Source organism: Ruegeria sp. BE9 (assembly GCF_056538765.1).
In genome coordinates this window covers 224,482-267,378 of the sequence record NZ_JBQFTS010000006.1, presented here as the reverse complement: position 1 = coordinate 267,378, position 42,897 = coordinate 224,482, and the positions used below count along the sequence as shown (strand labels likewise).

Here is a 42,897-nt window from a genome sequence, read left to right as displayed (position 1 = left end):
CAGTCTATCCTGAGCGTCTCCACCGTCTCTCCAGTGTGTCCCACCGTCTCGCCGGTGTGTCACTAGCGCCTCAGCAGCGCCGGTGAAGGGGGTTCTAAGGATAACACCAACAAGCCGCAAGCAGAAAATTCGAGAAACTTGCAAAAAACTGCGAAATTACTTTTTTATTATAAAAATCAACAAGTTGAATCGTTTCATTCTAAGCCGATTATGTATTTGACTACTATGCCACCCGCGAATCTCGGCTTGTTCACAGGGTTACCCACAGACTCGGCGCCGAGTCAGGCGGAATCGACTTGGCGGAGTCGAGTCAGAAGCGCCGGAAACGGAACTCGGAGCAGCAGCAGACCGAAGATCAAAGACAAATAGACCAGTGGTTCGATCTGAAAGCCCTTAGCCAGCATTACGTAGTGCAGCCCACCAAGAATGGCCGCTGGATAGACCAGCCGCTGAAGACTGCGCCAACGTGCGCCCATACGTCGGACCGACAAATTGTTCGAAGTCACGGCCAAGGGCAGCATGAGGACAAAAGCGGCCATGCCCACCGTTATATATGGTCGCTTGACGATATCGGCCCAGATCTGACTGGGCAGCTGTACATCCAGAACCAGCCAAACCAGCAGATGCAGTCCTACATAGGTAAATGTCAGCACCCCAAGAGCACGGCGGAACTTTAGCAGGTTCAACCCGAGGAAGCGCCGAAGTGGAGAAATCGCCAGGACGGAAATCAGAAGCTGCAGCGCCAGTTCCCCGTACCGGTGCTCGAGTGCTTCGATTGGATCGACACCCAAGCCACCGGTCAAACCCTGATAAAACAGCCACGGTGCCGGAAGCGCCCCCAGCACATACACCGCCCATACAGGGAGGTGGCGCAATATCTGATTCACTCGCTGCATAGGCTTAGTAGTTCTTTGACAAGTCCATACCTTCATAAAGCCCGGCGACTTCGGCCTCATAGCCGTTATACATCAGTGTCGGGATGCGTTTGGCGAACAAACCACCACCGATCTGACGTTCAGAGGCCTGAGACCAACGCGGATGATCCACGTTTGGGTTCACATTGCTATAGAAGCCATACTCGCGCGGATTGGCCATATTCCAACTGGTCGGGGGTTCGACGTCTGTCAGAGTAATACGGACAATCGATTTGATGGATTTGAAGCCATATTTCCAAGGCACCACCAAACGCAGCGGTGCACCGTTTTGGTTGGGAATGGGTCGTCCGTAAATTCCGGTAGCCATAATGGTCAGAGGATGCATGGCTTCGTCCAGCCGCAATCCCTCGCGATATGGCCACTCCAGAACCGGATATTGAACGCCCGGCATTTGATCCGGTCGATAGGCGGTTTCAAAGGCCACATATTTTGCGCCTTCCTGAACACCAGCCATATTCAACAGATCAGCCAACTCAAACCCGTTCCACGGAATAACCATCGACCACGCCTCGACACAGCGAAAGCGATAGATACGCTCTTCGGCAGTCATTTCGGCCATAACGTCTTTGAAGTCGTATTCACCCGGCTTGTCGACCAAACCGTCGATTTTGATGCTCCAAGGTTCGGTCACCAGCGTATGAGCATATTTTGCCGGATCATCCTTGCGCGTACCAAACTCATAGAAGTTGTTATACGAAGTGATCTCTTCCCAGGTATTCGGCTCAAGCGCTTCCTGCGCGGATGCACCACGTGCCATCCCTGCCAGCCCGACACCTGCCAGCCCAGCCATGACCTGCCGCCGGTTCAGAAACGCCGCCCTTGGCGTGACGTCGGCATGTGTCAGTTTATTGGTCCAGCGATGCGCCATGTATGTCTCCGTAGTAATACAACCTCGGGAATGAGGTAGTTTGCTGATAACACAGAGCCAAGGAAACAGGCGTCACGATTGAGAGACGAGATTGTAACGTATCGGGCGCGAACCCAATACAGCAGGCGTTTCAATGCGATTCCAAAATGACACAAAGCTGAACAGCTTTTGACAGATTTACCGAAAATAACTGGTGCGTAACGGGGTGCTTGGTTACCGGACCCCCATCCAGATTTCGAATTGAGATTCTTACATCAATGTTTCTTAAAGCGTTCCCTTTGTCGCTATCCATATTCTGGCGCATGGCAATCGTGCTGCCGTTTATGATGATCGGTTTGACCCTCTACATTCTCCTTGGGGGCTTGCTGGGGTTCTTGCTTGGTTTCCTTTTGCCCTCATTCGCATTTCTTTTGACGTTTCTTATCGTCTTCTCTTCGGTTGCGGTTCCAACATTGCTTGGAACGAGAACAGGTCTGCAAACGTTGGGTGTTCAGCCTAGCACAGGGATCAAGGGGCTATTCGTACCGGCCATAATCTACGGCACCGTAGAAGGCGCGAGCATGACCGTTATCCTTGGCCTTGTTTCCGTATTCTCTCTGGTCGCCATCTCGCCAGACATATTGCTGCAGAACGAAATCGCTGGTCTGGCTTCTCAGTATGTGGGCACATCCGGAGCGCTTCCTGGCGTTCTGGTGATGTTGTCGATCTTTCTTTCAGCGTGTTCCATTCGGGCCAGCCTGCTTGTCCCTATCGCATCCGCCTCAATCGGACGCGATCCCGACGGGCTACCCTACACGCCTTTCCGCCATTTCCGGGCTGCATTCGGGCCGCTCTTTGCGCTGACCGTCTTTAGCTACATCGGAATGTTCATTCTGCATGCTGTCCTCATTGTGCTAATGTTCGTCTCGGGCTTTGCCGAAACGTTGCAAGCCGACTTGATCGAGTTCAGCAGTATGACCGAAGGCAGCGCGCCCATCCGACCCATCTGGTCGTTGGTCGGTCTGTTCGTCATCTATCTGCTGATCGGAACGTGGTCCTTCAGCCTGCAATGTGCGGGGGGCGTCCTCGGGTATCTTCATCTGCGCGATTCAGGTCCGACAATCTCGCAGATGGTCGAAGCCAACATGAAATCCGCAAAGCAAGACGCAGCACAATCCGAACCAAGAATGAGCGCAGACGACCTTCGCGCCCTGCGTAAAAGCCGTCAATTGGGCACCCACTAGGGGCTCACCCTTAACGTTCTCGGGGCGCGGCCGTCGCCGCGCCAGTAACCACCTCAAGCTTTACAACGCGTACTGCAAAAATGCAGGCTGGTCTTCATCTACTGAAGACAAACAAGCGGATGGCCTGCACGTCCGCACAGTTGAAGAGCCTCAGAGGGAGAAGACGAATGTGTGACATTTGCGTAATGAACGCCGTCAAAGACCGTATGTTGTCACGGCGCGGATTTTTCAAAGCCGCAGCCGCAACAAGCGTGGCCGCCGTAGCGACAGGAGCTACCGTGCCAGCGGCGCTAGCTGCTGGTCACGGCGGTGTCGAAGACATGACCCATACGCTCAGCCCCGACTTCCCAACCTGGGGCGGTGATCCCGGCATTTCGACTGAACAGCCGTTTAATTTTGGAGATCACGGCTTCAACCTGCTTAGCCTGTCGATCAATGAGCACACCGGAACCCATATCGACGCTCCGTTGCACTTCTCGGCGGACGGCGCATCGGTCGATGAAATCCCGGTCAATGATCTGGTTGCGCCACTATGTGTCGTTGATATCGCCGCGCGCGCGGCCGAGGACGCTGATACGCGCGTCACGCCGGATGACCTAAAGACCTGGATTGCTGCCAACGGTGATATTCCGGACGGCGCTTGTGTCGCCATGCACTCCGGCTGGGCGGGTAAGACTGCCACGGATGAGTTCCGCAACTTTGACGGTGAAGCCCAGCACTATCCCGGTTTTCACGTAGAAGCCGCGCAAATGCTGATGGAAGACACAGGCGCACGTTCGATTGCAGTGGACACGCTTTCACTGGATCACGGAATGTCAGCCGACTTTGCCACACATTACGCTTGGCTACCGTCGGGCCGGTTCGGGATCGAATGTCTGGCCGGGCTGGACCGTGTCCCGGCGTCCGGCGCCACACTGGTCATCGGCGCGCCGAAACACAAAGGTGGCACTGGCGGCCCGGCACGGATTTTTGCCCTAGTGTAATCCGCTCCTTAGCCAGACAGCATGTCTGACACCTGCACAGCATATCTGTCAGTCATGCCAGACACGAAGTCAGTCAGCGAATGCAGGGCGGAATAGGCGTCATCGACCCCGCGCAAATCAAGCTGGACTGCATTGATGAGTTGCCTTTCGTAATCAGGCAACTCGTCGTGCTGCCAGTTGTGCCGGGCTAGTTCTTCATAAACCGGGCAAAGGCCGTCCAGCACCTTGCGGAGCACGTTTCGTCCTTTGACCTCAAGCCGGGTCTTACGCGGCGCGGTGAATAGCTGTTCACGGGCCAAATCTTCAATCTCGGAGAAGTCTTTTGCTCTGGCGGACACGCCGATTAGCGAGTCCGAAAAACTGCCATCCAGAATGTCCTCGTGTCTTTCCTTGAATGCGTCAACGCAGGCTTTGATGGCACCGCCTATCGCCCGTGCGCGCAAGTAGCTGATCTTTTCGAAATCCGTATAGCCGCCCTGGTTGCCACTTGGACTATTGGCAAAAGCAGACAAGCGATCCTGAACAGTCTCGAAAGACAGATCGCCCGCCGTGTACCCATCCTCGAGATCGACGATGTTGTAGCAAACATCGTCCGCAGCCTCGACCAAATAGACCAGTGGGTGTCTCCGCCACCAAGCTTGGCCATCAGGACCTTGCGCTTCGATCAGGCCCATCGCATCCGCGGCTGTTTCAAAATAAGCCCGCTCCGATTCAAAGAAGCCAAACTTCTTTGCACCGACATACAAGTCGTCTTTGGGTTTGTTCTGCTTGAGGCGCTTGGAGGTCTCCGCTCCCATCGGATACTTCATGAAAGCACCCAAAACAGCGTTAGGCATACACATGCCGCCCTTGTCTCGGTACATCTCAAGCCGCGTTAAAATGCGGAAGCCCTGTGCATTACCCTCGAATTTTTCGAATTCATGCCATCGGTCACCCGCAATACCCTGAAACGCCGGAGAACATCCCCTAAGTTTTTCAGAGCACCATTTACCAATCGCTTCTTCCCCAGAATGCCCGAACGGCGGATTCCCCAGATCATGCGCAAGACAGGCTGCTTGAACGACTCCGGCCACTTTATGAGCATCTTCAGGCGGGATGAATTTCTCCTCCGCCAACCAGACTCCAACTTGCATCCCGATGGATCTGCCGACACTTGCCACCTCTTCTGAGTGAATCAGGCGATGGCGCAGGTGGTCGTTGTCATACAGGGGGTGAACCTGTGTCTTGTTTGCCAAACGGCGGAAAGGGGCAGAAAACGTGATTCTGTCGGTTGCTATGACGTAAGACGGTCGCTCAGCTTGCTCTGATTTGTTGTTATAAGTGGCCGTATTCAGCAGCTGCGCCCATTCCATTTTCGCCATAAAAACAGCAGTCCTTTTGAGTAAATTCAACGCGTAGGTGTCAGAAAAACCCGCCCTTTGAAAGGGCGGGTTTCATGTTCTTTATTATATGGCAGCTTAGTGTACGACCGCGTCATCCGGGCGCGGACGGTCTGATGCACCGACCCTGTCGCCGATGATCAGCCCCTCGGCCCCGGCAGTCACAGGAACGGTTTCTCCGTCCTTGATCTCACCAGCCAGCAATGCCTCGGCCAACGGGTTCTGCAACGCACGCTGGATCACACGTTTCAGCGGGCGCGCACCAAAGACCGGGTCATAACCTTCGTCGGCCAGCCACTGCTTGGCCCCATTGTCCAAGACCAGTTCGATCTTGCGTGCGGCCAGACGTTTCTGCAGACGCGCCATCTGGATATCGACGATGCCATCCATATCGGCCCGCTTGAGGCGGTCGAAGATGATGGTTTCATCTAGACGGTTCAGGAACTCAGGCCGGAAATGTGCCCGGACCGCGTCCATCACATCCCGTCGTGCCTGCGCACTGTCCGCACCTTCGGGCAGCTGGCTGAGCGCCTGAGACCCAAGGTTCGAAGTCAGAATGATCAGCGTCTGCTTGAAGTCCACGGTGCGGCCCTGACCGTCGGTCAGAACACCATCGTCGAGAACCTGCAACAGCACGTTGAACACATCCGGGTGCGCCTTTTCGACCTCATCGAACAGCACGACCTGATAGGGCCGACGCCGCACGGCTTCGGTCAGCACGCCACCTTCGTCATAGCCGACGTAGCCCGGAGGGGCACCGATCAGACGGGCGACCGCGTGTTTCTCCATGAACTCGGACATGTCGATGCGCACCATCGCATTGTCGTCGTCGAACAAGAAGTTCGCCACGGCCTTGGTCAGTTCGGTTTTACCCACGCCGGTCGGGCCGAGGAACAGGAACGAACCCAGCGGGCGGTTCTCGTCATTTAGCCCTGCACGCGCACGACGCACGGCGTTGGCCACGGCAGTCACCGCCGCATCCTGACCGATCACGCGGGAGTGCAGCTCGTCTTCCATCCGCAGCAGCTTCTCGCGCTCACCTTCCAGCATCTTGGCGGTCGGAATACCGGTCCAGCGTTCTACAACACTGGCGATCTGCGCCGGGCGCACGGTTTCTTCGGCCATCATAGCGTTGCTTTCGGCGTTTTCAGCCTCGGTCAGCTTTTTCTCAAGGTCAGGGATCACGCCATAGGACAGCTCACCCGCTTTGGCAAGATTGCCTTCCCGCTTGGCGATCTCAAGGTCAGCGCGCGCCTTGTCGAGCTGTTCTTTTAGATCGCGTGCGCCAGCCAGCTTATCGCGTTCGGCCTGCCACTGGGCGGTCATCTCGGCGGACTTCTCCTGCAGATCGGCCAGATCCTTTTGCAAGGTTTCCAGACGATCCTTTGAGGCCGCGTCATCCTCCAGCTTCAGAGCCTCTTCCTCGATCTGCATCTGTAGGATCTGGCGATCCAGCTGATCCAGCTCTTCGGGTTTGGAATCAACCTCCATCCGCAGACGCGATGCCGCCTCATCGACAAGGTCGATGGCTTTGTCGGGCAGGAAACGATCTGTAATATAGCGATGCGACAAGGTCGCCGCCGACACCAGCGCCGAGTCCGAGATGCGCACACCGTGGTGCAGCTCGTACTTTTCCTTGATGCCGCGCAGGATACTGATCGTGTCCTCGACTGTCGGCTCGGTGACCATCACAGGTTGGAACCGACGCGCAAGGGCCGCGTCTTTTTCGACGTATTTGCGATACTCATCCAGCGTGGTTGCACCGATACAATGCAGCTCACCCCTGGCAAGCGCAGGCTTGATCAGGTTGGCGGCGTCCATGGCACCGTCAGACTTACCGGCACCGACCAGGGTGTGCATCTCGTCGATGAACAGGATGATCTCACCGGCGGCTTCCGTCACCTCGGTAAGAACGGCCTTAAGGCGTTCCTCAAACTCACCACGGTATTTCGCACCAGCAATCAGCGCACCCATATCGAGCGCGAGTAGCTTTTTGTCCTTCAGCGATTCCGGCACGTCGCCGTTAACGATGCGCAGGGCCATGCCCTCGGCAATCGCGGTCTTACCAACACCAGGCTCACCGATCAGAACCGGATTGTTCTTGGTGCGACGCGACAGAACCTGCATCGAGCGACGGATTTCTTCGTCACGTCCGATGATCGGGTCGATCTTGCCCTCAGCCGCGGCCTCAGTCAGGTCGCGCGCGTACTTCTTAAGCGCGTCATAGCCTTCTTCCGCCGATGCGGTATCAGCCGTACGACCCTTTCGGATGTCATTGATCGCTTCGTTCAGTTTCTGAGCGGAAACAGCACCGGCTTCCAAAGCCTCTTTGGCTTTGGATTTCACCATGCACAGCGCCATCAACACGCGTTCGACCGGTACAAAACTGTCGCCCGCTTTGGTGGCGATCTTCTCTGCCTCATCCAGAACCTTTGCGGTCTGGCCGTCCATATAAATTTGGCTCGCGTCGCCGCTGACCTTCGGGATTTTGGCCATCGCAACGTCCAGCGACTCGACCACTCGATTGGGTGCGCCGCCAGCACGTGTAATCAGGTTGCTCGCCAGCCCCTGATCGTCATCCATCAATGCCTTTAGAATATGTGTGGGCTCCAGCCTCTGGTGCCCCTCGCGCAGTGCAATGGTCTGCGCCGCTTGCACGAAACCCCTTGCCCGCTCGGTGAACTTGTTTAAGTCCATAATGTTCTCCTTTCGTAAGCGCCCCGTTTTGATGCGCCCGCTTGGCGGCACGCTTCGGTCGAAGCCTCACATTCAATCTGGGAAATATATTCACTCGTTCAAGAGGCTAAACTTCAGAATCCACTCTTATCGGCGCGGTATTGTGTAGACAGTATATCCACCGGTTTCCGCCACCTGCCGCGCATCATACATCTCTACCAGAGACTGGGCCGCGTCGCTGTTTGTAGGGCAAGAAACCAAGTCGGCCGCATCGTCCAGAAAATCGATTGTGAATGCGGTTTCACCGGTCAGTTCACAATCATCATCCGTCGACCTGTAGCCACCTACCAGCCGCAGGTTGTCATTGGTCGGAGACTTGATGACCGTATCCGCCGCCTCGTTTTCCAATGGCATATCCTGGCACCCTACCAAAGCCAGTATGAGCATCAGCCCTGCCCAATGTTTCATGTCACCCCCCTTTTTACATCTCGCTTGGATGTCGAGCACCATAACACAGTCCGAAAAATGCCGTATGACTTCGATCACAGACTCAGTCCGCATGGACAGACGCGCATGAAACCGTTAGGACGCAGACGTTTGCCAAAAAGGAGCTTCCCATGTCCGATGACCGCCTGATTGTTGCCCTTGATGTCCCCAATGCCCTGCAGGGCCTGGCTATGGCCGAGAGACTGGGTGATGCCGTATCGTTCTATAAGATCGGGCTGGGCATGCTGACAGGCGGCGGACTGGCTTTGGCCAATGAACTAAAGCAGGACCATGGCAAGCGCATCTTTCTGGACATGAAGTTGTTCGACATCGGCAATACGGTGGAAAATGCAGTACGCGGTTTAGCCCAGTTCGATCTGGATTTTCTGACTGTGCATGGTGACCCGCACGTGGTTCGCGCCGCGAAGGAAGGAGCCTCTGGCAAAGATCTCAAAATTCTCGCCGTGACCATCCTGACATCGCTGAACCGTGATGATCTCGACGCCAGCCTTCTAAAAGAGGGCGATGTGCAAGATCTGGTCGTTGAGCGTGCAGCCAAAGCGCTTGAAGCCGGGGCTGACGGCGTCATCGCCAGCCCGCAAGAGGCTGCCCTGATCCGCGCCCTGCCACAGGCCGAAGGTCGGCTGATCGTAACACCTGGTGTGCGCCCTGCCGGGGCCGCCTTGGGTGATCAAAAACGAGTGGCGACACCGGCCAGTGCCATTGGCGACGGGGCTGACCACATCGTTGTCGGCCGCCCGATCTATCAGGCAGAGGATCCGAAGGCGGCCGCCGAAGCAGTTCTGGCCGAGCTAAAAACCTTGACACGCCACTGAGAGCACTCGGGAAATTGGTGTAAAAAGCAGTAAAAGCGACGCACAAACAGTTGACCTTGCGTCACTTTCTGCCCGATCTGCGCCAAATCGTCCCTGTGCTCCAAAATACACATGAAAAACACGAGTTTTGTTTGTGCGACGTAGGTCCTATCGAAAACCGCGTTTTTGAGCGATTCTAAGTCCGTGATACTCCCCGCGGACCATCTCTTCCTGAGGTCCGTCACCTCCCCCCGCCTAATTGCGGGGGGTCTTCTTTCAGCCCACAATTCGCCTGCAGCTAGCGCTTTGCGCTGTCGTTAAGCCTGCTATAACTAAGCCCTCTACCAGATCGCAAAGAAGGCGGGAAAACTATATGCCCGGTCTCTGCCGAGATTGCTTGACCATGCTGACCGACGAACGGCGTTGCCCTTCCTGCGGCAGTCCTCGGTTCAAAGCGCACCCTGAACTGTTTGACCTGTCCATCGCACATATGGATTGCGACGCATTTTATGCTTCGGTCGAAAAGCGAGATAATCCCGAACTTGCCGACAAGCCCGTAATTATTGGTGGCGGCAAACGCGGGGTGGTCTCAACAGCGTGTTATGTCGCGCGCATCCGAGGTGTTCGATCTGCGATGCCAATGTTCAAAGCTCTCCAACTGTGCCCCGAAGCTGTGGTGATCAAACCGCGCATGTCCGTCTATGCCGAAGTATCGCGCCAGATCCGCGCGATGATGGACGAGTTAACCCCGGTGGTCGAACCCCTCTCTCTGGACGAGGCGTTCATGGATCTGTCGGGCACTGAACGCCTGCATGGCGCTCCGCCTGCCGTGATGCTGGCACGATTGGTCAAGCGCATGAAAGAAGAATTGGGCGTGACCGGTTCAATCGGTCTGTCACACAATAAGTTTCTGGCCAAAGTCGCATCTGATCTCGATAAGCCTCGCGGGTTTTCTGTGATCGGCAAGGCGGAAACAGCCGAGTTCTTGCATGACAAACCGGTTCGATTGATCTGGGGCATTGGCCCCGCCGCGCAAGAGTCGCTCGATCGCGCAGGCATTCGTAGTTTTTCAGACCTTTTGCGTTGGGACCAAGAGGCGCTGACCGCGCGCTTTGGGTCCATGGGATATCGCCTTTGGCATCTGGCACGCGGTCAGGACAAAAGGCGTGTGTCGGCGCATGAACCAATGAAGTCGATCAGCAACGAAACCACTTTCTTCGAAGACACGGCCAGCCTCGACGTTCTGGACGGCCATCTATGGCGCTTGTCTGAAAAGGTTGCGGACCGCGCCAAGGCCAAAGGCCTGGCCGGAAGGGTGGTCACACTGAAACTGAAGAAAGCAAACCACAAGATCATCACCCGCCGGGTATCCCTGCGAGACGCCACACAGATTGCAGACCGCATATACCGAACGGCCCGTGGTCTTTTTGATCAGGTTGGAGACCAAGGACCGTACCGCCTGCTGGGGTGCGGCCTGTCCGATCTGTGTTCAGAGGAACAAGCAGATATCACCGGAGACTTGCTTGACCCTGGCGCTGCCCGTCGTTCACAGGCTGAACGAGCCACCGACGAAATCCGGAAAAAGTTCGGAACGGATGCGATTGTGAAAGGTCGCGCGTTGCGCTGAGTTACTCCGCCGCCAAACGCAGCGAGTCGTCGCCAATACCAGCGATATCCTGAATGACTTCTCTTAAAATGGCTTGGAAGGCCGCGAAGTTGTCATTCGGTCTGACCTCAGCCTCATCCATGTACAGCGCACGGTCGATCTCGATCTGAACCGCGTGCTGGTGACGGCTTGGTCGGCCATAGGTCTGCGTGACATAGGCCCCGGCAAACGGTGTATTGCGTGCGACGTTTAACCCAGCTGCGGTAAAGGCGGATTCGATCCGATCCACCACTTCCGCTGATGCTGATGCACCAAACCTGTCACCCAACACGACCTCGGGGCGTTTAGACTTGGCGGTGCTGGCCATGGCAACAGCCTCATGCGGCATCGAATGGCAATCAATCAAGACCGCCTGCCCGAAGGCTTTATGAGATTCGGCAAGCAGCGACTTGACGCGCGCGTGGTACGGACGCCAACAGGTATCGATGCGCAAACGAGCCTCGTCCATTGTAAGCTTACCACGGTAGATCGCCCGTCCATTGGCCACCACTCTGGGAATCACACCCAGCCCCGAAGCCACCCGCGGGTTGTGCCCGTGGCGGCGCGCGCCTTGGATTAGCGCGGGATCCAACTCCTCGGCACTGCGGTTCAGGTCCAGATAAGCACGCGGCTTTGTGGCAGAAATCATCGGCGCACCAAATTCAGCCGCAGCTGAAAACAGCCTATCTACAAACGCATCTTCCGAGGAACGAATCACTTTTTGGCTCAGAACCGAACGGTTAAGCATCGTTTCGGGGTAATCCCGGCCACTATGCGGGGATGAAAATACCACGCAAGACGTGCGGCTGGCGGGCATATCCAATACATAGGGCGCGTTCTGCATAGTGACTCCTTGTTCACCTTGAGCATAGACCGGAAAATAGTTCTACCAAACCCCTTGAACCCCTTTGCGACTCCTTTTATAGACCCCGCTACCGGCGCGGGGTTCCGCGCCCCATTTCGTTATGGGGCAGGACAACGCAAAGGTTAAGTGGGCGGTTAGCTCAGCGGTAGAGCACTTCGTTGACATCGAAGGGGTCACAAGTTCGATCCTTGTACCGCCCACCATCGTTTCACTGTTCCGGAGTTCCGGGGCACCCGCTAACCCAGGCGCTGGCCACGTCTTTGATGAAGGCGCCGCAGATTGGAGACAGACCAATGAAGGTCAAGAACTCGCTCCGCTCGCTCAAGAACCGGCACCGTGATTGCCGTATTGTGCGTCGCAAAGGCCGCGTCTACGTGATCAACAAGACGCAGCGCAAGTTCAAAGCTCGCCAGGGCTAAGAACTGCACATTACAGATTTGAAAGAACCGCGCCTTTGGGTGCGGTTTTTTTGTTTATCGGAATATCTGAGTTGCGGACCAAACAGCCCGTCGACGTTCTCGGGTCGAACTTTCGCAAAGTGTGCTTTCTGGCCATTCGCGCACGGCGTAGAAATCGTTTAATCGGCTTGAACCAACCATCGACGCCAATCACCAACACGCGACTTTCTATTGATGTGCTTTCGCCCTTGCCCCATAGAAGCAGTGCGCTGGGTTATTGTCGGGCCACGCGCCCAGAGGGCAGGTACCGAAAGCCAAACGAAGAACCCTCGTGACCATCACAAGGAAAGCGACACTTGCGGCGGAATCCATGTCACTCCAACCTCCGGACGAACGAGCCGCACCAGCGGCAATAGACTCAACTGCCTTGCGCATCATAAAGCGCACAGCGTTGTTCCTGCTGGGCCCTGTCTATTTCATTTACGTTGCGTTTGTGCCCCTGCTTTGCAGTAATCGGCAGGGCTTTCGCGGCTGGTATTGGCGGCTGGTCAAACGTGCCTGTTCGCGGCTTTTGTGGCTGCTGAGTATCCGGACTGAAATGACCCAGGCGGAAGTGGCAATGCTGGCCGCCGACACCGGCAGCATCATCGTGATCAACCACCGCAGCCACCTGGATGGCTTCGCCCTGATGGATGCTTTGCCGGACGCCAAGTGGATCACCTTTGCCGCTAAGAAGGAACTCTGCGATGCGGCCCTTTTGCGCCGCGGATTCAAGGGTGCCGGGCTTGTTGAAGTTGACCGCAAAAGCGGCCGTTTAGCGCTTGAAACACTTACCACTGCCATCCACGCAATGCCCACACGCTGCTCGGTCGTGCTGTTTCCTGAGGGCACGCGCACCCGGTCCGAAAGCCTTGGCGCGTTCAAGGCGGGTGCCGTATTGGCCGCGCGTAGTACCGGCCGGACAATTCGGCCTATCGTCATTCACGACTCTGACCGCCTGCTACCACGCGGCAAACACCTCCCAAAAAGTGGAACGATCCGGATCGAGGTGTTGCCGTCATTCGAATGTGAACTGTCCGCTACTGTGGACGAGGATGTGTCTCGACTAAGAGGTGTTATGATGGCCGCTTTCAATGATGGGGTGCGTCGCTAATCATCCAAAGGGCGTTTTTTTCAGGCCAGTAGATCGACTGGATCGATAGCCTTCATTGCCTGCTTTGTGTAGACAGCTGTCATTCCTATGTTGTGCAGCATTTTGTAAGTTGGGCTTTACTAGCACATTCACCGCAGTCTTCACCGAGGCCGGTCGGGGACGGAACCACTTTCGCTATGCGCCGCATGAACTGTTAAGCCGCAGACGTAGAAGAAAAAAGATCTCTTGAATTTGGGAGTACCGTCAAGTCTCCGGTTGCAGAGTTTGGTCACTCGGCTCCTTGGCTCCAATTGGTCCTTTTGAGCAGGTCTTTAGACTCACATCTTCGGCAAAAAAATTTGGGCAGGCTTATAACCTGCCCTTTTTCGCCTGATTACCGCAGGGTATGTGACCTAGATCGCCAGATATTCCTCTCGTAGATTGGTGTCTTCAAGCACCTCTTTGGCCGCGCCGTCAAATACGATGGTCCCCGTATCTAGTATGATCGCGCGGTCCGCCAATTCCAAAGCGCGCACGGCATTCTGCTCAACAATGATCGTGGTCATACCTTGTTGCTTGACGTGAATTAGAGTTTTTTCGATTTCATCGACAATGACAGGAGCCAAGCCTTCATAGGGTTCATCCAAAAGCAGGACCTTGATGTCTCTGGCCAAGGCTCTGGCGATTGACAGCATTTGTTGTTCGCCCCCTGACAGTGTAATTCCCTCCTGCTTTCGACGCTCTCCTAAACGCGGGAACAATTCGTAAAGCCGGTCCAGTGACCACCCGATTGGTGGAGCAATCTGAGCAAGTTGCAGGTTTTCTTCGACGGTCAGGCCAGGAATGATGCGTCTATCTTCCGGTACAAGACCAAGGCCTGCCGCCGCGGCTTCGTAGCTAGTCATTTTGTGCAGCGGCTTGTGATCTAGCCAGATTTCGCCATGTCTTACTTCGGGCTCTCCCACTCTCGCGATCGAACGTAGAGTCGAGGTTTTGCCAGCACCATTGCGCCCGAGAAGAGCAAGAATCTCACCTTCATGTACGTTAAAGCTGACGCCCTGCACGATATAGCTTTCTCCGTAGTAGGAGTGCATGTCCCAAACGGAAAGAAAAGCAGGCGCCGTGCTGGCCATATTGGCGTTTTTTGAAAAGTCAGGTTTCTCGTTCATAGCTTTTCCTTACGCAGCCTCGCCTAGATAGGCCTCGCGAACCTTGGGGTTTCCGCGGATGTTTTCAGGAGTATCTTCAACCAGGGGTGTTCCCTGAGCCAGAACTGTGATGCGTTCGGCAAGGCTGAAGACCACATGCATGTCGTGCTCAATGATTGCGATGGTGATGTCGCGCTCATCCTTAATTTGTTTCAGCAGGTCGATTGTGTTGTTGGTGTCCGCCCTCGCCATACCCGCAGTGGGTTCGTCTAGGAGCAGTAGCCGCGGATTTTGACTGAGGCACATGCCAATCTCAAGCCGGCGCTTATCGCCGCGTGAAAGCGAGGCCGCATGCATTTCGCGCTTGTCGGCCATGTTCATCTCTTCCAGCATCGCCTCGGCTTGTTCGACAATCGCCTTTTCGTTGGCGATGGTCTCATAAGCATGCATCCGGAACACCCCATCCCTCATTGCAAAGATCGGGATCAACATGTTCTCCATCACAGTCAGCTCACCAAAAATCTCTGGTGTCTGGAACACGCGACTAATGCCCATCTGGTTGATCTGGAAGGGCTCAAGTCCCAACACCGAGGCGTTGTCGAACAATACGGTTCCCGTGTCTGGCATGAGCTTGCCCACCAGACAATTTAGCAAAGTCGACTTGCCAGCTCCGTTGGGTCCGATGATCGCGTGAACCGAGTTTTCCTCTACGTTGAGATTTACGTCCGTCAGTGCCTTGAGGCCGCCGAAGCGCTTGCTAACGTCTTTGACTCTCAGAATTGCCATGGCTCGCCCCTTATTCCGCCGGTTCCGTTTTGCCTGACGTTGGATCGTCGGCGTTAGATTTCTTGCGTTTGATCCTGTTGAGCAAACGCTGGCCACCTTCGACAAGACCACCTGGCAGGTAGATAACGACAAGCATGAAAAGGATGCCAAGCGTCAGATGCCAACCTTTTCCTATGAACGGATGGATCACGAACACAACTGCGTCCTCCAAACCGTCAGGCAGGAAAGCAAACCAACTGTGCAATACGTTGTCGTTGATCTTCGAGAAAATATTCTCGAAATATTTGATAAAGCCTGCACCCAGAACCGGACCTATCAAAGTGCCTGTACCACCTAGGATCGTCATCAGAACGACTTCACCCGAAGCGGTCCACTGCATACGCTCAGCGCCCGCCAGCGGGTCCATTGCGGCCATCAGGCCACCAGCCAGACCGGCATACATGCCAGAGATAACAAACGCCGCTAACGTGTATGGCTTTGAGTTTAGGCCGGTATAGTTCATCCGTTGCTGGTTTGATTTGACCGCCCTCAGCATCATGCCAAAAGGCGAGCGGAAGATGCGGATGGACAGGTAGAACACCACCATCATGATCACCGCACATAGATAGTAACCCGCGTTAAAATCAAAACTCCACGCTCCCACGTCCATGGTATAGGTTGCGCGCATCGGCAGCCCGAATAGATGTGGCACGTCCGGTGAGTTGACACCCTGCAGGATTTGCGGATCGTCTGAATAAACCTGCAGACCGGTTTCCCCGTTTGTTAAGTTGAACTTGGGGTTCGACAAGACAGAATAGGCCAATGCAAAACTCATCTGCGCAAAGGCCAGAGTCAGGATCGAAAAGTAGATGCCCGACCGACGCAGACTGACATACCCAATCAGTAGCGAGAAAACTCCGGCGACCACAACGCTGAGCGCAATAGCCGGAATGATATTGTAACTCAGCAACTTGAACATCCACACAGCTGAATACGATCCGACACCCAAAAAGGCCGCGTGACCGAATGACAGGTATCCCGTAAGGCCGAATAGGATGTTGAACCCGATGGCAAAGATGCCAAAGATTACAAAGCGCTGCATCAAGTCCGGATAGCCCGCGTTGAACTGCGCCATGGCGCTGCCTTCAGGGAACGGGTTCAGGATGAACGGGGCCAGCAGGGTGAGAAGGCCGACGATGATTAGAAGGCTGGTGTCTTTTTTGTTCAGTCCAAACATCGATTATTCCTCCATCACGCCTTTGCGCCCCATCAACCCGCGCGGGCGTGTCAGAAGCACAATTATGGCAACAAGGTAGATGATGATTTGGTTGATCCCCGGGATAGTCGTGGTAGCCCAGGTCGTTGAGGCAAAACTCTCCAGAATGCCAAGTAGAAAGCCAGCCAGCACGGCCCCGGGCAGCGAGCCCATGCCGCCGACAACCACAACAACGAAGCTAAGGACCAGGAAGTCCATCCCCATGTGGTAATTTGGCGGGTTTAGCGGCCCGTACATTACACCGGCCAAACCGGCCACTGCGGCAGCAATACCGAACATGATCGTAAAGCGCCGGTCGATATTGATACCCAGCAAGCCTACGGTCTCTCGGTCCGCCATTCCAGCGCGCACGACCATGCCAAACGTGGTGAATTGCAGGAATGAGAAAACAGCACCGATAATTCCGACGGCAAATCCGAAGTAAACCAGACGCCAAATCGGATAGATTATGGCGTTGGGATCAAATCCAACCATTGTGCCAAGGTCGATCGAGCCGCTCAGCGCGTCAGGCGGTGGAGTTTGGATTGGATTGGCGCCGAAGAAATACTTCACGATTTCCTGCAACACGATCGCCAGACCAAATGTCACAAGAATCTGGTCAGCGTGAGGGCGCTTATAGAAATGCTTAATCAACCCGCGTTCCATCACGTAGCCAACTGCTAACATGATCGGGATCGCAAACAAGATAGCCAGAGGAACAGACCAATCGATGATCGTCGCACCGGCCTCTGGGCCGAACCAAGCCTCGACGTAAGGTGTTTCAACCTTCATTGGGTTGCCCAGAAAGTCAGTTTGGCTCTCGTCGATCGTCTCAAAGCTCAGGTTCAGGAGCTTTTGCAGAGTAACGGCACAGAACGCACCGATCATGAACAGCGCCCCGTGGGCAAAGTTCACAACACCTAGCGTTCCAAAAATAAGCGTCAGCCCCAGCGCAATCAACGCATAGGCCGACCCTTTGTCCAGACCGTTCAAAATTTGCAATAGGATGGCGTCCATTGGCCCCACCTCAGGGTTGGTCAGAGTGAAATAAGTGGTGTAACAGGATCAGCCCTGTTGCAGATGTCTGGCCACCTTTTGGCAGCCAGACTTAGACACGAGGACTTACGCGCCTGGGTTACACTCACCCAGTGAGCCACCGGCGAACATCGGATGCTCGGGATCGTATTCGACCTGCGCGCGTGGCGTGATCTCGACGATTTCCAGCGTGTCATAGGCGTTGGTCGGGTTCTCGTTACCGCGAACGACCAACACGTCCTTGAAGCACTGGTGATCCGCACCGCGGTACCAGGTCGGACCATTGCCCAAACCGTCGAACTCGAAGTCTTCCAGAGCTTCTACAACGCCGCACGGGTTGAATGTACCAGCACGCTCACAGGCATCAGCGTAAAGCAGAACTTGCGCATAGCATGTCTGTGCAGAGTTGGACGGCGGTTTGCCGTACTTCTCACCAAAGGACTTCACAAAGGCCTTGGTACCCTCATCTTGCAGCTGCCAGTTCCAGTTCATCGAACCCAGCACGCCTTTGATGTTCTCGCCTGCGCCAGCGGCCATCAGTTCCGAGTACAGCGGAACGACAATCTTGAAGTCTTTGCCGTTGGCCACCTTATCGAGCAAGCCAAACTGAATGGCGTTTGTGAGCGAGTTCACCATGTTGCCGCCGTAATGGTTCAGAACCAGAACGTCCGCGCCCGAGTTCAGAACCGGGGTGATATAGGACGAGAAGTCCGTCGACGCGAGTGGCGTTTTAACAGTGTTGACCGTTTCCCATCCCAAGGCTTCGGTTGAGGCAACAATTGACTCTTCCTGAGTCCAACCCCAGTTGTAGTCAGCCGTCAGGTGATAAGCGCGGCGCTCATTGCCCATCTCGGCAGCCAGCACCGGCGCGAGCGCAGCACCCGACATGTAGGCGTTGAAGAAATGGCGGAAACCATTGGCCTTTTTGTCCTTGCCAGTCGTGTCGTTGGCATGGGTTAGACCCGCCATGAATATCACGCCTGCTTCTTGACACAGGCCCTGCACCGCAACGGCCACGCCCGATGACGAGCCGCCATTGATCATAATGGCACCGTCTTTTTCGATCATCGACTTCGCGGATGCACGCGCAGCGTCTGACTTGGTCTGCGTGTCGCCTGTGACGAACTCGACCTTCTTACCAAGGATACCGTTGCCTTTCAGAGCCTTAGAGGTGAAGGTATTCAAGCAACCGCCATCTCCCTCACCATTGAGGTGTTCGACGGCCAGCTGTTGCGCCAGCAACTCGTCATTTCCCTCTTCAGCATACGGCCCAGTCTGGGGAACATTGAAGCCCAGGGTTACGGACCCTCCGGTAGGTTCGTTGGTGTAAGCAGCAGCCGACGAAGCCGTGAAGATCGTAGGCAGGGCCAGACCGGTACCTGCGACGGCACCAGACTTCAACACGCCGCGGCGTGTGACAGATTTATTGGTCATTAATTCCTCCCATTTCCCTTTCTTTCGTCGTTTGGCTCCTCTTCCAGCAGACGAAAGCGCACTTATGTGCAAATCAATAATGGGAAACCGAAGGAAAATTTCACAACAAATTACTGAATTTGAAATAAAATTTTGTAAACTTATTCACAAATTTCATCCATTTTTGTAAATTTCTTGCTGCCCAGATGAACTAACTCATCATATTTCTGATAGTTAGAAGCAAAGAAGCTCTTACCGCAGCTTCCGTAGTGACTAGTCTCGCACGCTTTGACTGGCACAAGCTGACACCAAACCGCAATCTCGAAGCAGTTTTCGCTTATTCAATTTTACACAAAACACTCTCGGGCACTGAGCCATCGAGTCCGACAAAGCCCGCCCTACCATCTGTCCGCTTTGGGCTCGAAGCGGTCGCACGCAGAATTTTTTCGAGCGCCTGATATGCGGACAAGGCTACCTCTCGCAGTAGCTTTTATGAGCTGGAAACAAACTCAAAAACCAATCGCACATTCGATACTGGCAGCCATTAGATTCTGCGATGCAATGACCGTTTCAGCAACGAAGATGAAAGCAGGGCAGGTTCAAGTTTTTTGCGCAACAATGTAACGACTCGGGAGTATTGAGGCTTGATCGGAAGTAAAAAGAACTTTGAAGCCTGCACGCTCAACTTTCCTATCAAGCACGGACATAGGCACGAAATCCACAAATGGGGCTTTCCCAAGAACCTGCATGATCGGGATCGCGATCCGACTGATCATCGTGTACTTGAGGCCACCTTTCTCAGGCGCGCAGACGGTTTTGGATATGAAAAGCCCACCCGGTTTTATCAGCGCAGAAATGTGCTCGAGCGCTTTGTCCAAATCGGGCAGGAGATGAAGCAAGTTGTGCGCCAGAACCGCATCGTAAGAACCTTCGTCAAGACTGTGCTCGAGGACTTCGGCCACCTTGAAAGTGACATTCTCCAATCTTTCCTTCGCGCGCTTCTCCTCAGCAATCTCGATCATGCCCGGAGCGAGATCCGTGGCCGTGATATGGGCGACATTCGGCGCAAGCAACAGCGCGGTTGACCCCGTCCCGCACCCGATTTCGAGTACGCTGTCCTCCGCTTTCAGGTACGACTTCGTACGTTCGAGTGTTTTCAGATACCCTTCCATGTTCCGGATGGGGTCTGCCGCATACTTTCGCGAGATTTTGCTCCAGAACGCAGCATCCTTGGACAAAGCAGCCATTTCATTACTCTCTAACAAGATTGTTGCCGCATTCTATATTTTCAAACATTCATTTATGGAATTGCTACAATTCTCAGAAGCGTTATGCATAAATGCATGAACTGGAAAGCCATCAATTTCGACTGGAATCAGGTCCGGTCCTTTCTTGCTACAGCAGAAGAAGGCTCGTTTTCCGCAGCGGCGCGCGTTCTCGAGCAAACTCAGCCTACTGTCGGTCGTCAGGTTGCTGCACTGGAATCGGCGCTTGGGATCACCCTGTTTGAACGAGTTGGCAAGTCGCTTAGTTTGACGACCGCTGGCGCTGAGCTTTTGGTGCATGTCAAAGAAATGGCGGATGTTGCGAACAGGATTTCTCTTACCGCGACAAGCCAGTCGCAAACTGTTGAAGGGCAAGTCAGGATTACCGCATCCGATGTGATGTCTGCCTATCAGCTGCCGCCCATACTAAAAAAGATCAGGTTTGCGGCACCGCAACTTGAGATCGACGTCGTTGCGGCCAATGACTTACGAGACCTACAGCGACGTGAGGCAGATATCGCAATCCGACACGTACGCCCGACGCAGCCAGATCTGACAGCAAAGCTTGTGGCCGAGGCGACAGCACATTTCTATGCGGCACCTACGTACCTTGATCAGGTGGGACGGCCCAAAAATGAAAAAGAACTCGCTAAGCTGGACTTTGTTGGATTTGGCGACATTGATACGATGATTGGTTTTCTCGATCCGGCGGGCATTAAGGTCACCCGAAAGAGTTTCCGGATTGGCTCACAAAGCGGGATTGTATCCTGGGAGTTGGTGCGCCAAGGTTTTGGCATCAGCGTAATGTCGGATGACGTGGCTGCCTTAACACCCGGCGTGGAGCGCGTCCTGCCTGACCGCGAGCCGTTTAAGTTCCCGATTTGGCTGGCGACGCACTCCGAGTTGCATACTGCACGAAGGATCAGGTTGGTGTTTGATCAACTGGCAGACCAACTCAGCACAGGGACCATCAGGTAATCCGAGGGGGTGCTCTATGTCAGAGGTTATTCCAACACTTCACTTGCTATGCGGCAAAGTCGCTTCTGGAAAATCAAGTCTGGCAGCGGAACTTGCGGAAAAAGACGGTGCCGTGCTCATTTCAGAAGATGAATGGCTTAGCGCCCTGTTTGGCGACCAGATGAACTCTCTGCAGGATTATGTAAATTGCGCTTTGAAACTGCGGCTGGTCATGGGGCGGCACGTGACTACGTTACTGAAGGCCGGCGTTTCAGTCGTTCTCGATTTTCCTGCAAACACAATTGAAAATAGAGCCTGGATGCGCGACCTGCTGGAGGACACCACTGCGGCGCACCAACTTCACTTTTTGGACTTACCAGATGAGGTCTGTCTGGGACGTCTGCACAAGCGCAACAAAGAAGGCGCGCATGCCTTCGCAGCAACGGAAGCTCAATATTGGCGTATTGCGCGGTATTTCATGCCACCATCACCCGACGAAGGTTTTAACGTCATAACTCACTATCAATAGCTCCGCGCATTCAGTACCTCGTGGCAGCACATTTGTGTGATGGCCACCCGCAAGGCATCGGCGAATGGCCTAAAGTTCAAGGACAGATTTCACTGCAACTAAGTTCCGGAGTTTGCGTGACTACGTGACGCGCATACCTGCCTTCTCGTGCCGTCCTTTGCCCGCAATCCACAAACACATAAGCCCAAGCACCACTTCTATGATCAGCGCAAAAAGAATGCTGTCTGATGGTCGCCCGTCCAGCACAAGACTAATCAAACGACCCGCGGCAAAGGCGAAAAACACAGCAGCTCCAAGCCAAGCTGCTGTCTGGGCCATCTTTTCGTATAGCGCACCCGACAGGATGATGAGGCCAAGTGCAGCCAGATTGGCAGCAGGTGCGCGCAATTCACTCATCAAGTTCGGCTGCGGCGAAATAACGATTCCGTAGCTGGAGTAAAAGGCCTGAGGGCCCAGTGTGATGATCAGCCCCATCGAAGTTGCGATCAGACCCGCCAACCCAAGGACAAGCCTGCGTTTTACGTCAAACGTCATGATTGTGTTCCTTTATCGTCAGACCAACTCAAGCAGCTTGTGTCCAAGCGCCGGACTTTGCGGCTTCATTTGCAAAATCGGAAAAGTCGCGCGGCGCTCGCCCTAAGGCGCGTTGAACACCATCCGCAACGTTCGAATTGCGGCCATCAAGCGTTTCCCTTGCAATGTCGGTAATCACGTCGGCGATCATTTCACCGCTCGCATTCATGATCTCTGCATGGAAGTCTTCGAACGAAATCGGCACGTATTGCACGGTTCTGCCCATGGCATTTGAAAGCTCGGTGGCCATGTCAGCGAAAGTCATAAGACGTGGACCTGTAACTTCGTAAAGCTCGCCAGTGTGTCCTTCCTCGGTCAAAGCGGCGACAGCGACGTCGGCAATGTCTTCCACGTCGATAATCGGTTCACGTACGTCACCAGCAGGCATGGGCAACACACCAGCCATTACCGGCCCTAGCAATGCACCTTCAGAATAGTTTTGCGCAAACCACGCAGCCCGGATGATGGTAAACGGCACATCGGAGTTCCGAACAACCTCTTCAGCACGCTCGGCGTGAAATTCTCCGCGCCCTGTCAACAGCACGAGCCGTTCCAATCCCTTTTCCCGGGCCAATGTCGTGAAGGCCGCGACTTGCTCGACCGCGCCCGGAAAAGCAATGTCCGGAAAATAAGAAATGTAGGCAGCAGAAACACCATCCAAAATTGCAGGCCACGTCTCTGGCTTTTCCCAGTCAAATGGCGTTTGGCTATTCCGCGATCCGCGCCGAACTGCATGGCCTTTGTCTTCCAGGCGCGTCACGATACGTGAACCTGTTTTACCTGTTGCGCCAAGCACGAGAATGGTTTGCTGTGTCATCGGTCATCTCCGTAAAATCAGACAATGACCCGTAAATAGGAAAATACGAAGGATGATGAATTCTCTAATATCCTATTATCTTATCCATTCGTCCAATTGATGTGGACAATTGGGGATATCTCGAACAGTCTGAAACAGTGAACCAGATCAATCCACATATTCCCGACCCCGATGCTCTGGCGCAGCCAATTGGCGATCCGCTTGGGGAAATTCTTCATCTTCTGAAACTGACAGGCACATTCTACTGCCAGTCGCGCATGTCTGCGCCGTGGGGCGTTTCTATACCTGGCTTCCCCGAAATACTGAGCTTTGCCGTCATCACGCACGGGCGTTGCGTAATAAGGGTCGGAGAAGATGCACCGTTTGAAGTCGAAAAAGGCGACTTGGTTCTGATGACAAATGGCGCTCCTGTTGGTTTTTCCAGCTCAGAAGGCACCCCACTTCTGAAACTGGAAGAACTGCCTATACGCAAGGTGACCGAGCTCTATGAAACATTGGAGTATGGCGGGGGTGGCGCCGAAACCGGAATCATGTACGGGCTTGTCAGGATAGATCACGCGGCCAGCGGCATGTTGATGGCCTTGCTTCCCGACGTACTCAAGATCGATCCGTGGGAAGAGGACGCCGGGAGCTGGCTACAAGCAACTTTGCAATTCATTGCAAGAGAGGCGCGTGAATTGCGACCGGGCGGCGAAACAGTAATTACACGCTTGGCCGATGTGGTTGTTATCGAAGCCATTCGCCGATGGCTGAACAGCGCGCCTGGCGCCAATCGCGGTTGGCTCAAAGCCGCCAGGGACCAACAGATTGGCCGCACCATTGTAGCCATTCATCGCGCGCCCGCAGCAAACTGGACAGTTGAATCCCTTGCACAGGTTGCAGGTATGTCCAGATCGGCATTCTCCGCACGGTTTACAGAGCTCGTCGGTGTTCCCGCAATCCAATACCTTGCGACTTGGCGGATGCATCTGGCACGGGAAAGATTAATTGCAACCGATCAACCGATTTCGCAGATCGTCGCGGACGTAGGATATCTATCTGAACCTTCCTTCAGCAAAGCATTCAAACGGGTTTTTAGCGTGCCTCCGGGGAAAATCCGAAGGCGGCAACATAAGGCGCAAGGCACTGACTAGACGAAAGCAGACAGGTGTCGCAGCAAGCTTAGTAACTTTGGATCTAAGAAGGTCAGCTTTGGGCTCTTTGCGGATCTCGGATGTAGAGCAGCATTTTGTGATAGGACGCTCCGGTCAACGTCGGATTGTCGTTCTGGGAAGGCATGGCGGATCGGAGGATCAGTTCTGGAACACACAAGTTTAACTGCCATTCGTGTTCTCGACCCCGCTTGGAACAAGGGCTGGATCGTCGGCCAGAAACAACCCCTGAAACCAAAGCATGTCTGGGCAATCCGAGTGCGACTTAAATTGACCCAGAGCCTTCGCTACTTCGAACTGTTCTAAATGGCAATCGACAGCAAGATGCGGGTCTGCGATCTAGTGAAGATGAAGAGCGTTAATGTCATGGCAGCTTGTCAAATCAAGGAACGGGCTTCGGTCCTTTAGACCAAGACGCAGAAACCAATCCTGTGAGGTATCCGAAGGCTCGCGAGCCCCTGTTGAGACATGGATGGAAGACGAACTGACGGTCGGTTCCGAGTACTTGTGATTGGGTCGAGCTCATGAACGACTGCACATCTCGGCACACCAATACGCACGGATTGTCCGCGCTTGAGTCACGTCGATTGGTATCGAGGCGAGCGCCTATGGCTCCCTTTCAATGAGGCGAGCCAGGGTGAGTCAATTTTACAAGAAGACCGGAAACCTTCGAGCTATTCACATTCGTCTTGGCCACACCAAGATGGACAGCCCCGTCGGATATCCAAGTGTAGAATTCGAGGATGCCTTGGCTATCACCGAAGCCATTGAAAACTAGGTTGAAGGGCCGTCCGAGAGGACGACCCAATGTAGACATTCAGTGATCGAACTAGGTTCCGCACTGAAGACCGTCACAAAGGTCATTCGCTGCAGGTACGGAAATTTAGAGTTGAAGAACTTTCAGTGCACTAACTAAGTCGTCGACTAAATACCGTCAGTGACAGGCTGATTGACCTGCATACATCCCAAGGCCGGCCCCGGCGGCCGTAGAAAGGGTCTTGCCTGTTCCGCCACCGAACCGGTTCCCGACAACGCCACCTAGGGCTGCACCACCCAGAATTCCGGCAGCACACCGCGCATCATGCTGTACCTGCGCCTGCGTTGGCGTTGTTGGTGCTCCGCATGCAGCCAAGAGCAATGAACCACCAAGAATGCTTGTTAACATTATCTTTTTCATTTTCATCGCCTCTTCATTTGGCAAATGTGTCGTTCTGTTAGGTGGCCCGTGGGTGGCCATCGTACAAGGCATCAAACACCGCATTAAAAAATGTTAACCTACTCTTAACAAAGGTAACTCAGGGCTAAGCTTCGCCTCTGACAATCAAGTAAATCAGTAGTCATCTTGGAAGTTTTGGGCATGCAGAAGAAAGCGATCTGTCTTCGGTCTGTATCTGTTCGGCCCAAAGTTGTCATTCAACACACCCTGCGACGCTGCACTGCAACCCGTTGAACCTGCCATTCGCGGCACGCGCAAAATACAAATATGGCTGAACGGGCTAAAAAGCCGGACATAGTCGCCGCTAGACGAACCGAAGCCCTTGGAAGTCTGCGAGTGGACTTCGCCAAAACTAAGACTGGCGAAGCAGTCTGGTCCAAAGCGCACACAAATGCATTCTCACTCACGAGTTCTTGACACCTAGGCTTAAAGTCTTTTGGAATTTCTGCCATGGCATCGACACACATAGGCACATGGGGGCAGACACTGGTAGAAGCCCTTCGAAAGCAAGGCCTTTCAGACCAGCAGATTGTCGGAAACACTGGCATCAATTTACGTCAACTCGATGGTGACGCACCTCGCATAAAGTTCGATGATTTGGCACAGCTGTTTGAGCGTGCGGAAGAATTGACGAACGACAACCTTATCGGTTTCAAACATGGCCAAGGTAGTGACTATTCGCGCGGTGGGCTGATTGCTTACACTGGAACATCTTCACCCACCGTACGGACACTGTTGCACAATCTCGCCCGCTACCAACGCATTTCGAGTGATGCCATAGTCATCAACGTTGATAGACTGGACGACATGGGCGTTGTTGAATGGCATTTTCAAGTGCCGAGGAGCACAGTGCGCCGACAGTATGTTGAGTTTGGCGGAGCGGGATTAATTGACGTGTTGCGCCGCCTCACAAATCGCGAGATTAGGCCGCAGAGAGTAGAGTTCAGACATTACCGTAAATCAAACACGAAACCGCTTCGTATGTTCTTCGGGTGCGCGGTCGAGTTTGGATGCGATGAAAACCGCATTACGTTCAAAACAGGTGATCTCGATATACCGCTGCGCAGTGCAGACGGAAATCTCTACAAGTTACTAAGGAAATTCGCTGAAGAGGAACTGAAGCTTCTCCGCTCGAAGAAGCCGTCCATAATAATCTCTGTTGAAAAATGCATAGCAGCAGACCCGACAAAAACTCACGCAGATGTAGCAAAAGAAATGGGCATGAGCACTCGGACTCTCGCTAGACGATTGACCGCTGAAAACACAACATTTTTCAGTGTGGTTGAGGGGTATCGAGAAGCGATGGCAAAAAAGATGCTCGCAGACACCGATATGCAGTCCACAGAAGTCGCCTATGTGCTTGGGTATGCTGATGCCAGCACTTTCAGTACGGCGTTCAAACGGTGGGTGGGAAAAACTCCCACGGAATACCGAGATCAGATCTCTTAGGCTTTGACCTAATGAAAGCTGTGAAAAGTACTCGGGGTCAGCAACGTGGCGAACGTGAAGAATTACGCAATTGTAAGCACAGTTGGAATTGCTTTACCTCACTTTCTCAACCTCGTTGAGGATGAGCAGGTGATTGCCCACAAAAATTACGACAAGACCCGTAGGATTTCAGTCGGCCGTCGCTGATTGAGGTATCCTTGAGCACTAAAACTTCGCCAATTTGACCGACATTCTCGAGCTTTTGACCGATATTCAAAGGCTGAAGCCGATCAAAGGGCACAATTTCTTAGCGAGAAAAATCCAGCAGCACGAACCGTGCCGCTGCCTCGTCAAGAATGGAAAAATCATGCTACTTAGAATATCTATGGTGCCCGCACTTCTTTTGTCCGTCGCAGCTTGTGGTGGCGGCGGTGGTGGTGGATCATCTTCACCATCAACACCTGCAGCTGGCACACCGTCCAACCCTCTATCCTTTGAAGGGTTTTCAAAACTTAAAGTTGACAAGACCACAAGGCTGACCGGTGTTGCACGCGTCATTCCATTTTCTGTGAATGGCGATGGTACCTTGAACTTTGGCAATACAGAATTTGAAGTCACTTCTGCAGATATCACGCCGTCTTCGAGTGGATCTGGAAAACTAGTACTGAGGCAAGAAGGCCAACCTAACCTCTCCTTTGGTGCAAATGACGAATATTCCTATTTCTACAACGGTTCTATCCTAGCTGTGAAATCCGACGGGACTGGCTTTGCCGTTTTCGCGGATGAGACGCAAAACGGGCATGAGTACCAAAGCTATGGAGCATGGGTAAATACTCCAAACGGGAACTCAGGTTGGGCAAACGCCGCGTCTTTCGGCAAACGCACACCAGAATCAAATATTCCTACGGGAACTTCTGCAACATATACAGGAAACTCAGTAGGAATTGTTGCTAGTGCCAATGGCGCTTCTGGAATAACTGACAGCCAAGTATCGGTGTCAACAGACTTTAGCTCCGCCACCCTGACCAGTTCAAACACATGGGTCACAGATCCAACAACTGGTGTTTCCGAAACCGCTGGTGAACTGGACTTCTCAACAACGATTAACGATGTCCAAGACGGATTTGGCGTTGGTTCAATTTCAACAGCAACCCAATCCGGAACTGCTTCAGTCGGATTTTACGGTCCCAATGCCGAAGAAGTCGGTGGAGAGTGGGGAACTACGGGCACTTTCAATGGGTCAGAGTTCAAGTATGGCGCCGCCTATGGCGGAAAACGCTAGTCAACACGCTTGAATCGGGAGGCCGCAATGAAACTGGCTAGTTTGATTAAAATGTGTGTTGTCATACTGACTGTTTCGGTCGCTCCGGCGATTGCCGCAGTGGATGACGAACTCAAAATTGAAGCTCAGTTCCAAAGTGGTCTGGAAGCGATGGTAAATGGCAATTTCGGTGAAGCCATTGCCATTTACCAGAGTATACTTGCTCACGACCCGAGCCTTACTCGTGTACGTCTCGAACTTGCACGTGCATACTTTCTCAGCGAACAATGGAACCGTTCGCGATCTGAGTTCTTTAAGGTACTATCTGGAGACATCCCCGAACCTGTACGACAGAAAGTGCTTGGATTTATTCGGGCCATCGATGCAAGACGCGGCTTCGAGTGGGACCTTGAACTGGGCTTCAAGCGGCTGGGAGCAACCAGAAACTATGACACCGACGAAATCGACTTGGATTTCTCCGGTGTAACGCTACCCGCAACCCTCAATAGATCAGACGAAACCAGTAATGGTGTGGGGTTCTCTGGTTCAGTGCTTTGGCGGAAGGGTTTTGATAGCCTGTCGAACGACAGGAAAACTGTGATTGGATTTGGCGAAGTATTTTCGTTTGGCGATCTAGCAGATGATCAGGCATTCCGCGATGTAACTCTTGGCTTGCGCGGCGGTGCTAGGTTTGTCTTCCCAAACACAACGGCGGCCATTAGCCCCGTCGTTTCGACGCGCTACATCGCAGACAAACACATCGAGGACAGGCTTGGCGTAGAAACATCGTTCGAGCGTAGGAACTTAGAAGCGTATTCGGTGTTTGGTTTTTTAGCAGGCTACAGCATCGAAAACAGGTTTGATAATACCTTTAGCGGTCACGCAATCAATGCGAGCTTGGGAGTACGCCGTTCGATCGGCGGCAAAAGTACGGTTGGCTTCTCTGTATACGGAGAAACTAAATCCACAGATCGCGATATCGATACATATCAAACGGTTGGCCTAGAAGCTTTTGGGTCCTTCGATGTAGGTGCAGGGCTTGTTGTGGAGCCAAGAGTGTATTTTGCTCGAAAGTTGTTTGAGAATTCTAACCCACTATTCACTGGTGACCCTAATGAAGATCAAAGCGGAGGCGGTGTGCGCGTTGAAAAACGGGACCTGATCTTTGCCAACGGTTTTGTTCCTTTTGTTGAAGCCGAATACAATCGGACAAAGAGCGGAATTGATGCATTTAGCTACGATGAAACTCTATTCAATTTGGGTCTTACAAAAGCGTTCTAAGGAGTTTGTCGCAATGCTCATTGCTGTGGGCCACTTCGGGCTCGGAGCAATCGTCTACCCCAAAACACTATCCCAACAGCAGATGACTGTCTGCTGCGGGATTTAAGCAGCCGTATTAAAACCGCTCCGCGCGTTCTCAATGCGATCAGTTCTTCGCGACAGCGACCATTTGACCAACTAAATCTGTCGGATTTCCTTGCATCCCCCTCAGAATCGTTTCATTGACCTTTTTAATCAGAAACAAACTGCCACAGCTTTCAAAGTTGGGAGATACGATGCTGAAATCCTCTACCTGCGTTGCCGCCGCCCTGACGGCCATGATTGCAACTTCCGCCGTCGCCGAGGGGGAACTGAACCTCTATTCCTCGCGCCACTATGACACCGACGAAAACCTGTACGGTGATTTCGAAGACGCGACCGGCATCACCATCAACCGTATCGAAGGCAAGGCCGACGAACTGATCGCCCGGATGGAAGCAGAGGGTGCGAACTCGCCAGCCGACATCCTGCTGACCGTCGATACCTCGCGTCTGGCGCGGGCCAAGAACGCAGGCATCCTGCAATCGGTAGACAGCGAGGTTCTGGAAGAGCGCATCCCTGCCAACCTACAGGACATCGACAACGAATGGTTTGGCTTTTCACAGCGCGGCCGCATTGTCTTTTTCGACAAAGAAAATGTGACCAACCCTCCGGCGACCTACGCGGACCTGGCCAAACCGGAATACAAAGGTCAGATTTGCATCCGATCTTCCAGCAACACTTACAACCAGACCTTGCTGGCCTCGATCATCACCCATGAAGGATCCGAAGCAGCCAAAGCCTGGGCTGAGGGCATCGTCGCCAACATGGCGCGCGATCCTCAGGGCGGCGACACCGACCAGTTGCGCGGCATCGTGTCGGGTGAGTGCGATATCGCGGTGTCGAACACCTATTACTTTGCCCGCGCCATCCGCAAAGACGTCAAGGGAGTGTCCGCTGACATCGACTCGATCGGCTGGGTCTTCCCCAATCAGGACAGCACCGGCGCGCATATGAACTTGTCTGGCGCAGGTGTGGCCGCGAATGCACCGAACAAGGAAAACGCGATCCTGTTCCTAGAATACCTGGCCAGCGACTCGGCCCAGAAATATTTCTCGTCAGGCAATGACGAATTCCCGGCAGTGGAAGGCGTTGAACTTGTGGACTCGGTCAAGGCTTTGGGTGAGTTCAAGGCGGATGAGGTGAACCTCTCCGAGGTCGCAAAGAACCTTCCCGAAGCGCAGAAGATCTTTAACGAGGTTGGCTGGAACTAATTCGGAAAAAACCCGAGCAGTGAAAAGGGCGCAGAAAATTCTGCGCCCTTTCTTATTGTCTTCACTGATTTTTTGCTACAATATTCCATAAATGAACATGATTCCCATATTTGAACAATGCTAGATGATCTTTCAAACCGCCTAGCCAACCGCCTGAAGGAACTACGCCAAAGTCGCGGATTGTCGTTGGACCAACTGACCGAACAAAGCGGTATCAGTCGTGCCACCCTGTCCCGGATGGAAAAAGGCGACGTCAGCCCCACCGCTGAAACACTCGGTCGACTTTGCGCCGCGTATGGCCTGCCGATGTCTCGTCTGCTGATGATGGTCGAAGACAGTTTCGACCCGCGTGTGCCCTTTGAACGTCAACCGGAATGGCGCGATCCCGAAACCGGGTTCACGCGGCGCTCCGTTTCTCCACCAGCCACTGGCCTAAGCGCAGAGGTTCTTGAGGGGCATCTGCCGCCTGACACAGTGATCGCTTATGACTCGCCACCTAAACCCGGGCAAGAACACCACCTGATCATGCTGGACGGTGCACTTACGCTAACGGTGGACGGCACCTCGCATGATCTGAACGGCGGTGATTGCCTGAGGTATCATTTGTCTGGTCCTACCCGTTTTCAGACTACGGCTGCACGAGGGGCCCGATATTTGTTGGTGCTGCTATGATTTCATGTCTGAACGAAAACAGCTTTGACGCGGCTCTGACCGATTTGACGGACATCTTGCATGCCTGCGTCCAAGATGGAGCCAGCATAGGTTTCATCCACCCCTTCACGCCGGATCAGGCCGGTGCCTATTGGCAGAACCGCGTGCGACCCGACCTGCAAAGCGGCGCGCTGGACTTGTTTGTGGCCCGTGAGAACGGGCGAATTCTGGGAACGGTGCAGTTGATACCGGCAGCGATGCCCAACCAACCGCACCGCGCCGATGTAGCCAAGTTACTGGTCCACCCCGTGGACCGGCGCCGTGGAATTGGTCGCGACTTGATGGCCGCGCTACAGGACCGCGCCATCCAGTTGGGTCGAACACTTCTGGTGCTTGATACACGCAGCACTGATCCATCGCGCATATTGTATCAAAACCTAGGATTTCAGATCGCCGGAGAGATTCCGGACTATTGTCGCAACCCATTTGAAAATCGGCTGGAGCCCACGACGTACATGTTCAAAGATCTGAGTTGAGCTTAGCTTTTACGCACGCTTGCAGCAAAGCAGTAGCCAATACCGTGCACGGTTTTGATAAAGGTTGGCACGGCCGGGTCGGGCTCAATCTTTTTGCGCAGCCGTGCAACATGAACATCAATGGTCCGGTCACCAACGATGGTCTCGCGCCCTCGTGCCTTGTCCAGCAGTTGATCTCTGGAGAAGACCATGTGCGGATTGGTAACAAAGGCCAGCAGCACGTCGAATTCAGTGGTCGTCAAAGGTGTTGACTCGGAGGCACCAAGTGCCGTCAGCGTGCGTTCATTTACATTCAGCACCCAATCACCGAATTTGACCTGAGGCGCCTCGGGCTCATTCACGCCCTTCTCCTCGGGTCGAGCCCGGCGCAGAACGGTTCGGATGCGTGCCAGCACCTCACGCGCCTCAAAAGGTTTGGTGATGTAGTCATCAGCCCCAAATTCCAGCCCGACAACTCTGTCAAAGATCTCATCCCGCCCCGAGAGAACGATGATCGGAATATCGGAACTCACACGCAGCTCGCGTGTGATGTCGAACCCGTTACGACCTGGAAGCCCGATATCTAACAGGATCAGGTCAATCTCGGATTTCCCAAGAATCAAGTCCATAGCATTGCCGTCCGCGGCACAGCTCACCCGGCAGCCTTGTTTTTCAAGGTAGCGCTGCAGAAAGGATGTAATCTGCGGGTCATCGTCGACGACAAGGATATGTTCTTTAATCATAATCGAGTCCGGGCGGGCGTGTTGAGCTGGCGCGGAACAGTTGTAGCCGCTGCCGCCCGGCTGTTGCAAGAACGTGGCTGGCCTGTTCATCGGGGTCAGAAACGCAAGAACTTTAGCCCGTGGCCTTCGGGCAGTGTCTCGGTTTCGGCGGGAATGACGGCCAAACCATCCGCCTGAGCCAACAACGCGACCCGACCACTGTACGAAGGTGCCATTAACCGCAGCCGGGGATTTCCATCCGGTGCCGTCCCCTCGATCACGACTGGACGGTATTCTTGGCGCCCTGCACGACGCTCCAGAGGCTCGGCCAGAACCGCCTGCTCGGGTTTCTGCGGAGAGTCATGCAGACCCGCCCGACGCGCCATCATGTGCGATCCGATAATCTGCCAGGTGACATATGCCGAGACTGGGTTGCCCGGCAGCCCGACGTATAGCGCGTCACCCCGGCGGCCGAACATGATCGGTTTGCCCGGCTTCATTGCCACTTTCATCACATCGGTTTGGCCACCGATTTCAGCAAACAGGCGCGGCATGTGGTCTTCATCACCAACCGAAACGCCACCCGTTGTAATGATCAGATCCGAGGCGTCGCAGGCCTCGCGTAGTACGCGCTCTAATAGCTCAGGATCATCCTCAACCGGGCCTTTGTCGGTCAGGTCGATCCAAGGTTTCTCTAAAAGCGCCCTCAACATAAAACGGTTCGAGTTATAGATCTGACCGGGTCCAAGTGCCTCGCCCGGCTGGCGTAGTTCGCTGCCCGTTGAGAAGATCGTGACCCTAAGCTTTCGGTAAACGGTTACTGCACCATACCCAGCTGAGGCTAACGCCGCGGCTTCGCGCGCTGTAATTTCACACCCTCGGCGCAGAATCGGCGCTCCGGCTTTCAGATCTTCGCCTGCACGGCGGATATGCTGACCGGGTTTGGGGCGGCGAGTAAAACGGATGCCATCAGCGGTAACTTCGCAATCTTCCTGCATAAGTACGGCATCAAAGTCCGCAGGCACCGGAGCGCCTGTGAATATCCGCAAAGCGCTTCCTTCGGGGGCGTCATGAGCGCCACTGTCTCCAGCAGCCACACGCCCCGCAACGGGCAAATCCAATAGTGGGCCATCGCCAAGATCACCCGTGCGGACGGCGTACCCATCCATGGCCGAGTTATCAAAAGCCGGCATATCAACTTTGCTGGTGCAATCCTCGGCCAATACCCTGCCGATAGCTTCGATCAACGGTAGCGTTTCTGTGCCGGTGACCGGATCAGCTACGGCCAATCCCCGAGCCAAAGCCTCGGATACCGTCAGGTACATATGGCTCTGTCGATCACATACGCATCCATCAGCCATTTTGACCCTCCAGTCGTTCAAAAAGCTCTTCAAAGCCGGCTTGTTCAGCCTCACCCAAATTCGGCAGATAGTCGCGTGCTTCGTCCATGTTGGAGCTTGGATCCCCAACAACTAACAGCATCACCATACCATGCCGACCGTGCACCCGGCAGCGGATGCCATAGACGCCCTCTTTCTCGAACGTCAGATCCATTTCGGGCTTTCCGCGAATTTCAAAGCCACGCGCACCTACGGGGATCATGCGAAGAATTGATGTCACTGTATGGCGCCCGGTCGAACCTTTGAATCGAACGGTCGATCCGGCAGGGACATGCAGCAACTTGGGCTCGAACCGAAAAGCATGAGCAGGTGTGTCGGCGTTTGGATCGATGATCTGATGCACGACTGCGACTTCGGGAATATCCTCGGCCTGCGCAGCGGGGGCAAAAACAATAGCCCCCGCAATCACCGACGCTGCGATTGCCTTCAGCGAAATCGTCATCTGTCTCTCCGAATTCAGGCTGCCCGCGAAGGTTCCCCCAGCAGATCTGCCAATGCACTGATCATCACCGGCCACTGAGAGCGACGATCCTCGTCACGCAGTTCGGTCAGCAATTCGCGCCCAATGGACAACAATGCCGGGGCGCTGTCATTGACATAGGTCACGATACGCTGCTCGGGATTGGCGAGAAGGAAGGGTACAATCGCAGCCCCTGCCTGATCAGGTGCCGTTTCCGACAACAGCCGCATTGCAGCCTGCCGCACCGGGGCCGAAACGTCGTCGAGCAGGCTGCGCGCTACATCCGGTGTTCCGTTCCACTTAGTTAAAATATGCATCGCATCGATGCGGAACGGAGTATCCCCGGTCTTTAGCATCGCGCGCAGCTTGCCTCGTAGTGCGTCCTGCGGGGGCAATTCGGACTGTTGCAGCAGTTTCAACGCCTGCAATGACAGGGACGAATCCGTGTGCGAGAGACCTTTAGTGATCAGCTCGACCAATTGCACCTCACCCAGTTCGGAACCGTTGCGAGCGATTGCGCCCCCCAAGGCCGCGAAGGCTTGTTGTGCAACTTCGGTATCTGGGTCCTGCGCGATTTGCGCCAACATGACCTGCATGCCACGCACCTCACCCAACAGGCGGATGGCTGACATCCGGGTTTCACGCTCCAGCGCTTCGGCGTTGTCATCCAACGCAACGCGACGCCGTTTGGGATGACGAGTTGCCTTGGCCAACAACGCCTGTTCGCGCGGTGTCAAAGGTTGAACTTCGTCTTCCTGAGCCTCTTGAGTTATCTCAGCAGCAATGGCGTCGTGACCCAGAATCGCTCCGAGACTAGAGGTTGGGCCATTGTCGCCGCCCTCAGACACATCCAGACCGGCCTCCTCCAGCGCGGCGATGTCGGTTTGCAGAACTTCTTCGGGTTCCTCTTCGACGGCAACTGGCATCGGGGCCAGAGCAAACGACAACAGCAATTCGCGACCCTGCTGCTGGTTCACATGCGGACGGTTCGCGTCGGTGACGATCATCGCCAGTGACGCAACTGCCTTGAGCCGCACCGACCGGAAAGGCGAGCGGCAGGCGCGTTGCAACCATTCGGCCGCCTCGCGCAGGGGCGAGGAAGCCAGCGCATCAACGATAGCCCATTGGATACGCTCGGCCTTAAGGTCATCGGCATCAACCGAGAACAAAGCGTTCAAACGGTCGGCTACCATTTCCGGGGCCAGCGCAGCCAGCAGGCCCAGCGCTTGCGCAGACACCTCGCGCTGTTGACCCGTAGCGAGGAAGTCCAACACCTGCCAGCGCAGGTCGTCCTGATCGGTGATCGGCGCACTGCGGTCGAGCCGTTCAATAAGCGCCAGCTGCACCTTGGCTCCGGGGTCGCGCATCATGCGGTCCAGTAGCTCAGGTTCCGAGAAACCGGCCTGTTTCAACGCCGCGATGCGGATATCTTCAACCGCGTCTGTCAACGCCTGTTCGACCAGCGCCGCATCGTTCGGCATCAGTGCCTCATAGGCGATCAGGCGCGCTGCGCCATCCTTATCGGTGACGGCCTTGCGCAGGGTGGCTTCGGCCTCAGCCCCACCAATCTTGGCCAGCGTGCGCAGGGCGCGGTGGCGCAAGCGGCGGTTCGCGGATTGGGTGAACACACCCAGTGTCGGCACCGACGGCTCTCCTATCCGGCCCAACGCCTCGCAGGCAACGTCGCCCAATTCTTGCCCGTCTTCGTCCATTAAAGCCATCACAATGGGTTCAATCGCCGCCGTGTCGCCCATCTGACCCAACGCCTTGATCGCGGCGATTTGGGTATCAAGCCAGTCGTCCCATTCATCTTGGTGCAGTTCGTCTTCGTCCCACGTGATGTCATCCCCGCGCCCGGTCACTAGGGTGCGCAGGTAGGGCGCAGCGTCTTGGGATTTTAACTCGGCCAAGGCGGTCACACAGGCCAGTTTAACCTCACCGCAGGGGTCATGGATCAGGTTCTCAAGCAGTTGCGGAGCGGCCTCTTGCACACCCAGTGCACCCAAAGCTTGGGCTGCGTCCTGACGGACATCCTCATCGTCATCCAGTAATGCCTCGACCAAAGCCGGGCTGTTGCTGGCGCCAATGGCCGTCAGTGCCTGAACGGCGCGCAGGCGGATAACGTCAAATTCGGATTTTGCATATTCGGAAAACAGGCCGGTGGCCTCGTCACGCAGAGCGGTATCGGAATGAATGTTCATATCAAGCTGCCATGTTTGCGGTTGGGTGGGTTGGGTGAAAGTGGAAGGCAGGTTTCCCAACCGATACCTGCCTTCCAGTCGAACCGGGGACGCCCGGCCCATGGTCCCTTCTGCAGTGGGACCAAACCCGAGGGGCGGCATGGCGTCCGCCCCCCGGAAAGCTGTCATCAGGCGATGTCGCGCGGTGCAAAGGACATCGTACGGAACGAGGTCTTGTAGGGGCTCGGCCCCAGTTTCCGCAGCTTGGCAACGCCCATCTTGTAGTTGTAGTTGCCGCTGATCCAGTCGACGATCCGACCCTCAAGCGCATTCGCAGGCTGCTGCATGTGCAGGAAGTCCATGTAGACCACGCTTTTCTTGATGGCGGGCGTGACCATGGCCACGGCGGTGATCGCCGCTTTGGTCAGCTCGATATGCCCGTTCTCCATCAGTTTCGAGAACTGGAAGTCATCTCCTTCCACACCCAGCAGCGTGTGCTTGTTACCCGGAACACGTTCCGAGTAGACCATCACATAGTCGCCGCTTTCGATGCCACGCTCGGCTGCATCGTCGGGGTGAATCTCAACCCAGTTCTCCGGCCAGCGCTGCACGATATACGGGCGGCGGCGGTCGTCAAAGCCGGACTGCCAGCGTTCATTGATCCGACCGGATGTGGCCCAAAGCTCGCCTTCTTCCTTGTTCGGTTTCAGCCATTCCCAATAGTCCGAGAACAGGCCCCAAGGCGATTTCTGGATGTTGCACTTGCCAGTCTGGCTGTTGAAATGCGTCAGCTTCTTGTTGAACACATCCTTACCGGCTGCACCGGTATCAGGCAGCGTGCGGGTTGTGTCGTGCAGGCGCTTGGTCTCAATCAGCGTAACACCATCGGCATCCAGCATGACCGGGCATTGCACACCGTCGGTGCCGAATTCACGGACCTTCTGATGCAGGCCTTTGCCCTCTTTCTTGGCCAGACGGTAGACGGCGTGGAAGTCCTTGCGCGACCCGCGGGTAAAGCGCACGGCCTCTTCTGCGACCTCATTCGAATTTTGCCAATCGAATCCGTCAAAGCCCATCCGCTGTGCCAGTTGTGCGATAATCCACCAATCGGGTTTCGCTGCACCGGGGGCGTCATAGAACTTCTGATACAGACGCAGGCGACGTTCACCGTTGGCGCGCAGGAAGTCTTCTTCGCCCCAGGTTGCTGCAGGGAACACGATGTCGGCGTAACGGTTGCCGATCGGGTCCTGCAGATAGATGTCCTGGTTGATCACCACCATACCGCCGCTGTCGGCCCGGGCCTTCAGCGTATCGATCATCTCTTGCTTATCGAAGCTGGCGATCTGGTGCGGGTTGCGGACGGTCAGTTCCTCGAACTTATCGGCCAATTGCTGCGATCCGCACATGGACTGGATCCATGTGGTGCCGATCACATGGGCCATACGGGTATGGCCAGCGATCAGATATCGGTCGGTATCCATGGCGCGGCGACGGCGACCGGGCAGTTTCTCGGGCGATTTGTTGCGCGGGTACTTCCCGCCCTTCACGCCGCCCCGCTGGTGACCGCCGGCCCGGCCAATGACCTGACCCGGACGACCGCCACAGCCACAGATGATGCCCAGCGCAGAGATCGCCTGCGTGTTGCCGGTGTTGTTGGACCAGTAGAACCCTTTCTCGATCATGACCGAGGTTTTCGGGCGCGAGCCGTCCTCTTTGGGTTTGGCGAGCCACTCGGCAGCCGTATAGATTTTCTGCACGTCGATCTCGGCCATGGCGGCGGCGGTTTCAGGCGCGAACTCGTCCTGCGACAGCAGCCATTCCTTCCAGTCCTCAAAGCCTTTGGTCTGGAATTTGCCCCAGGTCGTACGCCACTGCCATGGCGTGTTGCGGGTACCCTGACCAAAGCCAGACGAGCTTTCCCACTTGTTGTTGACCCACTTCTTGATCCAGTCGCTGTCTTCCCAGCCATTTTCCACAATGACGCGGGCAATGGCGTTGACGACCAGCAGGTCAGTGCCGGGCAGCACGTCGATATGCAGGCCACCCATCTTTTCAGCATGGGCCACACCGGCAGACCGGCGCGGGATCAGGTAAATCTCACGCTGACCATTCTGCATCCCCTTCATCATCCACTGGGTATACAGGATGGTCTTGGTCTCATACGGGTCGGTGCCGCAGACCAGAAGGGTTTCCGCATCCCGCCAGTCTTCATACGACGGGCCGAAATTGTCGAAACCTGCATCCCGGAAACCGGGGGTCGAGGTCACGTCGGACGGCGTGTCGTGGAAGGTGAAGTTGGCGGTGTTGATATGGCGCAGCGCGTATTTCGAGATCGCATAGGTGTTCTCGATATACTGATAGCTGAAGGTTTTCACGCCATAGGCATTGGTGCCGTGCTTGGCGATGACGTGGTTGCCCACCTCAGCCGCCACATCCAGCGCCAGATCCCACGGAACCGGCATAAGGGTGCCATAAATCCGCATCAGCGGCGTCTTCAGACGGTCGCGTGTGGGGGTCTGCGGATTATAGCATTTCTGTGCGATACACCCGCCCCGCAAAGAGCTGTCGCCGTCAGTGTTGACAGTCTGGTTGTCCTTGTCCGGAATGATCACCACATGATGCGGCTGACCTTTGTGCAGAACGATGTTGTGCTGGTTCGGAGCCACCCATGCGCCCAGAGGGGCGACGGGGAAATCCTCGCCAAAGGCGTTTTCATCCGCGCCGGGTCCGCCCGGCTTGGCCGTCACGGGCCAACGGTAGACTTTGTAACCACAGGCCACGATGCAGTAGTCGCAGGCGGTCGAGATGACCTCGGCCCCTTTGGGCGGCAGCGGGACGTTGGTTTCGGGTACGTAATACGGGGTTGCCATGATTCCGTTTCCCTTATGCAATGAGGTTGTCGTAACGGCCGTAGATCAGGCCGAACATGCCAACGGCATAGATGTCATCGCCGTCCAGCTCCAAAAGGACCTGCGGCAACGACTGGTAGGCCTGCCCCGAGACGAGGATGCCGTGCCGTGTCACGTCATAGGTGGACAGGTGCAGCGGGCATGGGCCCAGCACCTTATGTTCAGGCTTGTAGCTGTCATACATCGACCCGCCCTGGTGGGTGCAGGTGAGGTTGAAGGCCACAACGTCCTTTTGCGGACCGACGCCGCCGCCGCTTTCCACGCCGGTCTTGACCAGGATCGAGTCCGAATAGTCACCCTCATCCGGATAGTAGAACTCGACCGGCACATCCTGTTCCAGTTCGGACAGTTTGCCGATCAGCTTGCGCGGATAGGTGGACACAAGGGCGGGCACCTGTTCGGCCTGACCGTGGCGGGTGGGCATGGCCACCATCACGGCAAAGGTCGTGGCACCTGAGGCGAACAGGAACTGGCGGCGGTTCACGGTGCAGGCCTTTTTGGCCTCGCCCGAACAGCTGCATCCGGTTGCGTTATGATCTGTCATGACGCTTACTCCTCTGCTGCAACCGCAGGAAGCGGTTGGTAGTCCGGCAGGTCGGGTTCCTCGATCAGGATTTCCTTGCCGGACAGGGATTTCAGGAAGGCCACCAGATCCGCCTTTTCCTGATCATTCAGGCCAAGGGGTTGGATCAGTTGGGATTTATTGGCCGAGAACTCATTCTCGCCGCCGCCCTGGTTGTAGAACTCAACCACATCCTCGAGCGTCTCCAACATGCCGTTGTGCATGTAGGGTTCGGTATAGAGGGTGTAGCGCAGAGACGGAGTGCGGAACTTGCCTTTGTCGGCCTTTTCCTTGGTACGGAAATAGAAGCCGGGGTCGTCCTTGGTATGGCGGTACATCTCTTCGGTCGAGCCTTTGGCATAAAGCTCATACCGGAAGGTGACTTGCGCCAGACCGTCATCCTGCCAACCGTCATAGGCGGGCACGCCGGTGTTGTAGTACTTCTCATCCGACAGCAGTGCGCCGTTGTGGCATTCGGAACATTGCGCCTTGCCAATAAACAGCTCGAGCCCGCGTTTCTGTTCCTCGGTCAGCGCCGCATCATCCCCGCGGAGATAGTTGTCGAAGGGCGTGTCAGTCTGAACGATAGTGCGCTCAAACGCGGCGATGGCGCGCCATGCGTTGCTGATACGCGGCCACTGGTCGCCGAAGACATCGTTGAAGCGTTCGACGTATTCGGGAACAAAGGCAAGACGAGCCTCCATCATGTCGGCCTCGCCGTTACCGGCAACCGCACCGCCTGCGGCGGATTTGGCCTGGCTTTCAAGGCTTTTGCTAGAACCCGCCCAGAACAGCTTTCCGTAATAGGCCGAGTTCACAATCGTCTGGCTGTTGCGCCAGTGGGTCGTACCCGGATAGCCGAACGAAATCGGTGCTTCGACGTCCCAACCCACATCCGGCATGTGGCAAGCCGAACAGGGCGTCGACGGGTTGCCGCCCAGACGCGGATCGAAGAACAGCATCTTGCCCAGTTCGATCTTGGCCTCGGTCTGGGGGTTGTCCAGCGGGATGGGCGGCTCGCCCAGCGCCACCAATGGCGCATCCGGGTCGGGGTCTGCCCCGCCGATACCGGCCTCAATCTCCATACTGGTTTCCGCAATGGCCTGCGAACCAAGGACGGCAAACAGGGCAGCGGTGGCGATTGTGCCTTTGAAGTAAGACGAAAGGTCTTTCATGGGTCCACTCCTCAGTTTGTCGCGTCTTGCCAGTTCTCGATCGGCGCATAGTCCGTATCGATTTCCTCGGCGACGAATTCGGGGCCGGTCAGAGGCTCGCCGGACAGCGCCTTGAGGAAGGCCACCAGCTGAGCTTGCTCAGTCTCGTTCAGGTTCAGCGGCTTGATACGCGGATCCTTGTTTTCATCGTCACCGCCACCGGCGTTGTAGAAGGCCACCACATCCTCGAGCGTCGCCAACGTGCCGTTGTGCATATACGGCGCGGTATAGGTCAGCTCGCGAAGCGTGGGGGTCATGAAGGTGCCGAAGGTGTCGGCGGTGTGGGTGCGGATGTACGCTCCGGGGTCGGCGCGCAGGTTCATGTAATTCTCGACACCCAGAAACTTCATCATCGTCACAAAGGTGATGTGACGTTCGGGGGTCGCCCAGATATCGGGGTTGTCACCGACGCCAATATTGTGTGGCAGGTCATCGGTGAACCGCTCGCCCGCGTGGCAGGAGTTGCAGCCGCTGGCATTGAACAGCTCATAACCCGCCTTGGCCTCTTCTGACATCTCGCCGGTGTCGAACGGAGCTCCGCGCGAGATCAGCGTTTTCAAGTATTCCGGGATCGCGTTGCGGACACCGCCGTTCGAGGGCTCACCAAATCCGGCGGCTTCGAACATCTCAACGTAGACAGGGTCCTGTTTGATACGTTCCTGCATCAGACGCATGTCCATGTTCATGGAATAGGTCTCGGTGATGCTTTCGCGGGTCACGTCGTTGAGGTTCGTGCCAATTCGCCCATCATGAAACCACGCCGCGCGCTTGGCGCTGTTGATCAGCGTCGGCACATTGCGGAAATGAAGGTTTCCGGCATAGGCATCCGACAGGGCCTGCCCATCGGTGAAGCCGTTTTCCGGTTGGTGGCAACTGGCGCAAGACAGCTCAGTATCGCCGGATAGTCTTGGATCAAAAAACAAACGTTTGCCAAGCGCCGCCTTGGCTGGGTCGAACTCTATGGCTTCTACCGGGCCCGGCTCATCCGCCTGGGCCTGGTGAACCGGTAATGCAGCACAAATCGTCAGTAATGAAACTGTCGATAGTGCCGAGAACCATGTTCTGGCTTTGGTCATCATCTGAAAGCCCCTTTTTTCGCTATTCCGATCACTCGGTTGGCCGAGGACCGGCTATGCGAACCCTAAGGGGCAGTTGTTTCGTGGTGATTTGATACAGGTTAAAGTCTGTGAAGAGATGTTAAATTTTGTTACGATGCGCTTTGAACCAATGCCCGGATAATTCGAGCAAGATCCTGTACCTCAACGGGTTTTTGGACACGGACCGTTGAATCGCCTGCATCCGGAGTTTCGGCATCGTCAAAATAACTACTGACCAAAATTGTAGGCATCTCAGGACGCGTAGACCGGGCTGAACCAATCAGATCAGTGCCATTCAAACCAGGCATCATCAGATCCGTAACGACAACATCATAGCTGTCTGGCGCCGTGCGAAACGCGTCAAGTGCACGCTGGGGATCGGAATAAGCCTCGACC

40 protein-coding genes and 1 tRNA gene (1 of these 41 only partly in view) are annotated in these 42,897 nt (G+C 55.1%); 17 read left to right on the top strand and 24 right to left on the bottom strand.

Annotated elements, in window-relative coordinates:
• Positions 1 to 281: 281 nt before the first annotated feature.
• Entirely contained in the window at positions 282 to 896 is a 615-nt protein-coding gene (gene msrQ / locus ACR0EO_RS16920; protein WP_480691746.1) for a protein-methionine-sulfoxide reductase heme-binding subunit MsrQ, read from the bottom strand.
• Between the two features lie 4 nt (positions 897 to 900).
• A complete protein-coding gene (gene msrP, locus ACR0EO_RS16915; RefSeq protein ID WP_480691744.1) occupies positions 901 to 1,803 on the bottom strand; it encodes a protein-methionine-sulfoxide reductase catalytic subunit MsrP in 903 nt (300 codons plus the stop codon).
• Between the two features lie 257 nt (positions 1,804 to 2,060).
• Here msrP and ACR0EO_RS16910 point away from each other — a divergent pair, with 257 nt between their 5' ends.
• Positions 2,061 to 3,026, top strand: a complete 966-nt coding sequence (locus ACR0EO_RS16910) for a hypothetical protein (protein ID WP_480691742.1) — start codon at positions 2,061 to 2,063, stop codon at positions 3,024 to 3,026.
• A 167-nt stretch (positions 3,027 to 3,193) separates the two neighbouring features.
• Positions 3,194 to 4,009 (top strand): cyclase family protein, encoded by an 816-nt coding sequence (locus ACR0EO_RS16905; protein ID WP_480691740.1) that lies wholly within the window; start codon positions 3,194 to 3,196, stop codon positions 4,007 to 4,009.
• 8 nt (positions 4,010 to 4,017) lie between these two features.
• Here the strand turns inward: ACR0EO_RS16905 and dgt are convergent, their stop codons facing one another.
• From dgt to ACR0EO_RS16890, 3 genes are all read right to left on the bottom strand, one after another.
• Positions 4,018 to 5,370 (bottom strand): dGTP triphosphohydrolase, encoded by a 1,353-nt coding sequence (dgt, locus tag ACR0EO_RS16900; protein ID WP_480691738.1) that lies wholly within the window; start codon positions 5,368 to 5,370, stop codon positions 4,018 to 4,020.
• A gap of 96 nt (positions 5,371 to 5,466) precedes the next feature.
• Positions 5,467 to 8,085 (bottom strand): ATP-dependent chaperone ClpB, encoded by a 2,619-nt coding sequence (gene clpB / locus ACR0EO_RS16895; RefSeq protein WP_480691736.1) that lies wholly within the window; start codon positions 8,083 to 8,085, stop codon positions 5,467 to 5,469.
• A 126-nt stretch (positions 8,086 to 8,211) separates the two neighbouring features.
• Positions 8,212 to 8,532 (bottom strand): hypothetical protein, encoded by a 321-nt coding sequence (locus tag ACR0EO_RS16890; RefSeq protein ID WP_480691734.1) that lies wholly within the window; start codon positions 8,530 to 8,532, stop codon positions 8,212 to 8,214.
• Between the two features lie 149 nt (positions 8,533 to 8,681).
• On the opposite strand from ACR0EO_RS16890, the gene pyrF reads away from it, so the two are divergent.
• Entirely contained in the window at positions 8,682 to 9,386 is a 705-nt protein-coding gene (gene pyrF, locus ACR0EO_RS16885) for an orotidine-5'-phosphate decarboxylase (RefSeq protein WP_480691732.1), read from the top strand.
• A 352-nt stretch (positions 9,387 to 9,738) separates the two neighbouring features.
• A complete protein-coding gene (locus tag ACR0EO_RS16880) occupies positions 9,739 to 10,992 on the top strand; it encodes a DNA polymerase IV (RefSeq protein WP_480691730.1) in 1,254 nt (417 codons plus the stop codon).
• 1 nt (position 10,993) lies between these two features.
• On the opposite strand, the gene ACR0EO_RS16875 is transcribed toward ACR0EO_RS16880, so the two are convergent.
• Positions 10,994 to 11,854, bottom strand: a complete 861-nt coding sequence (locus ACR0EO_RS16875; protein ID WP_480691728.1) for an N-formylglutamate amidohydrolase — start codon at positions 11,852 to 11,854, stop codon at positions 10,994 to 10,996.
• Positions 11,855 to 12,003: 149 nt separating this feature from the next.
• On the opposite strand from ACR0EO_RS16875, the gene ACR0EO_RS16870 reads away from it, so the two are divergent.
• The 3 genes from ACR0EO_RS16870 to ACR0EO_RS16860 all read left to right on the top strand — a co-directional run bounded on the left by ACR0EO_RS16870 (position 12,004) and on the right by ACR0EO_RS16860 (position 13,426).
• A tRNA-Val gene (locus ACR0EO_RS16870) sits at positions 12,004 to 12,078 on the top strand.
• 90 nt (positions 12,079 to 12,168) lie between these two features.
• On the top strand, positions 12,169 to 12,294 hold the full coding sequence (gene ykgO / locus ACR0EO_RS16865) for a type B 50S ribosomal protein L36 (protein WP_008755722.1): 126 nt from the start codon (positions 12,169 to 12,171) through the stop codon (positions 12,292 to 12,294).
• A gap of 349 nt (positions 12,295 to 12,643) precedes the next feature.
• A complete protein-coding gene (locus ACR0EO_RS16860; RefSeq protein ID WP_480691726.1) occupies positions 12,644 to 13,426 on the top strand; it encodes a lysophospholipid acyltransferase family protein in 783 nt (260 codons plus the stop codon).
• Between the two features lie 392 nt (positions 13,427 to 13,818).
• Here ACR0EO_RS16860 and ACR0EO_RS16855 read toward each other — a convergent pair whose 3' ends face one another.
• The 6 genes from ACR0EO_RS16855 to ACR0EO_RS16830 all read right to left on the bottom strand — a co-directional run bounded on the left by ACR0EO_RS16855 (position 13,819) and on the right by ACR0EO_RS16830 (position 20,268).
• On the bottom strand, positions 13,819 to 14,574 hold the full coding sequence (locus ACR0EO_RS16855) for an ABC transporter ATP-binding protein (protein ID WP_480691724.1): 756 nt from the start codon (positions 14,572 to 14,574) through the stop codon (positions 13,819 to 13,821).
• Between the two features lie 9 nt (positions 14,575 to 14,583).
• Positions 14,584 to 15,339: an ABC transporter ATP-binding protein gene (locus ACR0EO_RS16850; protein ID WP_170685375.1), complete on the bottom strand. Its 756-nt coding sequence runs from the start codon at positions 15,337 to 15,339 to the stop codon at positions 14,584 to 14,586.
• A 10-nt stretch (positions 15,340 to 15,349) separates the two neighbouring features.
• Complete coding sequence (locus tag ACR0EO_RS16845) at positions 15,350 to 16,555, bottom strand: branched-chain amino acid ABC transporter permease (RefSeq protein ID WP_480691722.1); 1,206 nt, start codon at positions 16,553 to 16,555, stop codon at positions 15,350 to 15,352.
• Positions 16,556 to 16,558: 3 nt separating this feature from the next.
• Positions 16,559 to 17,590 (bottom strand): branched-chain amino acid ABC transporter permease, encoded by a 1,032-nt coding sequence (locus tag ACR0EO_RS16840; RefSeq protein ID WP_480691720.1) that lies wholly within the window; start codon positions 17,588 to 17,590, stop codon positions 16,559 to 16,561.
• Positions 17,591 to 17,695: 105 nt separating this feature from the next.
• Entirely contained in the window at positions 17,696 to 19,042 is a 1,347-nt protein-coding gene (locus ACR0EO_RS16835; RefSeq protein WP_155147997.1) for a substrate-binding protein, read from the bottom strand.
• Positions 19,043 to 19,620: 578 nt separating this feature from the next.
• Complete coding sequence (locus ACR0EO_RS16830) at positions 19,621 to 20,268, bottom strand: class I SAM-dependent methyltransferase (protein ID WP_480691718.1); 648 nt, start codon at positions 20,266 to 20,268, stop codon at positions 19,621 to 19,623.
• A gap of 96 nt (positions 20,269 to 20,364) precedes the next feature.
• On the opposite strand from ACR0EO_RS16830, the gene ACR0EO_RS16825 reads away from it, so the two are divergent.
• Both ACR0EO_RS16825 and ACR0EO_RS16820 read left to right on the top strand, forming a co-directional pair.
• Complete coding sequence (locus ACR0EO_RS16825; protein WP_480691717.1) at positions 20,365 to 21,264, top strand: LysR family transcriptional regulator; 900 nt, start codon at positions 20,365 to 20,367, stop codon at positions 21,262 to 21,264.
• A gap of 16 nt (positions 21,265 to 21,280) precedes the next feature.
• Positions 21,281 to 21,772, top strand: a complete 492-nt coding sequence (locus ACR0EO_RS16820; RefSeq protein ID WP_480691715.1) for a P-loop nucleotide/nucleoside kinase family protein — start codon at positions 21,281 to 21,283, stop codon at positions 21,770 to 21,772.
• Positions 21,773 to 21,892: 120 nt separating this feature from the next.
• On the opposite strand, the gene ACR0EO_RS16815 is transcribed toward ACR0EO_RS16820, so the two are convergent.
• Both ACR0EO_RS16815 and ACR0EO_RS16810 read right to left on the bottom strand, forming a co-directional pair.
• Positions 21,893 to 22,306 carry a DUF4345 domain-containing protein gene (locus tag ACR0EO_RS16815; protein ID WP_480691713.1) on the bottom strand — a complete coding sequence of 138 codons (414 nt, stop codon included), beginning with the start codon at positions 22,304 to 22,306 and terminating at the stop codon, positions 21,893 to 21,895.
• 28 nt (positions 22,307 to 22,334) lie between these two features.
• Positions 22,335 to 23,162 (bottom strand): SDR family oxidoreductase, encoded by an 828-nt coding sequence (locus tag ACR0EO_RS16810; RefSeq protein ID WP_480691711.1) that lies wholly within the window; start codon positions 23,160 to 23,162, stop codon positions 22,335 to 22,337.
• A 101-nt stretch (positions 23,163 to 23,263) separates the two neighbouring features.
• Between ACR0EO_RS16810 and ACR0EO_RS16805 the strand changes: the two genes are divergently transcribed.
• Positions 23,264 to 24,295, top strand: coding sequence for an AraC family transcriptional regulator (locus tag ACR0EO_RS16805; protein WP_480691710.1), 1,032 nt, complete (start codon positions 23,264 to 23,266; stop codon positions 24,293 to 24,295).
• Between the two features lie 655 nt (positions 24,296 to 24,950).
• The gene (locus ACR0EO_RS16800; protein WP_480691709.1) at positions 24,951 to 25,091 is read left to right on the top strand and encodes a hypothetical protein; all 141 of its coding nucleotides are present in this window, start codon (positions 24,951 to 24,953) and stop codon (positions 25,089 to 25,091) included.
• Positions 25,092 to 25,247: 156 nt separating this feature from the next.
• On the opposite strand, the gene ACR0EO_RS16795 is transcribed toward ACR0EO_RS16800, so the two are convergent.
• Positions 25,248 to 25,490, bottom strand: a complete 243-nt coding sequence (locus ACR0EO_RS16795) for a glycine zipper 2TM domain-containing protein (RefSeq protein WP_480691707.1) — start codon at positions 25,488 to 25,490, stop codon at positions 25,248 to 25,250.
• A gap of 489 nt (positions 25,491 to 25,979) precedes the next feature.
• On the opposite strand from ACR0EO_RS16795, the gene ACR0EO_RS16790 reads away from it, so the two are divergent.
• The 6 genes from ACR0EO_RS16790 (at position 25,980) to ACR0EO_RS16765 (ending at position 31,978) form a co-directional block, all read left to right on the top strand.
• Positions 25,980 to 26,978, top strand: a complete 999-nt coding sequence (locus tag ACR0EO_RS16790) for an AraC family transcriptional regulator (RefSeq protein ID WP_480691705.1) — start codon at positions 25,980 to 25,982, stop codon at positions 26,976 to 26,978.
• A gap of 220 nt (positions 26,979 to 27,198) precedes the next feature.
• On the top strand, positions 27,199 to 28,239 hold the full coding sequence (locus ACR0EO_RS16785; RefSeq protein WP_480691703.1) for a transferrin-binding protein-like solute binding protein: 1,041 nt from the start codon (positions 27,199 to 27,201) through the stop codon (positions 28,237 to 28,239).
• Between the two features lie 27 nt (positions 28,240 to 28,266).
• Entirely contained in the window at positions 28,267 to 29,499 is a 1,233-nt protein-coding gene (locus ACR0EO_RS16780) for a tetratricopeptide repeat protein (RefSeq protein ID WP_480691701.1), read from the top strand.
• Between the two features lie 275 nt (positions 29,500 to 29,774).
• The gene (locus ACR0EO_RS16775) at positions 29,775 to 30,791 is read left to right on the top strand and encodes a Fe(3+) ABC transporter substrate-binding protein (RefSeq protein ID WP_480691699.1); all 1,017 of its coding nucleotides are present in this window, start codon (positions 29,775 to 29,777) and stop codon (positions 30,789 to 30,791) included.
• A gap of 117 nt (positions 30,792 to 30,908) precedes the next feature.
• On the top strand, positions 30,909 to 31,463 hold the full coding sequence (locus ACR0EO_RS16770) for a helix-turn-helix domain-containing protein (protein ID WP_480691697.1): 555 nt from the start codon (positions 30,909 to 30,911) through the stop codon (positions 31,461 to 31,463).
• A complete protein-coding gene (locus ACR0EO_RS16765; RefSeq protein ID WP_480691695.1) occupies positions 31,460 to 31,978 on the top strand; it encodes an N-acetyltransferase family protein in 519 nt (172 codons plus the stop codon). The genes ACR0EO_RS16770 and ACR0EO_RS16765 overlap by 4 nt, the downstream gene beginning before the upstream one ends.
• A gap of 2 nt (positions 31,979 to 31,980) precedes the next feature.
• Here ACR0EO_RS16765 and ACR0EO_RS16760 read toward each other — a convergent pair whose 3' ends face one another.
• The 9 genes from ACR0EO_RS16760 to ACR0EO_RS16720 all read right to left on the bottom strand — a co-directional run.
• On the bottom strand, positions 31,981 to 32,700 hold the full coding sequence (locus tag ACR0EO_RS16760) for a response regulator (protein WP_480691693.1): 720 nt from the start codon (positions 32,698 to 32,700) through the stop codon (positions 31,981 to 31,983).
• A 95-nt stretch (positions 32,701 to 32,795) separates the two neighbouring features.
• Positions 32,796 to 34,040 carry a molybdopterin molybdotransferase MoeA gene (locus ACR0EO_RS16755; protein ID WP_480691691.1) on the bottom strand — a complete coding sequence of 415 codons (1,245 nt, stop codon included), beginning with the start codon at positions 34,038 to 34,040 and terminating at the stop codon, positions 32,796 to 32,798.
• Positions 34,033 to 34,521 (bottom strand): plastocyanin/azurin family copper-binding protein, encoded by a 489-nt coding sequence (locus tag ACR0EO_RS16750; protein WP_480691689.1) that lies wholly within the window; start codon positions 34,519 to 34,521, stop codon positions 34,033 to 34,035. Before ACR0EO_RS16750 ends, ACR0EO_RS16755 begins: the two co-directional genes overlap by 8 nt.
• Positions 34,522 to 34,535: 14 nt before the next feature.
• Positions 34,536 to 36,740: a HEAT repeat domain-containing protein gene (locus ACR0EO_RS16745; RefSeq protein ID WP_480691687.1), complete on the bottom strand. Its 2,205-nt coding sequence runs from the start codon at positions 36,738 to 36,740 to the stop codon at positions 34,536 to 34,538.
• Positions 36,741 to 36,907: 167 nt separating this feature from the next.
• Positions 36,908 to 39,589 carry an arsenate reductase (azurin) large subunit gene (locus tag ACR0EO_RS16740; RefSeq protein WP_480691685.1) on the bottom strand — a complete coding sequence of 894 codons (2,682 nt, stop codon included), beginning with the start codon at positions 39,587 to 39,589 and terminating at the stop codon, positions 36,908 to 36,910.
• 13 nt (positions 39,590 to 39,602) lie between these two features.
• Positions 39,603 to 40,172 carry an arsenate reductase (azurin) small subunit gene (locus ACR0EO_RS16735; protein ID WP_480691683.1) on the bottom strand — a complete coding sequence of 190 codons (570 nt, stop codon included), beginning with the start codon at positions 40,170 to 40,172 and terminating at the stop codon, positions 39,603 to 39,605.
• Positions 40,173 to 40,177: 5 nt separating this feature from the next.
• Positions 40,178 to 41,365: a cytochrome-c peroxidase gene (locus tag ACR0EO_RS16730; RefSeq protein ID WP_480691681.1), complete on the bottom strand. Its 1,188-nt coding sequence runs from the start codon at positions 41,363 to 41,365 to the stop codon at positions 40,178 to 40,180.
• Positions 41,366 to 41,376: 11 nt separating this feature from the next.
• Positions 41,377 to 42,483, bottom strand: coding sequence for a cytochrome-c peroxidase (locus ACR0EO_RS16725; protein ID WP_480691680.1), 1,107 nt, complete (start codon positions 42,481 to 42,483; stop codon positions 41,377 to 41,379).
• A gap of 128 nt (positions 42,484 to 42,611) precedes the next feature.
• A protein-coding gene (locus ACR0EO_RS16720; protein ID WP_480691678.1) for a hybrid sensor histidine kinase/response regulator crosses the window boundary here: on the bottom strand, positions 42,612 to 42,897 show its 3' end. The gene runs 1,937 nt beyond the window's last position; only the last 286 of its 2,223 coding nucleotides appear in the window; the start codon falls outside the window, past its right edge; it ends in the stop codon at positions 42,612 to 42,614.

Excerpts from the sequence above, each read along its gene's own strand:
- ACR0EO_RS16910 (WP_480691742.1), top strand. The coding sequence starts at position 2,061 with ATGTTTCTTAAAGCGTTCCCTTTGTCGCTATCCATATTCTGGCGCATG.
- ACR0EO_RS16790 (WP_480691705.1), top strand. The coding sequence starts at position 25,980 with ATGGCATCGACACACATAGGCACATGGGGGCAGACACTGGTAGAAGCC.
- ACR0EO_RS16760 (WP_480691693.1), bottom strand. The coding sequence starts at position 32,700 with ATGATTAAAGAACATATCCTTGTCGTCGACGATGACCCGCAGATTACA.
- ACR0EO_RS16735 (WP_480691683.1), bottom strand. The coding sequence starts at position 40,172 with ATGACAGATCATAACGCAACCGGATGCAGCTGTTCGGGCGAGGCCAAA.
- msrP (WP_480691744.1), bottom strand. The coding sequence starts at position 1,803 with ATGGCGCATCGCTGGACCAATAAACTGACACATGCCGACGTCACGCCA.
- dgt (WP_480691738.1), bottom strand. The coding sequence starts at position 5,370 with ATGGCGAAAATGGAATGGGCGCAGCTGCTGAATACGGCCACTTATAAC.
- ACR0EO_RS16810 (WP_480691711.1), bottom strand. The coding sequence starts at position 23,162 with ATGACACAGCAAACCATTCTCGTGCTTGGCGCAACAGGTAAAACAGGT.
- ACR0EO_RS16740 (WP_480691685.1), bottom strand. The coding sequence starts at position 39,589 with ATGGCAACCCCGTATTACGTACCCGAAACCAACGTCCCGCTGCCGCCC.
- ACR0EO_RS16770 (WP_480691697.1), top strand. The coding sequence starts at position 30,909 with ATGCTAGATGATCTTTCAAACCGCCTAGCCAACCGCCTGAAGGAACTA.
- ACR0EO_RS16765 (WP_480691695.1), top strand. The coding sequence starts at position 31,460 with ATGATTTCATGTCTGAACGAAAACAGCTTTGACGCGGCTCTGACCGAT.
- ACR0EO_RS16745 (WP_480691687.1), bottom strand. The coding sequence starts at position 36,740 with ATGAACATTCATTCCGATACCGCTCTGCGTGACGAGGCCACCGGCCTG.
- ACR0EO_RS16730 (WP_480691681.1), bottom strand. The coding sequence starts at position 41,365 with ATGAAAGACCTTTCGTCTTACTTCAAAGGCACAATCGCCACCGCTGCC.
- ACR0EO_RS16845 (WP_480691722.1), bottom strand. The coding sequence starts at position 16,555 with ATGTTTGGACTGAACAAAAAAGACACCAGCCTTCTAATCATCGTCGGC.
- msrQ (WP_480691746.1), bottom strand. The coding sequence starts at position 896 with ATGCAGCGAGTGAATCAGATATTGCGCCACCTCCCTGTATGGGCGGTG.
- ACR0EO_RS16855 (WP_480691724.1), bottom strand. The coding sequence starts at position 14,574 with ATGAACGAGAAACCTGACTTTTCAAAAAACGCCAATATGGCCAGCACG.
- ACR0EO_RS16905 (WP_480691740.1), top strand. The coding sequence starts at position 3,194 with ATGTGTGACATTTGCGTAATGAACGCCGTCAAAGACCGTATGTTGTCA.
- ACR0EO_RS16890 (WP_480691734.1), bottom strand. The coding sequence starts at position 8,532 with ATGAAACATTGGGCAGGGCTGATGCTCATACTGGCTTTGGTAGGGTGC.
- ACR0EO_RS16825 (WP_480691717.1), top strand. The coding sequence starts at position 20,365 with ATGAACTGGAAAGCCATCAATTTCGACTGGAATCAGGTCCGGTCCTTT.
- ACR0EO_RS16775 (WP_480691699.1), top strand. The coding sequence starts at position 29,775 with ATGCTGAAATCCTCTACCTGCGTTGCCGCCGCCCTGACGGCCATGATT.
- ACR0EO_RS16755 (WP_480691691.1), bottom strand. The coding sequence starts at position 34,040 with ATGGCTGATGGATGCGTATGTGATCGACAGAGCCATATGTACCTGACG.
- ACR0EO_RS16815 (WP_480691713.1), bottom strand. The coding sequence starts at position 22,306 with ATGACGTTTGACGTAAAACGCAGGCTTGTCCTTGGGTTGGCGGGTCTG.
- ACR0EO_RS16725 (WP_480691680.1), bottom strand. The coding sequence starts at position 42,483 with ATGATGACCAAAGCCAGAACATGGTTCTCGGCACTATCGACAGTTTCA.
- ACR0EO_RS16750 (WP_480691689.1), bottom strand. The coding sequence starts at position 34,521 with ATGACGATTTCGCTGAAGGCAATCGCAGCGTCGGTGATTGCGGGGGCT.
- ACR0EO_RS16830 (WP_480691718.1), bottom strand. The coding sequence starts at position 20,268 with ATGGCTGCTTTGTCCAAGGATGCTGCGTTCTGGAGCAAAATCTCGCGA.
- ACR0EO_RS16795 (WP_480691707.1), bottom strand. The coding sequence starts at position 25,490 with ATGAAAAAGATAATGTTAACAAGCATTCTTGGTGGTTCATTGCTCTTG.
- ACR0EO_RS16875 (WP_480691728.1), bottom strand. The coding sequence starts at position 11,854 with ATGCAGAACGCGCCCTATGTATTGGATATGCCCGCCAGCCGCACGTCT.
- pyrF (WP_480691732.1), top strand. The coding sequence starts at position 8,682 with ATGTCCGATGACCGCCTGATTGTTGCCCTTGATGTCCCCAATGCCCTG.
- ACR0EO_RS16835 (WP_155147997.1), bottom strand. The coding sequence starts at position 19,042 with ATGACCAATAAATCTGTCACACGCCGCGGCGTGTTGAAGTCTGGTGCC.
- ACR0EO_RS16840 (WP_480691720.1), bottom strand. The coding sequence starts at position 17,590 with ATGGACGCCATCCTATTGCAAATTTTGAACGGTCTGGACAAAGGGTCG.
- ACR0EO_RS16850 (WP_170685375.1), bottom strand. The coding sequence starts at position 15,339 with ATGGCAATTCTGAGAGTCAAAGACGTTAGCAAGCGCTTCGGCGGCCTC.
- ACR0EO_RS16820 (WP_480691715.1), top strand. The coding sequence starts at position 21,281 with ATGTCAGAGGTTATTCCAACACTTCACTTGCTATGCGGCAAAGTCGCT.
- ykgO (WP_008755722.1), top strand. The coding sequence starts at position 12,169 with ATGAAGGTCAAGAACTCGCTCCGCTCGCTCAAGAACCGGCACCGTGAT.
- ACR0EO_RS16780 (WP_480691701.1), top strand. The coding sequence starts at position 28,267 with ATGAAACTGGCTAGTTTGATTAAAATGTGTGTTGTCATACTGACTGTT.
- ACR0EO_RS16880 (WP_480691730.1), top strand. The coding sequence starts at position 9,739 with ATGCCCGGTCTCTGCCGAGATTGCTTGACCATGCTGACCGACGAACGG.
- ACR0EO_RS16860 (WP_480691726.1), top strand. The coding sequence starts at position 12,644 with ATGTCACTCCAACCTCCGGACGAACGAGCCGCACCAGCGGCAATAGAC.
- clpB (WP_480691736.1), bottom strand. The coding sequence starts at position 8,085 with ATGGACTTAAACAAGTTCACCGAGCGGGCAAGGGGTTTCGTGCAAGCG.